This window comes from Streptomyces sp. NPDC004126 (assembly GCF_050275515.1).
GTDB lineage: Bacteria > Actinomycetota > Actinomycetes > Streptomycetales > Streptomycetaceae > Streptomyces.
This window is the reverse complement of sequence record NZ_JBNNPF010000046.1, coordinates 1-56,050: the sequence shown is the minus strand read 5'-3', so window position 1 is coordinate 56,050 and position 56,050 is coordinate 1. Positions and strand designations below refer to the sequence as shown.

52 protein-coding genes, 2 tRNA genes and 1 pseudogene (1 of these 55 cut by a window edge) are annotated in these 56,050 nt (G+C 73.8%); 42 read left to right on the top strand and 13 right to left on the bottom strand.

Features of this window, described 5'->3' with window-relative positions; all coding sequences use genetic code 11:
• Positions 1-364, top strand: the 3' portion of a protein-coding gene (locus tag ACQKM2_RS32000) for a gamma-glutamyl-gamma-aminobutyrate hydrolase family protein (RefSeq protein ID WP_427715955.1). Its footprint begins 350 nt before the window's first position; 364 of the gene's 714 nt are visible here — the last part of the coding sequence; the start codon falls outside the window, past its left edge; the stop codon is at positions 362-364.
• A gap of 73 nt (positions 365-437) precedes the next feature.
• Here the strand turns inward: ACQKM2_RS32000 and ACQKM2_RS31995 are convergent, their stop codons facing one another.
• Positions 438-938, bottom strand: a complete 501-nt coding sequence (locus tag ACQKM2_RS31995; protein WP_427715954.1) for a hypothetical protein — start codon at positions 936-938, stop codon at positions 438-440.
• 167 nt (positions 939-1,105) lie between these two features.
• Here ACQKM2_RS31995 and ACQKM2_RS31990 point away from each other — a divergent pair, with 167 nt between their 5' ends.
• The gene (locus ACQKM2_RS31990) at positions 1,106-1,885 is read left to right on the top strand and encodes a hypothetical protein (RefSeq protein WP_427715952.1); all 780 of its coding nucleotides are present in this window, start codon (positions 1,106-1,108) and stop codon (positions 1,883-1,885) included.
• A 59-nt stretch (positions 1,886-1,944) separates the two neighbouring features.
• Here the strand turns inward: ACQKM2_RS31990 and ACQKM2_RS31985 are convergent, their stop codons facing one another.
• Together ACQKM2_RS31985 and ACQKM2_RS31980 are read right to left on the bottom strand one after the other, a co-directional pair.
• Positions 1,945-2,295: a hypothetical protein gene (locus ACQKM2_RS31985; RefSeq protein WP_427715949.1), complete on the bottom strand. Its 351-nt coding sequence runs from the start codon at positions 2,293-2,295 to the stop codon at positions 1,945-1,947.
• Positions 2,296-2,408: 113 nt separating this feature from the next.
• On the bottom strand, positions 2,409-3,332 hold the full coding sequence (locus tag ACQKM2_RS31980) for a LysR family transcriptional regulator (RefSeq protein ID WP_427715947.1): 924 nt from the start codon (positions 3,330-3,332) through the stop codon (positions 2,409-2,411).
• Positions 3,333-3,402: 70 nt separating this feature from the next.
• On the opposite strand from ACQKM2_RS31980, the gene ACQKM2_RS31975 reads away from it, so the two are divergent.
• Positions 3,403-4,527 (top strand): TDT family transporter, encoded by a 1,125-nt coding sequence (locus ACQKM2_RS31975; RefSeq protein ID WP_427715945.1) that lies wholly within the window; start codon positions 3,403-3,405, stop codon positions 4,525-4,527.
• On the opposite strand, the gene ACQKM2_RS31970 is transcribed toward ACQKM2_RS31975, so the two are convergent.
• From ACQKM2_RS31970 to ACQKM2_RS31955, 4 genes are all read right to left on the bottom strand, one after another.
• A complete protein-coding gene (locus ACQKM2_RS31970; RefSeq protein ID WP_427715942.1) occupies positions 4,496-5,227 on the bottom strand; it encodes a helical backbone metal receptor in 732 nt (243 codons plus the stop codon). The two genes, ACQKM2_RS31975 and ACQKM2_RS31970, sit on opposite strands and share 32 nt — an antisense overlap.
• Positions 5,228-5,231: 4 nt before the next feature.
• Positions 5,232-5,900, bottom strand: a complete 669-nt coding sequence (locus ACQKM2_RS31965) for a helix-turn-helix domain-containing protein (RefSeq protein WP_427715939.1) — start codon at positions 5,898-5,900, stop codon at positions 5,232-5,234.
• A gap of 129 nt (positions 5,901-6,029) precedes the next feature.
• A complete protein-coding gene (locus ACQKM2_RS31960; protein ID WP_427715936.1) occupies positions 6,030-8,012 on the bottom strand; it encodes a Dyp-type peroxidase in 1,983 nt (660 codons plus the stop codon).
• A gap of 133 nt (positions 8,013-8,145) precedes the next feature.
• The gene (locus tag ACQKM2_RS31955; protein ID WP_427715935.1) at positions 8,146-9,561 is read right to left on the bottom strand and encodes a galactose oxidase-like domain-containing protein; all 1,416 of its coding nucleotides are present in this window, start codon (positions 9,559-9,561) and stop codon (positions 8,146-8,148) included.
• Positions 9,562-9,754: 193 nt separating this feature from the next.
• Between ACQKM2_RS31955 and ACQKM2_RS31950 the strand changes: the two genes are divergently transcribed.
• The 5 genes from ACQKM2_RS31950 (at position 9,755) to ACQKM2_RS31930 (ending at position 15,226) form a co-directional block, all read left to right on the top strand.
• Positions 9,755-10,660 carry a 5'-3' exonuclease gene (locus ACQKM2_RS31950; protein WP_427715969.1) on the top strand — a complete coding sequence of 302 codons (906 nt, stop codon included), beginning with the start codon at positions 9,755-9,757 and terminating at the stop codon, positions 10,658-10,660.
• A 67-nt stretch (positions 10,661-10,727) separates the two neighbouring features.
• Positions 10,728-11,573, top strand: a complete 846-nt coding sequence (locus ACQKM2_RS31945; RefSeq protein ID WP_427715934.1) for a siderophore-interacting protein — start codon at positions 10,728-10,730, stop codon at positions 11,571-11,573.
• A gap of 491 nt (positions 11,574-12,064) precedes the next feature.
• Positions 12,065-13,348, top strand: a complete 1,284-nt coding sequence (locus ACQKM2_RS31940; protein WP_427715932.1) for a glutamate-5-semialdehyde dehydrogenase — start codon at positions 12,065-12,067, stop codon at positions 13,346-13,348.
• Positions 13,349-13,425: 77 nt separating this feature from the next.
• A complete protein-coding gene (locus ACQKM2_RS31935; RefSeq protein WP_427715929.1) occupies positions 13,426-13,965 on the top strand; it encodes a hypothetical protein in 540 nt (179 codons plus the stop codon).
• Positions 13,966-14,032: 67 nt separating this feature from the next.
• Positions 14,033-15,226 (top strand): hypothetical protein, encoded by a 1,194-nt coding sequence (locus ACQKM2_RS31930; protein WP_427715927.1) that lies wholly within the window; start codon positions 14,033-14,035, stop codon positions 15,224-15,226.
• On the opposite strand, the gene ACQKM2_RS31925 is transcribed toward ACQKM2_RS31930, so the two are convergent.
• On the bottom strand, positions 15,195-16,322 hold the full coding sequence (locus ACQKM2_RS31925) for a M48 family metallopeptidase (protein WP_427715925.1): 1,128 nt from the start codon (positions 16,320-16,322) through the stop codon (positions 15,195-15,197). The genes ACQKM2_RS31930 and ACQKM2_RS31925 overlap by 32 nt on opposite strands.
• A gap of 140 nt (positions 16,323-16,462) precedes the next feature.
• Here ACQKM2_RS31925 and ACQKM2_RS31920 point away from each other — a divergent pair, with 140 nt between their 5' ends.
• The 14 genes and pseudogenes from ACQKM2_RS31920 (at position 16,463) to ACQKM2_RS31855 (ending at position 30,529) form a co-directional block, all read left to right on the top strand.
• Positions 16,463-16,630: a hypothetical protein gene (locus tag ACQKM2_RS31920; RefSeq protein WP_362474236.1), complete on the top strand. Its 168-nt coding sequence runs from the start codon at positions 16,463-16,465 to the stop codon at positions 16,628-16,630.
• A gap of 64 nt (positions 16,631-16,694) precedes the next feature.
• Positions 16,695-17,312 carry a nicotinate-nucleotide adenylyltransferase gene (gene nadD / locus ACQKM2_RS31915; protein WP_007264023.1) on the top strand — a complete coding sequence of 206 codons (618 nt, stop codon included), beginning with the start codon at positions 16,695-16,697 and terminating at the stop codon, positions 17,310-17,312.
• A gap of 24 nt (positions 17,313-17,336) precedes the next feature.
• Positions 17,337-18,968, top strand: a complete 1,632-nt coding sequence (locus tag ACQKM2_RS31910) for an LCP family protein (RefSeq protein WP_427715922.1) — start codon at positions 17,337-17,339, stop codon at positions 18,966-18,968.
• Between the two features lie 142 nt (positions 18,969-19,110).
• Positions 19,111-19,554, top strand: coding sequence for a ribosome silencing factor (gene rsfS, locus ACQKM2_RS31905; RefSeq protein WP_007264021.1), 444 nt, complete (start codon positions 19,111-19,113; stop codon positions 19,552-19,554).
• Positions 19,551-20,213 (top strand): histidine phosphatase family protein, encoded by a 663-nt coding sequence (locus tag ACQKM2_RS31900; protein WP_427715966.1) that lies wholly within the window; start codon positions 19,551-19,553, stop codon positions 20,211-20,213. Before rsfS ends, ACQKM2_RS31900 begins: the two co-directional genes overlap by 4 nt.
• Positions 20,214-20,347: 134 nt before the next feature.
• A tRNA-Ala gene (locus ACQKM2_RS31895) sits at positions 20,348-20,420 on the top strand.
• A 146-nt stretch (positions 20,421-20,566) separates the two neighbouring features.
• Positions 20,567-20,800: a hypothetical protein gene (locus tag ACQKM2_RS31890; RefSeq protein ID WP_008738908.1), complete on the top strand. Its 234-nt coding sequence runs from the start codon at positions 20,567-20,569 to the stop codon at positions 20,798-20,800.
• A gap of 153 nt (positions 20,801-20,953) precedes the next feature.
• Positions 20,954-21,026 (top strand) — tRNA-Ala (locus tag ACQKM2_RS31885).
• A gap of 257 nt (positions 21,027-21,283) precedes the next feature.
• Positions 21,284-24,148: a leucine--tRNA ligase gene (leuS, locus tag ACQKM2_RS31880; protein WP_427715915.1), complete on the top strand. Its 2,865-nt coding sequence runs from the start codon at positions 21,284-21,286 to the stop codon at positions 24,146-24,148.
• A 153-nt stretch (positions 24,149-24,301) separates the two neighbouring features.
• Positions 24,302-25,087: a hypothetical protein gene (locus tag ACQKM2_RS31875; protein ID WP_427715912.1), complete on the top strand. Its 786-nt coding sequence runs from the start codon at positions 24,302-24,304 to the stop codon at positions 25,085-25,087.
• Positions 25,088-25,180: 93 nt separating this feature from the next.
• The gene (locus tag ACQKM2_RS31870; RefSeq protein ID WP_427715910.1) at positions 25,181-26,026 is read left to right on the top strand and encodes a DegV family protein; all 846 of its coding nucleotides are present in this window, start codon (positions 25,181-25,183) and stop codon (positions 26,024-26,026) included.
• 150 nt (positions 26,027-26,176) lie between these two features.
• On the top strand, positions 26,177-27,121 hold the full coding sequence (locus tag ACQKM2_RS31865; RefSeq protein ID WP_427715908.1) for a helix-hairpin-helix domain-containing protein: 945 nt from the start codon (positions 26,177-26,179) through the stop codon (positions 27,119-27,121).
• A pseudogene (locus ACQKM2_RS31860) lies at positions 27,118-29,523 on the top strand (ComEC/Rec2 family competence protein); the annotation flags it as partial. The gene ACQKM2_RS31865 and the pseudogene ACQKM2_RS31860, both read left to right, overlap by 4 nt.
• A gap of 124 nt (positions 29,524-29,647) precedes the next feature.
• Positions 29,648-30,529, top strand: coding sequence for a YceI family protein (locus ACQKM2_RS31855; protein ID WP_427715906.1), 882 nt, complete (start codon positions 29,648-29,650; stop codon positions 30,527-30,529).
• Between the two features lie 14 nt (positions 30,530-30,543).
• On the opposite strand, the gene ACQKM2_RS31850 is transcribed toward ACQKM2_RS31855, so the two are convergent.
• The gene (locus ACQKM2_RS31850; protein ID WP_427715904.1) at positions 30,544-30,786 is read right to left on the bottom strand and encodes a hypothetical protein; all 243 of its coding nucleotides are present in this window, start codon (positions 30,784-30,786) and stop codon (positions 30,544-30,546) included.
• A gap of 61 nt (positions 30,787-30,847) precedes the next feature.
• Between ACQKM2_RS31850 and holA the strand changes: the two genes are divergently transcribed.
• Entirely contained in the window at positions 30,848-31,843 is a 996-nt protein-coding gene (gene holA / locus ACQKM2_RS31845) for a DNA polymerase III subunit delta (RefSeq protein ID WP_427715902.1), read from the top strand.
• Between the two features lie 261 nt (positions 31,844-32,104).
• Here the strand turns inward: holA and rpsT are convergent, their stop codons facing one another.
• Positions 32,105-32,365: a 30S ribosomal protein S20 gene (gene rpsT, locus ACQKM2_RS31840; RefSeq protein WP_007264006.1), complete on the bottom strand. Its 261-nt coding sequence runs from the start codon at positions 32,363-32,365 to the stop codon at positions 32,105-32,107.
• Between the two features lie 234 nt (positions 32,366-32,599).
• Between rpsT and lepA the strand changes: the two genes are divergently transcribed.
• The 4 genes from lepA to ACQKM2_RS31820 all read left to right on the top strand — a co-directional run bounded on the left by lepA (position 32,600) and on the right by ACQKM2_RS31820 (position 38,583).
• Entirely contained in the window at positions 32,600-34,465 is a 1,866-nt protein-coding gene (gene lepA, locus ACQKM2_RS31835) for a translation elongation factor 4 (protein WP_427715900.1), read from the top strand.
• Positions 34,466-34,654: 189 nt separating this feature from the next.
• Positions 34,655-36,547, top strand: a complete 1,893-nt coding sequence (locus tag ACQKM2_RS31830; protein WP_427715898.1) for an AMP-dependent synthetase/ligase — start codon at positions 34,655-34,657, stop codon at positions 36,545-36,547.
• A gap of 148 nt (positions 36,548-36,695) precedes the next feature.
• Positions 36,696-37,928, top strand: coding sequence for a radical SAM family heme chaperone HemW (hemW, locus tag ACQKM2_RS31825; RefSeq protein ID WP_427715896.1), 1,233 nt, complete (start codon positions 36,696-36,698; stop codon positions 37,926-37,928).
• A gap of 100 nt (positions 37,929-38,028) precedes the next feature.
• A complete protein-coding gene (locus tag ACQKM2_RS31820) occupies positions 38,029-38,583 on the top strand; it encodes a Uma2 family endonuclease (RefSeq protein ID WP_427715893.1) in 555 nt (184 codons plus the stop codon).
• A gap of 6 nt (positions 38,584-38,589) precedes the next feature.
• Here ACQKM2_RS31820 and ACQKM2_RS31815 read toward each other — a convergent pair whose 3' ends face one another.
• Both ACQKM2_RS31815 and ACQKM2_RS31810 read right to left on the bottom strand, forming a co-directional pair.
• Positions 38,590-39,390: a DUF3097 domain-containing protein gene (locus ACQKM2_RS31815; RefSeq protein ID WP_427715891.1), complete on the bottom strand. Its 801-nt coding sequence runs from the start codon at positions 39,388-39,390 to the stop codon at positions 38,590-38,592.
• 28 nt (positions 39,391-39,418) lie between these two features.
• Positions 39,419-40,150 (bottom strand): MBL fold metallo-hydrolase, encoded by a 732-nt coding sequence (locus ACQKM2_RS31810; RefSeq protein WP_427715889.1) that lies wholly within the window; start codon positions 40,148-40,150, stop codon positions 39,419-39,421.
• A gap of 158 nt (positions 40,151-40,308) precedes the next feature.
• On the opposite strand from ACQKM2_RS31810, the gene hrcA reads away from it, so the two are divergent.
• The 13 genes from hrcA (at position 40,309) to ACQKM2_RS31745 (ending at position 52,196) form a co-directional block, all read left to right on the top strand.
• Positions 40,309-41,325, top strand: a complete 1,017-nt coding sequence (gene hrcA, locus ACQKM2_RS31805) for a heat-inducible transcriptional repressor HrcA (protein WP_362474602.1) — start codon at positions 40,309-40,311, stop codon at positions 41,323-41,325.
• Positions 41,326-42,465, top strand: a complete 1,140-nt coding sequence (gene dnaJ, locus ACQKM2_RS31800) for a molecular chaperone DnaJ (RefSeq protein WP_401251769.1) — start codon at positions 41,326-41,328, stop codon at positions 42,463-42,465.
• A 168-nt stretch (positions 42,466-42,633) separates the two neighbouring features.
• Positions 42,634-43,725 carry a nitronate monooxygenase gene (locus ACQKM2_RS31795; RefSeq protein WP_427715885.1) on the top strand — a complete coding sequence of 364 codons (1,092 nt, stop codon included), beginning with the start codon at positions 42,634-42,636 and terminating at the stop codon, positions 43,723-43,725.
• A complete protein-coding gene (locus ACQKM2_RS31790; RefSeq protein WP_427715884.1) occupies positions 43,722-44,468 on the top strand; it encodes a 16S rRNA (uracil(1498)-N(3))-methyltransferase in 747 nt (248 codons plus the stop codon). Before ACQKM2_RS31795 ends, ACQKM2_RS31790 begins: the two co-directional genes overlap by 4 nt.
• A gap of 270 nt (positions 44,469-44,738) precedes the next feature.
• The gene (locus ACQKM2_RS31785; RefSeq protein WP_427715881.1) at positions 44,739-45,098 is read left to right on the top strand and encodes a histidine triad nucleotide-binding protein; all 360 of its coding nucleotides are present in this window, start codon (positions 44,739-44,741) and stop codon (positions 45,096-45,098) included.
• Positions 45,099-45,101: 3 nt separating this feature from the next.
• The gene (locus ACQKM2_RS31780) at positions 45,102-46,016 is read left to right on the top strand and encodes a ribonuclease Z (RefSeq protein ID WP_427715879.1); all 915 of its coding nucleotides are present in this window, start codon (positions 45,102-45,104) and stop codon (positions 46,014-46,016) included.
• 115 nt (positions 46,017-46,131) lie between these two features.
• A complete protein-coding gene (locus ACQKM2_RS31775; RefSeq protein WP_427715876.1) occupies positions 46,132-47,217 on the top strand; it encodes a carbohydrate kinase family protein in 1,086 nt (361 codons plus the stop codon).
• A gap of 128 nt (positions 47,218-47,345) precedes the next feature.
• Positions 47,346-48,383: a PhoH family protein gene (locus tag ACQKM2_RS31770; protein ID WP_427715873.1), complete on the top strand. Its 1,038-nt coding sequence runs from the start codon at positions 47,346-47,348 to the stop codon at positions 48,381-48,383.
• Between the two features lie 13 nt (positions 48,384-48,396).
• The gene (gene ybeY / locus ACQKM2_RS31765; RefSeq protein ID WP_007263991.1) at positions 48,397-48,894 is read left to right on the top strand and encodes an rRNA maturation RNase YbeY; all 498 of its coding nucleotides are present in this window, start codon (positions 48,397-48,399) and stop codon (positions 48,892-48,894) included.
• Positions 48,891-50,198, top strand: a complete 1,308-nt coding sequence (locus tag ACQKM2_RS31760) for a hemolysin family protein (protein ID WP_427715870.1) — start codon at positions 48,891-48,893, stop codon at positions 50,196-50,198. Before ybeY ends, ACQKM2_RS31760 begins: the two co-directional genes overlap by 4 nt.
• A complete protein-coding gene (locus tag ACQKM2_RS31755) occupies positions 50,195-50,548 on the top strand; it encodes an MmcQ/YjbR family DNA-binding protein (protein ID WP_427715868.1) in 354 nt (117 codons plus the stop codon). The genes ACQKM2_RS31760 and ACQKM2_RS31755 overlap by 4 nt, the downstream gene beginning before the upstream one ends.
• A 190-nt stretch (positions 50,549-50,738) precedes the next feature.
• Positions 50,739-51,116: a cytidine deaminase gene (locus ACQKM2_RS31750; RefSeq protein ID WP_427715865.1), complete on the top strand. Its 378-nt coding sequence runs from the start codon at positions 50,739-50,741 to the stop codon at positions 51,114-51,116.
• A gap of 51 nt (positions 51,117-51,167) precedes the next feature.
• On the top strand, positions 51,168-52,196 hold the full coding sequence (locus ACQKM2_RS31745) for an aminoglycoside phosphotransferase family protein (protein ID WP_427715863.1): 1,029 nt from the start codon (positions 51,168-51,170) through the stop codon (positions 52,194-52,196).
• Here ACQKM2_RS31745 and ACQKM2_RS31740 read toward each other — a convergent pair.
• Positions 52,177-53,493, bottom strand: a complete 1,317-nt coding sequence (locus ACQKM2_RS31740) for an MFS transporter (RefSeq protein ID WP_427715861.1) — start codon at positions 53,491-53,493, stop codon at positions 52,177-52,179. The genes ACQKM2_RS31745 and ACQKM2_RS31740 overlap by 20 nt on opposite strands.
• A 71-nt stretch (positions 53,494-53,564) precedes the next feature.
• On the opposite strand from ACQKM2_RS31740, the gene ACQKM2_RS31735 reads away from it, so the two are divergent.
• Together ACQKM2_RS31735 and ACQKM2_RS31730 are read left to right on the top strand one after the other, a co-directional pair.
• Positions 53,565-54,605, top strand: coding sequence for a GlxA family transcriptional regulator (locus ACQKM2_RS31735; protein WP_427715859.1), 1,041 nt, complete (start codon positions 53,565-53,567; stop codon positions 54,603-54,605).
• 53 nt (positions 54,606-54,658) lie between these two features.
• Positions 54,659-55,705 carry a beta-xylosidase gene (locus ACQKM2_RS31730; RefSeq protein ID WP_427715857.1) on the top strand — a complete coding sequence of 349 codons (1,047 nt, stop codon included), beginning with the start codon at positions 54,659-54,661 and terminating at the stop codon, positions 55,703-55,705.
• Positions 55,706-56,050: the final 345 nt, after the last annotated feature.

Below are 56,050 nucleotides of genomic sequence, written 5' to 3'. Positions count from 1 at the left end.
GCAGGCGCTGAACGTGGCGCTCGGCGGGACCCTCGTCCAGCACATCGACGGCCACGTCCACACCCCGGGCGTCACCTCCTGGCACCCCGTCAACCCCGTGGCGGGCACCCGCTACGCGGAGCTGGTCCCGGAGAAGGCGGAGGTCCCGACCTACCACCACCAGGCCGTGGACGTCGTCGGGCGCGGCCTGGTCGTCTCGGCGTACGCGGACGACGGCACGGTCGAGGCGATCGAGGACCCCGACCGCTCCCGCTACGTGCTGGGCGTCCAGTGGCACCCGGAACGGGACAAGGACACCCGGGTGATGACCTCCCTGATCGAGGCGGCCAACGACCGCCGCGCGGTCGCGGTGCCGGTGGGCTGAAGCCGCCCCCGCCCCACGACGGGCCCCGGCGCCTCTGCGCCGGGGCCCCCGTACGTCCTCCGCCCGGGGGCGGTCAGAGGCGGCTGGCGGTGAAGTTGAGCGTCTTCAGCACGCCCGGGGACTTCTCCACACCGGTGGTGGTCACTGTGCCGGTGATGGTGGTGACCCGGCTGGGGTTGAGCAGGCTGTTCGAGCAGGCCACGTCCGTGACCCTGCCGATCCCGCCCGTGTAGGTGGGGAAGTTGAGGGTGCCGTGGTTGAGCGGGTTGACCCGGAGCGTGAAGTTCCCGGTGACCGAGGTGGTCTCGCTGTCCGAGATCTTGATCTCCACCTTGAGCAGGCTGGAGTTCGGGCTGACCGGTGAGAGCGTGATCTCGCGGTCGTCGAAGCCGGCGTCGGGGATGACGATCTTCCCGACGAACGGGGTGTCCTTGACCGAGACGCCCGTGTAGTCGGAGACGCTGGTGCCGCAGGGGGCCGGGGCGGCCGCGTGGGCCGCGGGCGCGCTCAACAACCCGGCTCCCGCCGCCAGCAGGGCGAAGGCCGACGCGGCTCCGAGGGTACGACGGAACATGACACTCCGATCAGACCGAGGTCACCTCGTGTGACCGTTTGCCGATCAGACAATCACTTTCCGCGTTCGGCGGGTGCGGTTGCGACGTCGTGTCAGCGTCCCCCACACCATCGGCCCACCCGGTCGCCCGAATGGCCCGCCGCAGCGGCGGCGCGCACGCTGGGAGGATGCGGACCGAGGCGTACGGCACGGCCTCCGGCCCGGTGGCGGGGTTCCTGGAGAACCCGGTCGTCGGGATGGCGCCGTGGATCCTGTTCTCCCTGCTGGTCGGCCCGGGACGGTTCGAGATCGCGGTCGGGATCTCCCTGGCCTCGGCCCTCCTCCTGGTCCTCGTGGGCCGGCTCGTGCACCGGGGCAGCTCCTGGAAGCTGCTGGAAGTGGCCGACGTGGTGTTCTTCGCCGCGCTGGCCGTCATCGGGGCCCTGGCGAGCGACGGGACGCTGCGCTGGCTGGAGACGTACGCGGGCGAGGTCGCGAGCCTCACCCTGACGGCGATCGCCTTCGGCTCGATGGCGGTGGGGATGCCGTTCACGCTCCAGTACGCCCGCGAGCAGACCGACCCCTCGGTGTGGAACGCGCCCGCCTTCCTCCGCACCAACTACGCGATCACCGGGGTGTGGGGGCTGGCCTTCCTGGTCACGGCCCTGGCGGGCGGCTTCGGGGACCTGGTGCTGCGCGCCCCCGACAACATCTGGACGACCTGGATCGTCCCGATCCTGGCCCTGGTCGCCGCGCTGCGGTTCACCGCCTGGTACCCGGACGTGGTCCGCGCCCGCGCCGCCGGGACCCCCGGGCCCGGGCGTGCCTCGCTGCTGCTGCCGCTGGCGGGGCTGCTGGTGCCGATCGGCATCGCGGTGCTGGTCTTCGACGGCGGCGCGTGGTGGCTGGGCGTGGCCCTGATCGTGGCCGGCGGCCTGCTGACGAAGAGGCTCCAGGCGCGGGCCTGAGCCGGGGAGCCGGGGCACTCGGCTCCCCGGCTCCCCGGCTTCCCGGCTTCCCGGCGGGATCAGCTGTCGAAGTTGACCGACCGCATCTTCAGCCGCTCCGTGGCCTGGCCCGTGAGCGGCCTCAGCGCGAACCAGTCGCCCTGGCAGTCCGGTTCGGTGAACACCGTGGCCGTCGCGCTGGTGCGGTTGCGCGGCGAGTGGGCGGGCTCGGTGGCGTCGGGGTCGGCGGCCTCGGGGAAGTTCGCGCATTCGCCGCCCGCCGGGTCGTCCAGATGCGCCCAGTGCGTGGCGCCGTCCGTGCCGACGTACGCGTACTCGAAGACCCCCTGGGCGGCGGAGGCGGACGACGGGACGGTCACCAGGAGCGTGACGGCGCCGAGGACGGCGACGGCTGCTTGGCGAAGACGCATGGGGTGTGTTTCCCTTCACGACGGGCGACAGCGTGCAGGCGCCACCCTCCCGAAGGCCCGGCCCGGGTCACCGTCCGACCCGCGCCGAATCGGCCCGCCCTCACCCGGACGGCCTACGCCCTCCGCCGCGTCAGCGACAGCAGGTCCCGCGCCGGCCCCGCCGGACGGGCGCCCGTGGGCCAGACCGCGCGCAGGGCCCGGGACAGGGCCGCGTCCGGGACCGGGACCTCCACCAGGCGGCGGGCCGCCAGTTCCTCGCCCAGGGCCAGTTCCGACAGGACGCACGGCCCGGCGCCGCTCAGCGCGGCCGCCTTGACGGCGGTGGTCGAGGCCAGCTCCAGCAGCGGCAGGGCCAGCCCCCCGGACGGGGCCAGAGCGGCGTCGAGCACCTGCCGGGTCCCCGAGCCCCGCTCGCGCAGGATCAGCGGGGCCGAGGCCAGCTCCGCCGCTTCCACCCCCTTCGAGCGGCGCGCCCAGGGGTGGTGCGGGGCCACCGCCACCACCAGGCGGTCCTCGGCGATGACGGCGGAGTCCAGGCCGTCCGGGACGCTGAGCCCCTCCACGAAGCCGAGGTCCGCCTCGTGCGTGAGGACCCGCTGGGCCACGTCCGCCGAGTTCCCGGCGTGCAGCGAGACCGCCGTGTCGGGGCGTTCCCCGCGCAGGGCGATCAGCCAGCCCGGCAGCAGGTACTCGGCGATGGTCATGCTGGCGGCCACCCGCAGCCGCGAGTCCCGCCGCCCGCGCAGCGCCTGCGCGCCCGCGTCGAAGGCCTCGGCGGCCTCCACCACCCGCCGGGCCCAGTCCGTGACGAGTGCCCCCTCGGCCGTGAGGGTCGAGCCGCGCGGGGAGCGGTCCACCAGGGCGACGCCGAGCCGGGTCTCCATCGCCCGGATGCGGCTGCTCGCCGCCGGCTGCGTGATGCCCAGGTGCCGGGCGGCGCCGCTCAGGCTGCCGACCCGGGCGACCGTGAGCAGCAGCTCCAGCGCGCCCAGGTCCGGCACGCGGTGTGCGAGCGGAACCGTCTCCTCGTTAGCCATAACATCAGTTTATGGCCTTATAGACGTGCGGCCTCTGCCGTACGGCCCGGCCCGCCGGGACGCTGGACCCATGGCCACCACCATCGTGCGACCCCGCACCGTCACAGAACTCGCGCCCCGGACCCACAAGGCCCCCGCGCTGCGCCACCTCGGCCCCAACTGGTACGCCTCCGTCATGGGCACGGCCATCATCGCGAACGCGGGAGCCACCCTCCCCTACCAGCTCCCGGGCCAGCGCGTGGCCTGCCAGCTCGTCTGGGCGCTGTCCGCCGCGGCCCTCGCCGTGCTGCTGACCGCCCGCGCCGGGCACTGGCTGCACCACCGCGACCAGGCCCGCGCCCACCTCCTCGACCCGGCCGTGGCCCCCTTCTACGGCTGCCTGGCGATGGCCCTGCTGGCCGTCGGCGGCGGCACCCTGATCGTCGGCAAGGACCTGATCGGGACCGGCGCCGCCGTCGCCGTGGACACCGTGCTGTTCACCGCCGGGACGCTGATCGGGCTGGTCATGGCCGTCGTCGTGCCCTACCTGATGGTGGTGCGGCACAAGGTCGAGGCTTCCCAGGCCTCCCCCGTCTGGCTGCTGCCCGTGGTCTCCCCCATGGTCTCCGCCGCCGTCGGGCCCCTGCTCGTCCCCCACCTGCCCGCCGGGCAGCCCCGCGAGGCCCTGCTCCTCGCCTGCTACGCGATGTTCGGCGTGAGCCTGATGGCCACCCTGCTGCTGCTCCCCCTGGTCTTCGGCCGGCTGATCGTCAGCGGCCCCCTGCCCCTGGCGCTGACCCCCGCGCTGTTCCTGGTCCTCGGCCCCCTCGGCCAGTCCACCACCGCCGTGAACCAGCTCGCCGACGTGGCCCCCGGGGCCATCGACGCCTCCTACGCCCACGCCCTCGGCGCCTTCGCCGTGGTCTACGGGGTGCCCGTGATGGGCTTCGCCCTGCTGTGGCTGGCCCTGGCCGCCTCGATGCTGGTCCGGGCCGCCCGGAACGGCATGGGCTTCGCGATGACCTGGTGGGCGCTGACCTTCCCCGTCGGCACCTGCGTCACCGGCGCCGCCGGGCTGGCCCGCCACACCGGGCTGGACGCCTTCGCCTGGCTGGCCGCCGCCCTGTTCCTCGGCCTGGTCACCGCCTGGCTGCTGGCCGCCGCCCACACCCTGCGCGGGCTGTTCAGCGGCCGGCTGCTGCCGAAGACCGCCTGATCGCCGCCGCCAGCACCGCCGGGGCCTCGGCCAGCGAGGGCCCGTACCAGGTCAGGTGGCGTCCGCTGACGAGAGCGGCCCGGAGGCCGGGAAAGGCCTCCGGGCCGTCGTCGGCGGAGAAGGCGTACGGCTCGTCCGGGAGCACCACCAGATCGCAGCCGCTCGCCGCCAGTTCGGCGAGCGGCACCTTCGGGTACCGCTCCGGGTGCCCGGCGTGGACGTTGCGCACCCCGAGGCGGGCCAGCAGGTCGCCCGCGAAGGTGTCGCGGCCCAGCACCATCCAGGGCCGCCGCCAGATCGGCACGAAGGCGGCGAGGTCTCCGACGGGCTCCACCGCCGCCCAGGCCTCCTCGGCCCGGTCCAGCCACTCGGGCCGCTCCAGCCCCAGGGCCCCCACCAGCACCCGGTCCAGCTCGGCGAAGGCCCCCGGCAGGTCCCGGACCTCGGTGACCAGCACCTCCAGCCCGGCGGCGCGCAGCGCGTCCAGGTCCGGGGCCCGGTTCTCCTCCTCGTTGGCGATCACCAGGTCGGGGCGCAGCCCGACGACCGCCCGTACGTCGGGGTTCTTCGTCCCCCCGATCCGCAGCGCGCCGCCCAGGTCCGCCGGATGCGTGCACCAGTCGGTGACGCCGACGAGCCGTCCGGGCGCGGACACCGCCACCGCCTCGGTCAGGGACGGCACGAGCGAGACGACGCGCACCGGCTCAGTGCTCCGGCGAGGGCGGCTCGGAGGTGGCGTGGATGTGGTCGCCGACGGCCACGACGAGGAGCTTGGTGTCGTCGCTCGCGGCCCGCCACCGGTGGCGCACCCCGCCGGACAGGAACAGGGCGTCGCCGCACTCCAGCCGGTAGGCCCGGCCCTCCGCCTCCACCTGGCAGGCGCCCGAGACGACGTACATCAGCTCGTCGTTGCGGTGCTGGTACTCGCGGCCGGCGTCCTGGTCGCCGGTGAACTCCAGGGCGTGCAGCTGGTGGTGGCCGCGCACCAGGGGGCGCACGCCCATCACGGGGGTGAGCCCGGACTCGTCGCCGGCCCGTACGAGGTCGACCGTGCGCGCGGTGTCGGAGGCGGCCAGCAGGTCGACGGCCGTGGTCTCCAGCGCGTCCGCGACCCGCTCCAGCGAACGCATGCTGGGGCGGGCGCGCTCGTTCTCTATCTGGCTCAGGAAGGGGACGGACAGGCCGCTGCGCGCCGAGACGGCGGCGAGGGTCAGGTGCAGCGCGCGACGCCGTTTGCGCACGGCGACGCCGACCCGCAGCGGCTCCTTGGAGTCCTTCTCCTTGTCGCCGGCGTCGGTCGCGCCCGCCCGCGCGGGCGCGTACTCCCTGCCGTCCGTGACGTCCGCGATGTTTCCGTCTTCCTTGCCGTTCATGTCGGGGCTGCCCTCCCCTGTCCTCGTCGCACATCGGTGTGCTGTAAGCACCTTACGCAGCAACCGCCCCCGGATTCGCGCGCAAGGGCCCACCGGGCCCCGACCCGGTGGATTCCCGTGGCTCCTCCGTCACGCTGCGTGGCCACCGCCCTGCTGCCACAGCGCACGGTCACCGGCGAGGATCACCAGGTCACCCGTCGGGCGGACCAGCAGCCGGGCGCCGGGGTGGCCGCCGGTGCCGCTGCTCCACAGGTTCGCTCCGGCGGCGGTGCGCACGGTCAGCTCGCCGTCGGCGGAGAAGACGGCCTCGTTCCCGGTCCCCTCGGTGTCCGCGCTCCACAGCCGGTTCCCGGCGGAGTCGAGCAGGACGAGGTCCCCGTCCGCCTGGAGGACCAGGCGGACGCTGCCCGCGTCGAGGACGTCCCCGGCGCGCAGGACGGTGCCGCCGTGGACCTCGACGGAGCGGTCCAGCCTGCCCTTCGCCAGGGCGCGGAGGGTGGGCAGCGAGGGGGTGAAGGCGTAGAGGGCGCCCTCGGTGCGCACGAACCGGCCGAAGCGGAGGGTGGTGGCGCGGCTGCCGCCCACCGACTCGGTCTCGAAGGTGACCGGGGAGTCCGGTCCGATCGCCGGGTCCGCTCCGACGCGGGGGTTGCGGGCGGGCGGGAAGTCGGTGTCGTTGATCCACCGCTTGGTGATGAACTCGTACTGCTGCACGAGGTCCGCCTGGTAGCCGACGAAGACCAGGCCGCGCGGGGCCTCCTGCTCGCCGGCGGGCCGGTCGAAGTCGAAGGCCGGGCCGTACGGGATGCCGCGCCGGATGATCCGCCGTCCGTCGAGGGCGTCGGCGGCCAGCGGGGGCCGGCCCGGGACGGTGACGAGGCCGTCGCGCGGGTTGCCCTTGCGGATGTGCGCGAACAGCGGGGTGTGCCAGCCGTCGGGGTCGGCCGCGTACTTCAGGGCGGCGTCCGGGTCGGCGCCGAGGGGGGCGGGCTGTTCGGCGAGCGGGCAGCCCGCGATGGGGGTGCCGCCGGGCCAGCGGCCGACGAGGCGGGCCGCGACCCAGGTCGCGGTGGCCTCCGGCGGCGCGGCCCCGGCCTTCTTCAGATCGGCCAGCCGCTCGCGGGCCTGGGCCCACCAGCCGGGGACGTCCTGGGCGAGGCGGCGGACCACCTGGAAGGAGCCGCCCGTGGCCCAGGCGGGCAGTCCGGCGGGCCGCCTCCCGGCCTTCTCCTGTCCCACGAGGAACTCGCCGGGCGGTACCAGCCGGGTGCCGGGCTTGCCCTTCACGGTGGTCGCGTCGGCCGGGTCGGGGGCGTGGAATCCGCGTACGCCGGGCTGGCTGATGCCGTCGGAGAAGCCGAAGTGCTCGTGCCCCTTCAGCGCCCCGGGGAGCTTGCCGGCGTCCTGCCGGAAGACGATCCGGCCGCCGGCCGGGCCGAGGTCCTTCTCGTGGCGGGCGACCGCGGCGGTGAGCTTGGCGGGGTCGTCGGCGGAGAGGCTGAGCACGGCGTGCACGGCGCGCTCGGGCTCCTCGGCGCCGAACAGCCAGGAGCCGGGGGCGCTGTCGCCGGTGTCGCCGAGGTCCTCCGCGCGCTTGGCGGGGCCCTGCGCGAACGCCTCGGCGGTGCTGCCCGCGGGCAGGGCCGGGAAGGGCTCGCGCCCGGCGAGCAGGCTCAGTCCGGCGTGGGTCAGGGACAGCCCGGTCCACTGGGCGGAGAGTCCGGCCGGGTCGGCGCCGCCCGCCTTGAGCCGGGCCGCGCTGAAGGCGGCGTTGAAGCGGGCCATCTCCTCGGTGGTGGAGATCTCCGGGATCAGCCGGCCCAGCCAGGTCCGGGCCCGTGCGGCGTCGCGGAAGTGCAGGAGCAGCAGGCAGGCGTGGTCCTTGCGGGAGCCCGCGAGGATGTCGCCCTGGCTGGTGCGGTCGGAGCGCAGGGGCAGGGCGGCGGACTGGGCGGGGGCCGGGGCGGGCAGGTCCGCCGTCCCCGGGAGGGCCGCCGTCGCCGCCGCGGCCTGGCCGGCGGCGTACGGGCACGCGGCGAGCGCGGCGGCGGCCGCCGCCCCTGCCCGGATGACGGTCCTGCGGGCGGGGGTGAGGGGCTGCACGTCGTCCATCGGGTCTCCTGGGTGTGGGGCGGAGGAGGGCGGGAGGGCGGTGGTCGGATCGGTCCGTGGGCCGGGTCGGCGGTCGGCCCGGGTCAGGTCGGGTCAGGTCGGGTCGGGTCGGGTCAGGTCAGGTCAGGTCAGGTCAGGTCAGCCGGATCCAGCGCGCGACGCTGGGCACGCCCTTCGCGTCGAGGAGGAAGAGCATGTGGTGGCCGGGGGCCGCCGCCGCGGACGCCGGCGGGGCCTGGAGGGTGAGGAGCCCGCCCTCCCGCCGCTCGATGCGCAGCTCGGCCCGCCCGCGGACCCCGGCCCCGGCGGCCTGCGGGGCGCCGGCCGGGGCCAGCAGCACGGCCCGCCGTACCCGGTCCGGGGTGCCGGTGCGCACCAGGAAGCGGTCCCCGGGGGCGAGGGGCGCGGCCGGCACCTCGTCGAGCGCGGGCCGGGGGCCCTGGTACAGGTAGGCGGGCTCGTAGATCTCGATGGTGCCGTTCATGTCGTCGCGGAGGTCGGCGTCGTGGGCGGTCTGCTGGAGTTCGTCGCCGGTGACGACGACGCGGCCGTCGGGCAGGACCAGGGCGCCGGCGTGGTGGCCGCGCGGCAGCCGCTGCACCGGGCCGAGCCGCCAGCCGCCCCGGGTGTCGCGCAGCTCCAGCTGGCGGTACCTCAGGTCGGGGGCGGGGCTGAGCAGGCCGCCGGCGTAGTCGTGGATGTCGTAGGCGCCGCTCGCGGTGAGCAGGGTCCCGTCGGGCAGCAGGACGGTGTTGTCGCCGGGGCGGCCGGCGGCGGGCGCGTACGAGGGGCCGGCGGCCGCCACGGTGTGCCCGAGCACGGGGAAGCGTTCCACCGCCGGGGCCCTGGTCCCCCACAGCGGCCCCGGCCTGCCCGGGAAGGCGGCCCGGCGGGTGGTGGCCGTCTCCTGCTCGCGGGTCCAGGTCTCGGTCCAGGGGTCGAAGACCAGCGAGAGGCCGCTCCCGGCGGTGCCGCCGAAGACGCCGAGCCGGCCGCTGGGCAGGAGGGAGTGGCCGGTGCGGAAGAAGGGGGCGGTCGTCGGCGGGGTGACCTTGGTGAACGACCCGGCCCCGGTGCCCCTCGCGGGGTCCCACAGGAAGGCGCGGCCGGTGCCGGTGTGCTCGAAGGAGAACAGCAGCACCTTGCCGGTGGGCAGCAGGGCGGTGTGCGCGCCGAAGTCCGGGGAGTCGAAGTACTCCGTGAACGCCCCGTACACCGCCGGACGGAAGCCCGCGTTCGCCCGGGCTTGAGACTCCGTCAGGGCCTTCAGGCGGGCCGCCCGGGCGGCGTCGGGCAGGTCGGCCTCGTCGCGCATGGCGAGGCGGGTACGGGCCTGCGCCTCGGCGTGCTCGGGCCCCAGGCCGCGGGACTCCGCCGGCGAGACCTCCCGGCGGACCCGCTCGCGCAGCTCGCCGGGGCTCTGCCGGGCGGGCGCGGCGGGGCCGGGGGCCGGGTCCGGGGCCCCGTCGCGGGCCGCGGCGGAACCGGCGGGGAGCAGGGACAGCACGGTGCTCGCGACGAGGACGCGGGCGACTCCGCGACGGGGCATGCGGAACCCTCACAGGACGGGGAACGGGCACGGCCGGACGGGCGGAACGCCCTGCCGGTGATCCACACCTTCCGGGAGGGTCCGCGAACGCGCGCGCCGGGCGAACTGTTTGAGTGACGATCAGGTCACCCGGGGTGACGCGGGCGCGTGTCGGCGTTGCGGCATCATCGTCTCCGTGACGACACGACGCCTGATGCTCCTGGACACCGCCTCCCTCTACTACCGCGCCTACTTCGGCGTGCCGGACTCCGTGAAGGCCCCCGACGGCACGCCCGTCAACGCCGTGCGCGGGCTCCTCGACATGATCGGGCGGCTGGTGCAGGACCACCGCCCGGACGACCTGGTGGCCTGCATGGACGCCGACTGGCGGCCGCACTGGCGGGTGGAGCTCATCCCCTCCTACAAGGCGCACCGGGTCGCGGAGGAGACCGAGACCGGCCCGGACGTGGAGGAGACCCCGGACACCCTGCTCCCGCAGGTGCCGATCATCGAGGCGGCGCTGGACGCGTTCGGCATCGCCCGGGTGGGGGTCGCCGGGTACGAGGCGGACGACGTGATCGGCACCCTGACCGGCCGCGCCACCGGCCCGGTGGACATCGTCACCGGCGACCGGGACCTCTTCCAGCTGGTGGACGACGCCCGCGGGCGCCGCGTCCTGTACCCGATCAAGGGCGTCGGCACCCTCCAGATCACCGACGAGGCGTGGCTGCGCGAGAAGTACGGGGTGGACGGCCCCGGCTACGCGGACCTCGCGCTGCTGCGCGGCGACCCGAGCGACGGCCTGCCGGGCGTGCCGGGGATCGGGGAGAAGACGGCGGCGAAGCTGCTGGACGCGTACGGGGACCTGGCCGGGATCATCGCGGCGGCCGGCGACCCGAAGTCGAAGCTGACCCCCACCCAGCGCAAGCGCCTGGACGAGTCCCGCCCGTACCTCGCCGTCGCCCCGAAGGTCGTCCGGGTGGCCTCGGACGTCCCGCTGCCGGCCTTCGACCCGGCCCTTCCGGCGTCCCCCGCTCGACCCGAGATGGTGGAGGCGCTCGCCCATCGGTGGGGTCTGGGAGGAGCCATGTCACGTCTGCGCAGCGCGCTGCGCCCATGAGGTGCTAAGTTAGGTAATCCTAAGCTTCGTAAGGCGTAAGGCTTCGTAAGGCGTAAGGGGAGACACCGTGGCAGAAGGACGCGCCCGCACCGTCGGCACCGCAGTCGTGGTCAGCACCGAACGACTGACGCCGCACATGGTCCGCCTCGTGGTGGGCGGCGACGGGCTGGCAGGCTTCGGCGCGGGCGCCCACTCGGACCATTACGTGAAACTCCTCTTCGAACCCGAGGGCGTGCGGTACGCCGAGCCGTGGGACCTGGACGTCATCCGCGCGACGCACCGCCGCGAGGCCTGGCCCCGCCAGCGCGCGTACACCGTCCGGGCCTGGGACCCCGCCCGGCTGGAACTGACCCTCGACTTCGTGGTCCACGGCGACGAGGGCCTGGCCGGCCCCTGGGCGGCCCGGGTCCAGCCCGGCGAGCTCGTCCACTTCCTCGGCCCCGGCGGCGGCTACTGCCCGGACCCGCGGGCGGACTGGCACCTCCTCGTCGGCGACGAGAGCGCGCTGCCGGCGATCGCGGCGTCGATGGAGCGCATGCCGCCGGGTGCGCGGGTGCACGCCTTCATCGAGGTCGAGGGCCCGGCGGACGAGCAGGACATCCGCACCCCGGACGGCGTCACCCCGGTGTGGCTGCACCGCGGCGACCGCCCGGTGGGCGCGGCCCTGCTGGAGGCGGTCACCACCCTCCACTTCCCCTCCTCGGACGTCCACGCCTTCGTCCACGGCGAGGCGGGCTTCGTGAAGGAACTCCGCCGCCACCTGCGCCTGGAGCGCGGCGTGTCGCGCGAGCGGCTGTCGATCTCCGGGTACTGGCGGCTCGGCGAGACGGACGAGGGCTGGCGCGCGATGAAGCGCGACTGGAACGCCACGGTCGAAGCCGAACAGGACGTCCCGACCCCGGCCGCCGCGTAGCCGCTGCCGCGCCGGTCCTGCGGGGCTGGTCCCCTACCCGCCCTTCCACCGTTCCCCGGGCGCTGCCCGGACCCGCGCCTCAAACGCCGGCGGGGCTGAACAACCCCGGGGCTCCGCCCCGGACCCCGTTGCGCTCAAACGCCGCGCGGGCTGGAATTTCGCTGCGCGAAATCCAGCCCCGCCGGCGTTTGAGGCGCGGGGGTCTGGGGGCGGAGCCCCCAGAAAGGGGGTCCGGGCGGAGCCCGGGGAACGGGCGAAGGGCGGGTAGGGGACCAGCCCCGCGCAGCGGCCAGCCCACCCGCAGACGACCCACCGGCACCGGCCACGCGAACCGGCCCCGCCCCACGCACGACGGCCGGAGGCTGTCGCAGCGGCGCGAAGCCCGGGAGGCCCGCCAGGGCCGAGCGGTGCGAGCGGCGCGTCAGGAGGAGCCGTCTCGGGGGGTGGAAAGCCCGGCGGGGCAGGTGGCCGCGGGGATTACCCTGGGCGGCATGACCTCGCTCGACGGCGCCACCGCCCTCTCCCCCGTCACCGCCACCGCGCAAGCGGCCCGCACCGCCGCCGCCGCCATCGCGCCACTCCCGCGGTCCGCCAAGGACACGGCCCTGCTGGCCATCGCGGACGCGCTGGAGGCCCGTACGGCCGAGATCGTCGCCGCCAACGCCGTCGACACCGACAAGGCCCGCGCCGCCGGCACCAGCGAGACCGTCATCGACCGCCTCACCCTCACCCCGGAGCGCATCCGCGCCATCGCCTCCGACGTGCGCGACGTCGCCGCCCTGCCCGACCCCGTCGGCGAGGTCGTCCGCGGCTCCACCCTCCCCAACGGCATCGACCTCCGCCAGATCCGCGTCCCCCTCGGCGTCGTCGGCATCATCTACGAGGCCCGCCCCAACGTCACCGTCGACGCCGCCGCGCTCTGCCTGAAGTCCGGCAACGCCGTCCTGCTGCGCGGCAGCTCCTCCGCCTACGCCTCCAACACCGCCCTCGTCGCCATCCTGCGGGACGCCATCGAGGGCGCCGGCCTGCCCGCCGACGCGATCCAGCTCGTCCCCGGCGAGTCCCGCGACTCCGTCCGCGAGCTGATGCGCGCCCGCGGCCTCGTCGACGTGCTCATCCCGCGCGGCGGTGCCTCGCTCATCAAGACCGTCGTCGAGGAGTCCATCGTCCCGGTCATCGAGACCGGTACCGGCAACTGCCACGTGTACGTCGACGCCCAGGCCGACCTCGACATGGCCGTGGACATCCTCGTCAACTCCAAGGCCCAGCGGCCCTCCGTCTGCAACGCCGCCGAGACCCTCCTCGTGCACCGCGACATCGCCGCCGCCTTCCTGCCCCGCGCCCTGGACGCGCTCGCCGACGCCGGCGTCACCGTCCACGGCGACGACCGGGTGCTGGCCGCCGCCGAGGCGAGCAAGGTCACCGCCGTCCCCGCCACCGACGAGGACTGGGCCGCCGAGTACCTGTCGTACGACATCGCCGCCGCCGTCGTGGACTCCCTCGACGACGCCGTCGCCCACATCCGCCGCTGGACCTCCGGCCACACCGAGGCGATCGTCACCACCTCGCAGGCCGCCGCCCGCCGCTTCACCCAGCTGGTCGACTCCACCACGGTCGCCGTGAACGCCTCCACCCGCTTCACGGACGGTGGCCAGTTCGGCTTCGGCGCCGAGATCGGCATCTCCACCCAGAAGCTGCACGCCCGGGGCCCGATGGGCCTTCCCGAGCTCACCTCGACCAAGTACATCGTCACCGGCGACGGTCACGTTCGGTAACCGGCACTCGGACACGGTGTGGCCGGAATCAGGCTTACACCCTGCCCAAACCCGCCCCCCAGGTCTACGCTGGTCCCGTGCCGGACGACGTGGGGGGCAAGCCGTTCCCGGACGACGGGGAGCCCGACGACGACCGCGGAGGCGCGGATTTCGACTTCGCCTCCGTGGTGCTCGACGAGGACTTCGTCCGGAACGCCGAGATCCATGAACCGAGCGCGGCCGAGCGCCAGCGCGCCGCCGACCGGGCGCGCGCCGAAGCCGAGGCCGCCCGCGTCGCCGGAGGCTGGGCGGCCGACGACGACTACGGCCACCCCGACGGGTACGGCCTCGACGACCCCGGATGGGAGCACGGCCCGTACGGCCACGGCTACGCCGACGGCCCGTACGGGGCCTACGGCGGAGCCATGCGCCCCTACCGGGGCCGCGCCCCGTGGCTGCGCCCCGTCGCATGGGTGCTCGCCGTCGTGATGGGGCTCGGCATGGTCGCGCTCGCCTTCAGCGCCGTCTACCGCAGCGCCGCCGGCGAACAGGACCCCGCACCCGCCCCGGCCAGTACGCCGCTCAGGGAAGTCACGGGCGTCGGCGCGTTTACGTACCCCGTCGGCCGCCAACCCTGAAGGTACGACCCCACTCGTTCGCTCCGGAGCTGGGGGCTTCTCTGAAGCGGGGACAGCGGGAGAAGCGATGGCCGTACCAGGAGATCCGCCCAACGGCACCCCCGAAGGCATCGGCGGGGGTGACGACGAACTACGCCCGGACGAATACCGCTCGGTGGTGTTCGACGAGGACTTCGTCCGTGCTGCCCGGCTCCAGGAGTTCTCCGCCCAGGAACGCATGGGCGAGCACGCCCGGGCCGTCCGCAGCCGCTCCATCTGGTCCGGCGGCCCCGGCGGCCCCCGCACCGGCAGCCCGGGCCGCGGCGCCCGTCAGGGCATGCTGCTCGTGCTGCTCATCGCGTCGGCCTTCGCCGTCGCCGTCTACATGGGCATGCGCAACCCGTACGTCCCGCCGCCCGGCGGCAACGCCGAGCCGCTGAGCAGCACCGTCGTCCCCCTGGCGCCGGCCGTCCCGGTGCCCGGCGGCCGCCCGGCCGACCTCTACGCGGACAGCCCGGCCGCCGAGTACCGGATCGGGGCCGCCGGCATCACCCTCCCGGCCGTGCGGCGCACGCACCACTTCACCGAGAGCCAGGTCGTCGCCGCCCTGTCCATCGCCAAGGACTACCTGGTGCAGTCCTCGCTGGACCCGGACGTCCTCTCCGGCGTGGCCTCCCGGCCCGTACGGGTGCTCCTGGACCCCGGGCAGCTGGCCCAGTTCGACGAGAGCGTGGCCTCGCCCTCCGGCGACGGCCGGCACGCCGCCACCGGCTGGCTGGTCCGCTTCGACCCCGCCACCGCCGTCGTCGCCGACAGCCGCGTCCGGGTGAGCGGGATCCTCGCCTTCCAGGAGCTGAACCCCGAGGCGCTGGAGGTGAGCACCGACCACACTTTCGTGTACGCCGTCCGGCCGGCGGCCGGACCTCCCACCGCCGCCGACGGGGCCTCGCTGTTCACCGTCCGCCGCGAGCTGCGCCTGCGCTTCGACCGGGAGGACCTCACGGCCCGCCGGGCGGAGATCTCCTCGGCCTACGTGATGGCCGGGCCGCAGGACTGCGCCACCGAGCCCGCCGAGGGCTTCCGGCCCCTCCTGGCCGGAGCCGGGCCCACCACCGTGGGACCGCCCGCGAGCGACCCGTACGCCACCGGCCACCCCCGGCGCACGGCCGGGCTGTGCGGCGTACTGGCACCGGCCGGGGCGCCCACCGGCCCGCCGGCCCCGTCCCAGCCGCAGCCCCCGCCGGCCTCCGTCAGCCCCGCCCGCCCGAGCCCGAGTCCGTAGGGCCCTCAGACCCGGCCGAGCCGGGGGTGCCGGGGGAGTCCTTGGGTCCGCCGGACTCCCGCGCGGCGCCGCCGCCCGATCCGGTGAACCTGTCGCGCAGCTTCCCGCCCAGGTCGCCCGCCCCGCCGGCTATGTCGCCGACCAGCTTCATCAGCGGATCCTTGCTGGTGCGCACGGACTCCGCGTAGTGCGAGGCGGACTGGCGGAAGGAGTCGGTCACCGAGGCGTCCTTGTCGTCCTCCCGGCGCGGGTAGTGCCCGTCCATGATCCGCTGGTGGTCCCGGCTCTCGGACCACTTCTTCAGCTCGGCCGCCCGCACCGTGGTGAAGGGGTGGGTGCGCGGCAGCATGTTGAGGATCTTCAGGACGGAGTCGCGCAGGTCGCCGCTCGCCTCGTACTCCTCGGCCTGCGCGAGGAACGCGTCGACGTTCATCTCGTGGAGGTGGTTGCCGCCCGCCATCTTCATCAGGCCGCGCATCGAGGCGTTCACGTCCTGCCCGACCAGCAGCCCCGCCCGGTCCGCCGACAGCTCCGACTTGCGGAACCACTCGCGCAGGGCCGTGACGATCGCCGTGATCGCCACATTGCCCAGCGGGATCCACGCCACCTTCAGCGCCAGGTTCGTCAGGAACAGCAGCACCGTGCGGTACACGGCGTGCCCGGACAGCGCGTGGCCCACCTCGTGGCCCACGACCGCCCGCATCTCCTCCTCGTCGAGCAGCTCGACCAGCGCCGTGGTCACCACGATGATCGGCTCGTCCAGCCCGATGCACATGGCGTTGGGCTTCGGGTCCTGCTGCACGTACATCTGGGGGACCTTCTCCAGGTCCAGGACGTAGCAGGCGTCGCGCAGCATCTCGTGCAGGTGCGGGAACTGGGTCTCGCCCACCCGCACCGAGTCCGACAGGAACAGCAGCCGCAGGCTGCGCTCGGGGAGGAGGCCGCTGAGGGCCTTGAACACCGTGTCGAAACCGGCGAGTTTGCGCAGCGCGACGAGCGCCGAGCGGTCCGCCGGGTGCTCGTAGGCCCGCGAGGAAATCCCCGCGAACCTCCTGCGACTGCGTGCCGGTGACGTCTCGGAACCGGTGTCCGTCATGGCGCCCTCCCCCTCGATCGGCTGTGGTGACGTGTCTCCATCCTCCCCAACGCCTGAGTCGGCGTGAGCGTGCCCAGGGCCCCCGCATACGATGTGAGGGAAGTCTCCGCTCGCTCCCCGACTCGATAGGTACCTGCCTGATGAGCCTCTCCACCACCGCCCACAACCTGGTCCTCCTCGCTGCGGAGGAAGGCGGGCAGCACGGCGGCAACCACGACAGCCTGAACCCGTACCTGACCGGCGGCGGTGCGCTCGTGATCCTGCTGCTCATGCTCTGGGTGACCACCCGCCTGAACCGCGACCGCTGAGCCGGGCTCCTCGTACGCACCGGGCCGCCGCACGCGTGTCACCGGGCCAGTAGGCTCTGCGCTCATGGGAGAGCAGGAAATGCCTACGGGCCCGGTCAAGCGCCGGCTCGGAGTGATGGGCGGGACGTTCGACCCGATCCACCACGGACACCTGGTGGCCGCCAGTGAGGTGGCCGCCCTTTTCCACCTCGACGAGGTGGTCTTCGTACCCACGGGCGAGCCGTGGCAGAAGTCGCAGCGGGCCGTGTCCCCCGCGGAGGACCGCTATCTGATGACGGTCATCGCGACCGCCTCGAACCCGCAGTTCTCCGTCAGCCGCATCGACATCGACCGCGGCGGACCGACGTACACCATCGACACCCTGCGGGACCTGAGCGCGCTCAACGCCGACGCCGACCTGTTCTTCATCACCGGTGCCGACGCCCTCGCCCAGATCCTGACCTGGCGCAACGCGGACGAGCTGTTCTCCCTCGCCCACTTCATCGGAGTGACCCGGCCCGGCCACGTCCTCACCGACGACGGACTGCCCGAGGGCGGTGTCTCGCTGGTCGAGGTCCCCGCGCTCGCGATCTCCTCCACGGACTGCCGCACGAGGGTCGCCCAGGGCGACCCGGTCTGGTATCTGGTTCCGGACGGTGTGGTGCGCTACATCGACAAGCGCGAGCTGTACCGGGGAGCCTGAGCTTCCGGAGAGAGGGGCCCCGCGGTGAACGACCCACAGGATCCGTACGACCCGTACGCCGCCCAGCAGCAGCTCATCGGCTACGACGCGTACGGCAGACCCGTGTACGGCCAGGTGACCGCGCAGCCCGTACAGCCCGTCCCGCCCCCGTACGAGCAGCAGTACGCGCCGTACCCGCAGTACCCCCAGTACCCCCAGTACGAGCAGCCGTACCCCGAGCCGCAGCCCCCCGACCCGTACCCGGGCCCGCCGGACCACCCGCAGTGGATCCCGCACCAGGCCGCCCCCCGGCAGCAGCCGCCGGCCCAGGCACCCGTGCCCGCCCCGGTGCCCGAGCCGCGCCGGGAGGCGCCCGCCGAGTCCGCCGCCGGGGCCACGGACGCCCCCGGCGGCCGCGACTACCGCACGGAGCAGTTCGCGTTCATCGACCAGCCCGACGAGGACTCCCAGGACGTCATCGACTGGCTCGCCTTCACCGAGAGCCGGACCGAACGCCGCGAGGAGGCCCGCCGCCGCGGCCGCAACCGGGTCGTCGCGCTGGTCGTCGTCCTCGCCCTCTCCGCCGTCGGCGGGCTGGGCTACCTCTGGTACACGGGCGGGCTGCCGTTCCTCGACGGCCCCGGACAGAAGAAGGGCGCCGCGGCCGCCGCCGGCGCGCAGAAGCGCGACATGATCGTCGTCCACCTGCGCAACACCAAGCACGGCGGCAGCTCCACGGCCCTCCTCGTGGACAACGTCACCACCGGGCAGGGCGCCACCGTCCTGATCCCCAACACCCTGGGCGTCCCCAAGCAGGACGGCACCGCGACCTCCCTCGGCAAGGCCGTCGAGGAGGGCGGCCTCGGCACCCGCGAGTCCCTCGACACCGTCCTCGGCACCCGCATCGGCGGCACCTGGCGCCTGGACACCCCCTTCCTGGAACGCCTCGTCGAGCTGGTCGGGGGCATCGAGGTCGACACCGACGCCGCCGTCCCGGCCGACGAGCAGGCCAAGACCCCGGCCGTGGCACAGGGGTCCGGGCAGAGCCTGACCGGCGCGATGGCCGTCGCGTACGCCACCTACCGGGGCCGCGGCGAACCGGAGGCGAAGCAGCTGGAGCGCACCGGCCGGGTGCTCTACGCCGTCCTCCGCAAGATCCCGGGCGACCCCGGGGCGGCGGCCACGACCGTCGAGAGCATGGGCCAGATCCTCGACCCGGGGCTCGACGCGAAGAACCTCGGCGGGCTGCTGTCGCGGATCGGCGAGCACGCCAAGGTGGCGGCGTACCGCACCGAGGTGCTCACCGTGAAGCCGGACGGCGGCCTGACCGACGAGGCCGGCCGGAAGGTCGTCAAGGAGGTCCTCGGCGGCTCCTTCACCGCGGCCCAGCCAGGCGCCGCCCCGCGGGTCGGCCTCAAGGACGCCACCGGGGACGAGAAGGCGCAGGTCGCGGCGAAGGCGGCGCTGCTCAACGGGGGCTACGGCTTCGTGGACGGCGGCAGGGCCGACCGGACGGCCGCCGCCACCCGGATCACGTACCAGGACCAGGCCCAGCGGGACCGGGCGGTCGACGTCGCCAAGACGCTGGGGCTGCCGGAGACGGCCGTGCAGAAGGCCGAGAGCCCGGTGAACGCGGACGTCGTGGTGGTGCTCGGCAAGGACTACAAGCCGTCCTGACGGGCCTGGCCGGACCGGGCGGCTACCGTCCCGGCCCGGCTCCCACCTGCGCCCGGGCCCGCGCCGGACGTTCCGCGCGGGCGGCGTCGGCGGTACGTGAGACCCTTGTGGGTATCTGTCCGCCAACCCGAAAGCATGGCCAGTGACCGCCACGGACCGCTCCATCGAGCTCATCACCACCGCCGCCCAGGCGGCGGCCGACCGGCTCGCGCACGACATCATCGCGTACGACGTCAGCGACGTGCTGTCGATCACCGACGCCTTCCTGCTCGCCTCGGCGCCCAACGACCGCCAGGTCAAGTCGATCGTCGACGAGATCGAGGAGCGCCTCCTCAAGGAGCTCGGCGCCAAGCCGGTGCGCCGCGAGGGCGACCGCGACGCCCGCTGGATCCTGCTCGACTACGTCGACATCGTCGTCCACGTCCAGCACAGCGAGGAGCGCGTCTTCTACGCGCTGGAGCGCCTGTGGAAGGACTGCCCCGAGATCGAGCTCCCCGAGGACGCCAAGCTCACCATCGGCAAGGCCGAGGAGCACGCCAAGCTGCGCGAGGCGCAGGGCGACGAAGAGGACGGTGACCTGTTCTGAGCGCGACCGCGACGACTGCCGGCAAGCCCGGCAGGAAGATCGTCCTCTGGCGGCACGGCCAGACCTCGTGGAACCTGGAGCGCCGCTTCCAGGGCTCGACGGACATCGAGCTGACCGAGACGGGTGTGGCGCAGGCGCGCCGCGCCGCCCGCCTGCTCGCCTCGCTGAAGCCGGACGCCATCGTGGCCTCCGACCTGCGGCGGGCCGCGGACACGGCCGCCGAGCTGGCCGACGTCACGGGGCTGTCCGTGGCGCACGACGAGGCGCTGCGCGAGACGTACGCGGGCGAGTGGCAGGGCCTCACCCACGAGGAGATCCTCGCGAAGCACGGCGAGCAGTACGCGGCGTGGAAGCGCGGCGAGCCCGTGCGCCGCGGTGGCGGCGAGCTGGAGACCGAGGTCGCCGACCGCGCCGCTCCGGTGGTGCTGGAGCACGCGGACCGGCTGCCCGAGGGCGGCACGCTCGTCGTCGTCAGCCACGGCGGCACCATCCGTACGACCATCGGGCGGCTGCTGGGTCTGGAGCCGTACCACTGGGAGGGCCTGGGCGGGCTCTCCAACTGCTGCTGGTCCGTCCTCGGCGAGGGCGCGCGCGGCTGGCGTCTGCTGGAGCACAACGCCGGCACGCTGCCGGAGCCGGTGCTCGGCGACGACGACTGAGGCTTCCGCCGGGACCCTCCGTGTGGCCCGCAGGGCCGCCGGGGCCCGGATTTCGCTTTCCGGCTGGTCACAGGCTAGAGTTCTTCTTGTTCGCAGCGAAGAACACCGGAAACGGGGGGAACGCGGCGGAGAGCGGGGCTATAGCTCAGTTGGTAGAGCGCCTGCATGGCATGCAGGAGGTCAGGAGTTCAATTCTCCTTAGCTCCACAATCAGGATCCCGTCCCCAACAGGGGGCGGGATCCTTGCGTTTGTTCCGCTTTGTGTGCTTGCTGACCCGTCCGCTGTCGACGTGGCAGAATCGGACGGCCGGAGGGGGACACGACGGCCCGACGCGGGAGGGAGTCGCTGACGGATGGGTGCACACCGGCGGCGGTGCGACTGGTGCAACAACGGCACGCCGATCGTGCGGGACATGGACCCGGTCAATCCCGACTACCAGTACTGGTGCGAGGAATGCGCGCGGGCGCTGATCATAAAAGGCGACCCGATCGAGACGTATCGGGAGCTGGAGGGCGAGCCGATCTACGGCCGCCTGCTCGACGAACACTGCACGCTGAAGCGCTTCTACCAGTTCGCCCGGGCGTGACCGGGCGACCGGCGGGACGGCAGCAGAATCGGGCATAACGGGCCACCGGAAACCGATTTTTGGTCTGGGGCCATGACCGTGTAATGTTCTCGATGTCGCCAGGGGGAACCGGCAAGGGAAACCGAGAAGGGGCCCGGCGGCAGAGAGAAGCAAGGGGCTATAGCTCAGTTGGTAGAGCGCCTGCATGGCATGCAGGAGGTCAGGAGTTCAATTCTCCTTAGCTCCACAGTGAAGAAGCGGGCCACCCGGATCGGGTGGCCCGCTTCTCGTCGTGCCCGACCGGTGGAACGTCCGAGCGCCCGCCGGGGCCGCTGCGGTACCCTGACGCCATGCGTGCCGTGCGCCTTCTGCTTACCGAGCCGCGCTGATCAGTACCGACCCTTCGAGAAGGTCGGCATCGGCGCGGCGTCCCCTCCTGTGCGAGGGGCTTTTTCGTTTGGGCGGGCAGAGACGGCAGAGACGATCGATGGAGCTTCAGGAATCATGAGCGAGACGAACACCCCGGCCCCCGAGGCGGCCGAGGGGCACCGTTACACGGCTGCCATGGCCGCCGACATCGAGGCACGCTGGCAGGACGTATGGGACGCGGAGGGCACCTACGAGGCGCCGAACCCGACCGGTGACCTGGCCGGCGACCCGGCCGTCGTCGCCCGGCCCAAGAAGTTCATCATGGACATGTTCCCGTACCCCTCCGGTGCGGGCCTGCACGTCGGCCACCCGCTGGGCTACATCGCCACCGACGTCTTCGCGCGCCACCAGCGGATGTCCGGCCACAACGTCCTGCACACCCTGGGCTTCGACGCCTTCGGCCTGCCGGCCGAGCAGTACGCCGTGCAGACCGGAACGCACCCGCGCGTGTCGACCGAGGCGAACATCGAGAACATGAAGGTCCAGCTGCGCCGCCTGGGCCTGGGCCACGACAAGCGCCGGTCCTTCGCGACGATCGACCCCGAGTACTACAAGTGGACCCAGTGGATCTTCCTGCAGATCTACAACTCCTGGTACGACGCCGACGCGAAGAAGGCCCGCCCGGTCTCCGAGCTGGTCGCCGACTTCGAGGCCGGCACCCGTGACGTCCCCGGAGGCCGCGCCTGGGCCGGCCTGACCGCCGCCGAGCGCGCCGACGTGCTGAACGGCTTCCGCCTGGCCTACGCCTCCGACGCGCCCGTGAACTGGTGCCCCGGGCTGGGCACCGTACTGGCCAACGAGGAGGTCACCGCCGACGGCCGGTCCGAGCGCGGCAACTTCCCCGTCTTCAAGTCCCGCCTGAGCCAGTGGAACATGCGGATCACCGCCTACGCGGACCGCCTGCTGGACGACCTGGACGCACTGGACTGGCCCGAGGCCATCAAGCTGCAGCAGCGCAACTGGATCGGCCGCAGCGAGGGCGCCCGCGTCGACTTCGCGCTGGGCGACGAGGCCATCACCGTCTTCACCACCCGCCCGGACACCCTGTTCGGCGCCACCTACATGGTCCTGGCGCCCGAGCACCCGCTGGTCGAGAAGTTCATCCCGGCCGCCTGGCCCGAGGGCACCCACGACGTGTGGACCGGCGGCTACGCCACCCCCGCCGAGGCCGTGGCCGCGTACCGCAAGCAGGCCGCCTCCAAGTCGGACGTCGAGCGGCAGGCCGAGGCCAAGGACAAGACCGGTGTCTTCACCGGCGAGTACGCGGTCAACCCGGTCAGCGGCGACAAGGTCCCCGTCTTCATCGCCGACTACGTCCTGATGGGCTACGGCACCGGCGCGATCATGGCCGTCCCGGCGCACGACGCCCGCGACTTCGAGTTCGCCCGCGCCTTCGAGCTGCCGATCCGCTGCGTCGTCGAGCCGACGGACGGCCGCGGCACCGACACCGCCGAGTGGGAGGACGCGTTCGTCTCCCACGACGCGAAGCTGGTCAACTCCGCCGGCGAGGGCATCTCCCTGGACGGCCTGGACGTCGTCCGGGCCAAGGCCGCCATCACCGACTGGCTGACCGGGCGCGGCATCGGCGAGGGCACCGTCAACTTCCGCCTGCGCGACTGGCTGTTCAGCCGCCAGCGGTACTGGGGCGAGCCCTTCCCGATCGTCTACGACGAGGCCGGCGTCGCCCACTCGCTGCCCGAGTCGATGCTGCCGCTGGAGCTGCCGGAGGTCGAGGACTACTCGCCGCGCACCTTCGAGCCCGACGACGCCACCTCCAAGCCGGAGACCCCGCTGTCGCGCAACGAGGCGTGGGTCAACGTGGAGCTGGACCTGGGCGACGGCGTGAAGTCCTACCGCCGCGAGACCAACACCATGCCCAACTGGGCCGGTTCCTGCTGGTACGAGCTGCGCTACCTGGACCCGCACAACGACTCCGCCCTGGTGGACCCGGAGATCGAGCAGTACTGGATGGGCCCGCGCGAGGGCGCGCCGCACGGCGGCGTCGACCTGTACGTGGGCGGCGCCGAGCACGCGGTGCTGCACCTGCTGTACGCCCGGTTCTGGTCCAAGGTGCTGTTCGACCTGGGCCACGTCTCGTCGGCCGAGCCGTTCCACAAGCTGTTCAACCAGGGCATGATCCAGGCGTACGCCTACACCGACGCGCGCGGCGTGTACGTCCCCGCGGCCGAGGTCGAGGATCGCGACGGCGGGTACTTCTACCAGGGCGAGCCCGTCAAGCGCGAGCACGGCAAGATGGGCAAGTCCCTGAAGAACGCCGTCACGCCCGACGAGATCTGCGAGGAGTACGGCGCGGACACCCTGCGCCTGTACGAGATGGCGATGGGCCCGCTGGACGTCTCGCGCCCGTGGGACACCCGCGCCGTCGTCGGCCAGTACCGCCTGCTGCAGCGCCTGTGGCGCAACATCGTGGACGAGGAGACCGGCGAGGTCACCGTCGTCGACGGCGAGCCCGACGAGGCCACCCTGCGCGCCCTGCACAAGGCCGTCGACGGGGCCGGCTCCGACATGGCGGGCCTGCGCTTCAACACGGCGATCGCGAAGATCACCGAGCTGAACAACACCCTGACCAAGGCGGGCCGCCCGCTGGAGCGGTCCGTGGCCGAGCGCCTGGTGCTGCTGGTCGCCCCGCTGGCGCCGCACATCGCGGAGGAGCTGTGGCACCGCCTGGGCCACACCGACTCGGTCGTCCACCAGGACTTCCCGGTCGCGGACCCGGCGTACGTCGTGGACGAGACGGTCACCTGCGTGGTCCAGGTCAAGGGCAAGGTCAAGGCGCGCCTGGAGGTGCCGCCGAGCATCTCGGAGGCCGACCTGGAGCAGCTGGCCGTCACCGACGCGGGCGTCGTCGCGGCCCTGGGCGGCGCGGAGATCCGCAAGGTGATCGTGCGCGCGCCGAAGCTGGTGAACATCGTCATCTGAGGCGGCCCAAGGCCCGTGCGTCCCGTCAGGGCCGCCCGGGCCGGCGCCTCGGGGTGATCCCGTACGGGCAGGTTGGGGGTTCGAATGGAACCCCCGGCCTGCCCGCGGCGTTTACGGTGGGAGGGACGGGAACAAGCCGGGGAAGGGAACCTCATGGAGGTAGGCGCGTTGATCATCATCTTTGCCCTGGTGGTGCTGTTCGCCTTCCTGGGGCTGGGCGCCTGGGCGACGGTCAAGGCGGTCGGCGCGGCCAAGCGAGGCGTGGACCGGACGATCACGCAGGCCCGCCGCACGGTGGAGGACACCACCCTGAAGGCCCGGAGCATCGGCCAGGGAGGAGTCGCCGGCGCGCTGGCGCAGCTGCGGCTCGACCTGCGGAACTCCATGCGCGCCACGCAGGCCGCCCTCTACCAGGGGGTGCAGTCCGACAGCTCGCTCAAGGAGTCCATCGCCCTCTTCGAGCGGCTGAGCCGGCACGGGCACGAGCTGGACGACGAGCTGAAGCGGCTGGAGCAGGAGCCCGACCGCCAGCGGATCGCGGAGTCCCTGCCGGAGCTGCGGGAGCGCACCCTCAAGATCACGAAGTCGGCCGATTCCCTGCGGTGGGCGGCGCGCGACCGCGCCCGGCGGTTCGCGGACGACGAGCTGGCGCTGCTCTCGGAGCAGATCGAGGTCGAGTCGGGCGCGCTGCGCGACTGGTCCCGGGAGTCGGTCGACGACCTGGCGGCCGCGGCGGCGGCCTGGGACGCGGGCCAGGAGCCCGCGGGCGGCCCCGGCGCGGCTCCAGGAGCCGCGCCCGGCGCGCGGCCCGCCGGGAGGGCGCAGCGGGCCGGGGAAGCGGCGCGGCCGGCGGAGCCCGCCCGGCCGGAGCTGGACCCCTCCGCTCCGGCGGCCGCGTACCCCTGGCAGAAGGCCCCCAGGCCGGAGGCCACCACCTGACGCGGGCGCGTCCGGGGGCGGCGCGGAGGCGGTTCCGGGTGAGGGGGAGGGCCGGGCTGCCGGAAGGCCTCCGCTGCCGGTAACCTCCGGCTCATGTCCCGCCATGTCGCGATCGTCACCGATTCCACGGCCTACCTGCCCCCGCAGGCGATGGCGCGGCACGGGATCACATCCGTCCCCCTGACCGTGGTCCTGGGCGACGAGGCCCTGGAGGAAGGGACCGAGATCTCGGCCCGCAGCCTCGCGGCGGCCCTGCAGAAGCGCCGCCCCGTCACCACCTCCCGCCCCGGCCCGGAGCAGTTCGTACGGGCCTACCAGGACGCCGCGGAGGCCGGCGCCACCGGCATCGTGAGCCTGCACCTGTCCGCCGAGTTCTCCGGCACCTACGACGCCGCCGTGGTCGCCGCCCGGACCGCCCCCGTGCCGGTCCGCGTCGTCGACACCGGCATGGTCGCCATGGCCCTCGGCTTCTGCGCCCTCGCCGCCGCCGAGACCGCCGAGGCCGGCGGATCCGCCGACGAGGCCGTGGCCGCCGCCGAGAAGCGGGCCGCGGAGATGTCGGCCTACTTCTACGTGGACACCCTCGACTACCTGCGGCGCGGCGGCCGGATCGGCGCCGCGCAGGCCCTCCTCGGCTCCGCGCTGGCGGTCAAGCCGCTGCTGACCCTGGACGGCGGGCGGATCGAGATGCTGGAGAAGGTGCGCACGGCCTCCAAGGCCATCGCCCGGCTGGAGGAGCTGGCCGTCGAACGGGCCGGGGCGCGGGACGTCGACGTCGCCGTGCACCACCTGGCGGCCCCGGAGCGGGCCGAGAAGCTCGCCGAGCGGCTGCGCGAGCGGATCCCCGGCCTGGTCGAGCTGCACGTCAGCGAGGTCGGCGCGGTGATCGGCGCACACACCGGGCCGGGGCTGCTGGCGGCGGTCGTCTCGCCCCGCTGATCACCCGGGTCCGCTGATCACCCGGGTCCGCTGATCACCGGGGTCCGCCGATCACCCGGAAGGGTGGGCGGGTTGTCCACAACGGGACGGTCATCCACAGGAATCCAAGGCTCCGAGCGGTGGTCCGGGGGTCGGTCCTAGCTTCGGGGCATGACTCTTCGAACGCGTACTCCAGGTATCTCCACGGCTTCCCCCGCCGACGGCCCCGGCGGGAGCGGGCCCGGGCGGGCGCGCCGGTCCGACGGCAGGCTCCGGGACCGGCGCCGGGGCAGGGACCGGCCCCGCCCCGACCCCGCCGTGCTGCGGCGCAGGGCCGAGGCCCTGCTGGGCGGCCCGGCCGGGGCGCGGGAGACGGCCCCGCGGGTCGCCGACCCGCCGGGCGGTACGGCGGATCCCGCTGCCGGTGCCGGGCGGGAGCCCGGGGAGGCGCCGCGGGCTCGGGAGGCGCGGGGGCTCGCGCTGCGGGAGCGGCTGCCGGTGTGGGTGCAGGTGCGGTGCGGGGTGGAGCCGCGTGCGGTGGCCGCCGTGGCGGCGGTGCTGGTGGTGGCCGTCGGCTTCGCCGCCCAGCAGTACTGGTCGGGCCGGCCGCAGCCGGTGACGGCCCCGGCCGTGCTCGGGCCGGGCTCCGCTCCTGCCGCCGCGGTGGCGTCGGCGGCCCCGGCCGGTGCGGGTGCCCGCATCGTGGTGGACGTCGGCGGCAGGGTCCGCGACCCGGGGGTGCGGAGGCTGCCCGGCGGCTCGCGGGTGGAGGACGCGCTCGCCGCCGCCGGGGGAGTGCGGCCGGGCACCGACACCACCGGGCTCAACCGGGCCCGGGTGCTGGTGGACGGCGAACAGGTGCTGGTCGGCGTCACCGCGCAGCCGGCCGCGGGCGGGCCGGCTCCCGCCGCGGGTGGCGGGGGCGGCCCCCTGAGCCTCGCCGGCGCGACGGTCGAGCAGCTGGACGGGCTGCCCGGGGTGGGGCCCGTCCTCGCCAGGAAGATCGTCGATTTCCGGACGGCCCGGGGCGGGTTCCGGGCCGTGGAGGAGCTCCGGCAGGTCGACGGGATCGGCGAGCGGAGGTTCGCCGAGCTGCGAAGGCTGGTGCGGCCGTGAGCGCCGCCGGGGAGGGGCGCGCCGAGGAGGAGCGGGCCGGGCCGGTGGACCTGCGGCTGGCGGTGCCGGCCGTGGCGGCCTGGGGTGCGGCCGCGTCGGCGCTCGGGGTGCCCGGCGGGTGGAGCGCCGCCGGGGCGGGGCTCGCGGCGGCCGCGGCGGGGGTGCTGCTGCTCGCCGGCCGCCGAGGGTCGCAGCCGCTGTGGGGGGTCGGACCGGCCGTCGCCGCCGCGCTGCTCTGCGCCGCCGCCGGGGCGGGGGTGGCCGGGCTGGAGCGGGCCGAGGCGCGGGCGGGGCCCGTGGCCCGGCTGGCCGGCGAACACGCCCGGGTGCGCGCGGAGCTCACGGTCGGCTCGGACCCCCGGACGGCCCGCGGCGGGGCCGGGCCGCCGGTGGTGGTGCTGGACGCGGTGCTGACCGGGGTGAGCGGGCCCGACGGGACGCGGACCCGGGTGGAGACCCCCGTACGGGTGCTGGCCGGGCATCCGGGGTGGGCCCGGCTGGAGCCCTCGACCCGGGTCTCGGTGGTGGCCCGGCTGGCGCCGGCCGGGGCCGGGGAGCGGGCCGTGGCCCTGCTCCGCCCGGCCGCGGACACCCCGCCCGGGGTGACGGGCGGCCCCGACCGGGTGCAGCGGCTCGCGGGGGCGCTGCGGGCCGGGCTGCGGGACGCCACCGAGGGGCTCCCGGGGGACGCCAGGGCGCTGCTGCCGGGGCTGGTGGTCGGGGACACCTCCCGGGTCCCGCCCGAGCTGCACGAGGCGTTCAGGGCCACCGACCTGCTGCACCTGCTGGCCGTCTCGGGGTCCAACCTGACCGTGGTGCTGTACCTGCTGATCGGGCCCCCGGCCCGCGCGCAGCGCGCCGAGCGGAGCGGCCTCGCGCCCCGGCTCGGGCTCTCGCTGCGGGCCACCGCGCTGGGCGGGGCCGCGCTGACGCTGGCCTTCGTGGTGGTGTGCCGGCCCGACCCGAGCGTGCTGCGGGCCGCCGCCTGCGGGGCGGTCACCCTGCTGGCCCTCGCCACCGGGCGGCGCAGGTCCCTCGTCCCCGCGCTGGCCGGGGCCGTGCTGCTGCTGGTGCTGTACGACCCGTGGCTGGCCCGCAGCGCGGGGTTCCTCCTCTCGGTGCTGGCCACCGGGGCGCTGCTCATCCTCGGGCCGCGCTGGAGCGGGGCCCTGCGGCGGCGCGGGACGCCGCCGCGCCTCGCCGACGCCCTGGGGGCGGCTCTCGCGGCCCAGGCGGTGTGCGCTCCGGTGGTGGCGGTGCTCTCCGCCCGGGTGAGCCTGGTCGCCGTGCCGTGCAACCTGCTGGCGGAGCTGGCGGCCGGTCCCGCCACCGTGCTCGGCTTCGCGGTCCTCGCCGCGGCCCCGCTGTCCATGCCCGTGGCGGAGCTGCTTGCCCGGTGCGCGGGGGTGCCGGCCGGGTGGATCGCCGCCGTGGCACGGGGCGGGGCCCGGCTGCCGGGGGCGGAGCTGTCCTGGCCCGGCGGGCTCGCGGGCGGGCTGCTGCTGGCCGCGGCGACGGCGGCCGCGGTGGGGCTCGGGGTCCGGTTCGGGCGGCGGCGCGGGGTCTGTGCCGCAGTGGCCGTGGTGCTGCTGATCGCGGTGCTGCGGCCGCCGCAGCTGATCCGCACCGTCACCGGCTGGCCGCCGCCGGACTGGAGCTACGTCCAGTGCGCCGTGGGCCAGGGCGACGCCGCCGTGCTGGCCGCCGGCCCCGGTACGGCCGTCGTGGTCGACGCCGGGCCCGAGCCGGGGCCGGTGGACGACTGCCTGCGCGCCCTCGGCGTGAGCCGGATCCCGCTGCTCCTGCTGACGCACTTTCACGCCGACCACGTGGGAGGGGTTCCGGGGGTGCTGCGGGGCCGGTCCGTGGGTGTGATCGAGACCACCGTGCTGGAGGAGCCGCCCGCGCAGGCGGCCGCGGTCCGCCGGGCTGCGGCGCGGGCCGGGGTGCCCGTCGTGCCCGCGGTGCCGGGGGAGCGGAGGCGGACCGGCCCGCTGGAGTGGCAGGTGCTGTGGCCCTCGGCGACGGCCCCGCCGCCGGACGGGCCCAACGACGCCAGCGTCGCCCTGCTGGTGCGCACCGCCGGCCTCGTGCTCCTGCTGCTCGGTGACCTCGAACCGCCCTCCCAGGAAGCACTTCTGAGGGAGCATCCGGAACTCGGGCCGGTGGACGTGCTCAAGGTCGCGCACCACGGATCGGCGCACCAGGACCCGGGCCTGCAGGACCGGATCCGGCCACGCCTGGCGATCGTCCCCGTCGGCGCCGGCAACCGCTACGGGCATCCCGCTCCGGGCACGATCGCGCAGCTCAGGGCCCATGGAGCGGCCGTGTTGCGCACCGACGAGGACGGTTCCGTGGCGGTCTCCGGAAGCGGTGCGCGGATGCGTGCGTTTCCGGCCGGACGGCGTCCGAAAGCGCGTGGTCATACCGGGCGCGACCATTCTGTTTGCCCACAACCCGACAGCATGATCGAATGCGTCTTCGCCAGAACGGTCCAAGTCCACACAGCACGGGGGTGCACTAGCCATGTTCGGTCGCCGACGGGGGATGGAGACGACCAGCGGTGCCGCTTCGACCACATCCGCGACTCTCACACTGCCGCACACGGCGCGGCTGTTGAGTTGTCGGGTGCTCGACACGGTCCACCAGCCCATCAGGCAGGCCAAGTTCGAGGTCACCGACCCGATCGGCCGACGGGTCGTCAGCGGGGAGACGGATCCGTACGGGGGGTTCACCGCGGCCGTGCCGGAGGGCGAGTACCGGCTCTCCGTCACCGCCGAGGGCTACGCGCCCTTCCACGGGGCGACGCTGGTGGGGGACCCGGCGCAGCCCGGCACGGCGGAGATCATCCTGGACTCGGTGGAGCCGCCGCTGCTGCCGCAGCCCGGGCACTGGGAGATCGACCCGACGCACTCGTCGATCGCCTTCACCGCCCGGCACATGGGCTTCGCCCGGATCCAGGGCCGGTTCGCGACCTTCGCCGGCGCGGTGCGGATAGCCGAGCGCATGGAGGACTCCTCCATGCACGTGATCATCGACACGGCGAGCATCGACACCGGGATGCGCCGGCGGGACGACCACCTGCGGTCCGCCGACTTCCTGGACGCCGCCCGGCACCCGCGGGTGGAGTTCTACAGCGAGCGGTTCATCCACCGCAGCGGCAGCCGCTGGGCCGTGGCGGGCGCCCTCACCCTGCACGGGGTCAGCCGCTCGGTCACCCTCGACACCCAGTACCTGGGCCACGGCACGGGTCTGGAGGGCGAGCCGCGTGCCGCCTGCCGGGCCACGGCCGAGCTGAACCGCGGGGACTTCGCGCTGAACTGGCAGTCGGTGCTGGCGCAGGGGATCGCGGCGATCGGGCCGAGCGTGGAAGTGGCGCTGGACGTGCAGATCGTGCACAAGGCGTAGGCGCGGGCGCCGTCCTACGGGGCTTCCAGCCAGCCCTCGTACTCGGCGGCGAGCTCGTCCAGCGAGGTGGCGTCGAGCCGTCCGGCGGGGTCCTCGACGACCACCAGCCACTGGGCGTCCTCGGCGTCGTCCTCGCCGGCGAGGGCGTCGCGGACCAGTTGGGGCTCCTCCGGGAGGCCGAAGCGGTCCACGACTTCCTGGGCCACCTCCTCGGCGGCGTCGCGGTCGGGCAGGACCAGTACATGTCGCACGTTCACGCGACCATTCTCGGGCACCGGGCGAGGGGTGCTGTCAGTGCGGCGTGGGATGCTGGGGGCGATGGCCACCAGGAAGAACCCCACCGACGACCTGCTCGCCCCGATCACCCTCGCGGTGGGGCAGGAGGACCTGCTGCTCGATCGTGCCGTACGGGACGTGGTGGCGGCCGCCCGCGCGGCCGACGCCGACACCGACGTGCGGGACCTCACCTCCGACCAGCTCCAGCCCGGCACGCTGGCGGAGCTGACCAGCCCCTCGCTGTTCTCCGAGCGCAAGGTCCTGATCGTGCGGAACGCGCAGGACCTGGGCGCGGACACGGTGAAGGAGCTCAAGGCCTACATCGCCGATCCGTACGAGGAGATCGCCCTCGTCCTGCTGCACGCGGGCGGGGTCAAGGGCAAGGGCGTGCTGGACGCGGCGCGCAAGGCGGGTGCCCGCGAGGTCGCCTGCCCGAAGATGACGAAGGCGGCGGACCGGCTGTCGTTCGTCCGCGGGGAGTTCCGGACCCTGGGGCGGTCGGCGACCCCCGAGGCGTGCCAGACGCTGGTGGACGCGATCGGCAGCGACCTGCGCGAGCTGGCGAGCGCGGCGGCGCAGCTGTGCGCGGACGTCGAGGGCACCATCGACGAGGCCGTGGTCGGCCGCTACTACACGGGCCGGGCCGAGGCGTCCAGCTTCACGGTCGCCGACCGGGCGGTCGAAGGCCGGGCCGCGGAGGCCCTCGAAGCCCTCCGCTGGTCCCTCGCGACCGGTGTGGCACCGGTGCTGATCACCAGCGCGCTGGCGCAGGCCGTCCGGGCCATCGGCAAGCTCGCCTCCGCCCCGCGCGGGGCCCGTCCGGGCGACCTCGCCCGGGACCTCGGAATGCCGCCGTGGAAGATCGACCGGGTCCGGCAGCAGATGCGGGGCTGGTCGGCGGACGGGGTCGCGGACGCGCTCCGTGCGGTGGCGCTGGCCGACGCGGGGGTCAAGGGCGGCGGGGACGACCCGGAGTACGCCCTGGAGAAGGCCGTGGTGGCCGTTGCCCGCGCCGCGAGGGCCCCGCGGGGGCGTTAGCCGTCGCCCTGTCGCCCTGTCGCCCTGTCGCCCTGTCGCCCTGTCGCCCTGTCGCCCTGTCGCTGCGCGGGGCCGGCGGGGCTGGATGTGCGAAGGCCCCGGTCTCTGCCCTGGGGAAGGGGAGAGGCCGGGGCCTTCGGTCACTGCTGTGTGCGCCGCACCCGCGTGGCGAACGCAGGCCGCGTGCGGCGCGGGGTGCCGGTCAGGAGCGGGAGAGAGGGCCCGCTGGGTCCGTCCCGGCGTTCACATCGAGTGCGGAACTCAGATGGCGGCAACCTTGGTGGCCAGCGCCGACTTCTTGTTGGCGGCGGCGTTCTTGTGGATGACACCCTTCGAGACGGCCTTGTCCAGCTTCTTGGAAGCCAGGCGGGCCGCAGCGGTGGCCTTCTCCGCGTCGCCGGCGAGGATGGCCTCGTTGGCCTTGCGGATGAAGGTGCGCAGCTCGGACTTGACCGACTTGTTGCGAAGGCGAGCCTTCTCGTTGGTCTTGTTCCGCTTGATCTGGGACTTGATGTTCGCCACGAAAGAGCCTTTTCAGGTTCAGAGTTTTTTCGGAATGTGCCTCTCCCCCAGCTACCGCTGGGGGTACCCCCAACTGAGAGGGCATGCGAGACACAGCCACCCAGGCTACCAGGCGCGGTTCGACCGGCCCAAACCGAGCGCATCCCCGCGTCCATGGGACCATGGGAGTCTGCGTACAAGTCTGCCTACCGATCCGACAGCAGATCCGACAGCGACCGAGAATCAGGACACTGCGTGCCCGCCATCCCCAGCCACGTGCCCGAGCCGAGCCGTACCGACCCGGCGCTGATCCGTAATTTCTGCATCATCGCGCACATCGACCACGGCAAGTCGACCCTCGCCGACCGGATGCTCCAGCTCACCGGTGTCGTCGACTCGCGGCAGATGCGCGCCCAGTACCTCGACCGCATGGACATCGAGCGTGAGCGCGGCATCACGATCAAGTCGCAGGCGGTCCGTCTGCCCTGGAGCCCCACCGAGGGCGCGGGCACGGGCACCACGCACATCCTGAACATGATCGACACCCCCGGCCACGTCGACTTCACCTACGAGGTCTCGCGCTCCCTCGCCGCGTGCGAGGGCACGATCCTGCTGGTGGACGCCGCCCAGGGCATCGAGGCCCAGACCCTCGCCAACCTGTACCTGGCGATGGAGAACGACCTCGCGATCGTCCCGGTCCTGAACAAGATCGACCTGCCGGCCGCCCAGCCGGAGAAGTTCGCCGAGGAGCTGGCGAACCTGGTCGGCTGCGACCCCGACGACGTCCTGCGCGTCTCGGCGAAGACCGGCCTCGGCGTCGACGCCCTGCTCAACCGCGTCGTCGAGACCGTCCCGGCCCCGGTCGGCGTCAAGGACGCCCCCGCCCGCGCGATGATCTTCGACTCGGTCTACGACTCCTACCGGGGCGTCGTCACGTACGTCCGCGTGGTCGACGGCACGCTCAACAAGCGCGAGCGCATCCGGATGATGTCCACGAACGCCACGCACGAGCTGCTGGAGATCGGCACCAACTCGCCCGAGATGCTCCCGGCCGACGGCCTGTCCGTCGGTGAGGTGGGCTACCTGATCACCGGTGTGAAGGACGTCCGCCAGTCCAAGGTCGGCGACACCATCACCCAGATGACGGGCGGCGCCACCGAGTCCCTCGGCGGCTACAAGGACCCGAAGCCGATGGTCTTCTCGGGCCTGTACCCGCTCGACGGCTCGGACTACCCGGAGCTGCGCGAGGCCCTGGACAAGCTCCAGCTCAACGACGCCGCGCTGGTCTACGAGCCCGAGACCTCGGCGGCGCTCGGCTTCGGCTTCCGCGTCGGCTTCCTCGGCCTGCTGCACCTGGACGTGGTCCGCGAGCGCCTGGAGCGCGAGTTCGGCCTCGACCTGATCGCCACCGCGCCCAACGTGGTCTACCGGGTCGTGATGGAGGACCGCACGGAGGTCACCGTCACCAACCCGAGCGAGTTCCCCGAAGGCAAGATCAAGGACGTCTTCGAGCCGGTCGTCCGGGCCACCGTCCTCGCGCCCACCGAGTTCATCGGCGCGATCATGGAGCTCTGCCAGACCCGCCGCGGCACCCTGCTCGGCATGGACTACCTCTCCGAGGACCGGGTCGAGATCCGCTACACGCTCCCCCTCGCGGAGATCGTGTTCGACTTCTTCGACCAGCTGAAGTCCAAGACGCGCGGTTACGCCTCCCTCGACTACGAGCCCACCGGCGAACAGGCCTCCAGCCTGGTCAAGGTCGACATCCTGCTGCACGGCGACAAGGTCGACGCCTTCTCCGCCGTCTGCCACAAGGACGCCGCCTACGCCTACGGCGTGCGCCTGGTCGCCAAGCTGCGCGAGCTCATCCCGCGGCAGGCCTTCGAGGTGCCGATCCAGGCGGCCGTGGGCTCCCGCGTCATCGCCCGCGAGACCATTCGCGCCATCCGCAAGGACGTCCTCGCCAAGTGCTACGGCGGCGACATCTCCCGTAAGCGGAAGCTGCTGGAGAAGCAGAAGGAAGGCAAGAAGCGGATGAAGATGGTCGGCTCGGTGGAGGTCCCGCAGGAGGCCTTCATCGCGGTCCTGTCCAGCGACGAGTCCGGCGGCAAGAAGAAGTAGCGCCGTATGCGAAAGAGGCCCCCGAGCGTAGGCTCGGGGGCCTCTTTCGTTATGAATCGGCCGCCGGTTGGCTCTTACGCGCCAGCCGGAGTCCCCCTACTCTGAGCATTGGTTACTCGCCAGTTACAAACCCGTAGTCATGCCCTAGCCAGCCCGAGCAGGCCCTGCCGCGTGGTCCGGAGGACGTCCGTGAGCGACACACAGACCTTGATCGAGAACCGTCCGCCCACCGTGGCGGCCCTCTTCCTTGACCGCGTCGCCGCCACACCGAACGCGGAGGCCTACCGCTTCCCCGTGGCCGCGGCCGGCCGTGAGGGTGGTCCCGACGACTGGAAGTCGCTCAGCTGGGGGCAGGCCGCCGACCGGGTCTTCGCCATCGCCGCCGGACTCGTCTCCCTCGGGCTGCACTCCGAGCAGCGCGTCGCGCTCGCCTCCAACACCCGCGTCGAGTGGATCCTCTGCGACCTCGGCGTCATGTGCGCGGGCGGGGCGGTGACCACGATCTACCCCAGCACCAACGCCGAGGAGTCCTCCTTCATCCTCTCGGACTCCGAGAGCCGGGTGCTGATCGCCGAGGACGCCAAGCAGCTGGCGAAGGCCCGCGAGCGCCGCGCCGACCTCCCCGACCTCGCCCACGTCGTCGTCCTGGAAGCCGCCGACGCCGTCCCCGCCGAGGGCGACCCGGAGGGCTGGGTGCTCTCCCTCGCCGAGCTGGAGGAGCGCGGCAACGAGTACCTCGCCAAGCACCCCGCGGCGGTCAAGGACCGGATCGCGGCCATCACCCCCGACCAGCTCGCCACCCTCATCTACACCTCCGGCACCACCGGCCGCCCCAAGGGCGTGCGCCTGCCGCACGACAACTGGTCGTACATGGCCAAGGCCACCGTGGCCACCGGCATGATCAACTCGGACGACGTCCAGTACCTGTGGCTGCCGCTCGCCCACGTCTTCGGCAAGGTGCTCACCTCCGGCCAGATCGAGGTCGGCCACGTCACCGCCGTCGACGGCCGCATCGACAAGATCATCGAGAACCTGCCGGTCGTCCAGCCCACCTACATGGCGGCCGTCCCGCGCATCTTCGAGAAGGTCTACAACGGCGTCGCCGCCAAGGCCCGGGCCGGCGGCGGGGCCAAGTACAAGATCTTCCAGTGGTCGGTGGGCGTCGCCCGCGAGTACGCCAAGGTCACCCAGGACAACTACCGCCGCACCGGCCGGGCCACCGCCCCCTTCGCGCTCACCGCCAAGCACAAGGTCGCCGACACGCTCGTCTACTCCAAGCTCCGCGACGCCTTCGGCGGCCGCCTGCGCGCCGCCGTCTCCGGCGCCTCCGCCCTGGCCCCCGAGATCGGCTACTTCTTCTCCGGCGCCGGCATCCACATCCTGGAGGGATACGGCCTCACCGAGTCCAGCGCGGCCTCCTTCGTCAACCCCGGCGAGGCCTACCGCACCGGCACCGTCGGCAAGCCGCTCCCCGGCACCGAGGTCCGCATCGCCGACGACGGCGAGGTCATGCTGCGCGGCCCCGGCATCATGCAGGGCTACCACGGCCAGCCCGAGAAGACCGCCGAGGTCCTCGAAAGCGACGGCTGGCTGCACACCGGCGACATCGGCGAGCTCTCCCCGGACGGCTACCTGCGCATCACCGACCGCAAGAAGGACCTGATCAAGACCTCCGGCGGCAAGTACGTCGCCCCGGCGGAGGTCGAGGGCCAGTTCAAGGCGATCTGCCCCTACGTGTCGACCATCGTCGTCCACGGCGCCGACCGGAACTTCTGCTCCGCCCTGATCGCCCTCGACGAGCCCGCCATCCTCGGCTGGGCCGCCGAGAACGGCCTGGAGGGCAAGACGTACGGCCAGGTCCTCGCCGCGGCCGAGACCAACCGGCTGGTCGAGACCTACGTCCAGACCCTCAACGAGGGCCTCCAGCGCTGGCAGACGATCAAGAAGTTCCGGATCCTGCCGCGCGACCTCGACGTCGAGCACGGCGACCTCACCCCCAGCCTCAAGCTGAAGCGGCCGGTCGTCGAGCGTGAGTTCAAGCACCTCATCGAGGAGATGTACGAGGGCTCCCGCGAGGCCTGACGCCTCGCGGCGAGCCGGACGGGGCGGGGCGGCGCGGGCCGGCCCCGCACACCCCGCGCGAGCCGTGTGCGGCGCCGCGGCCGGCGTCCGTCCGCGCGTCCCGGGCGCGGGCGTAAACGACCATGGGGCGGTGCGGGACAATGGGCCCATGCCTTCCGCACTGCCCGATGGTGACCCCATGCCCGAAGACGGCTCGCTGCCGTCGCACGCCCTGGAGGGCGCCGGGGAGCGGCCGCTCGGGTTCTACCTGCACGTCCCGTACTGCGCCACCCGCTGCGGGTACTGCGACTTCAACACCTACACCGCCACCGAGCTGCGCGGCACCGGCGGCGTGCTCGCCTCCCGGGAGAACTACGCCGACACCCTGATCGACGAGGTCCGCCTCGCCCGCAAGGTGCTCGGCGACGACCCGCGCGCCGTGCGGACCGTCTTCGTCGGCGGCGGCACGCCCACGCTGCTGCCCGCCGGGGACCTCGTACGCATGCTCGCGGCGATCCGCGACGAGTTCGGCCTCGCCGAGGACGCCGAGGTCACCACCGAGGCCAACCCGGAGTCCGTGAACCCCGAGTACCTGGCCGAGCTGCGGGCCGGCGGCTTCAACCGGATCTCCTTCGGCATGCAGAGCGCCAAGCAGCACGTCCTGAAGGTCCTCGACCGCACCCACACCCCCGGCCGCCCCGAGGCCTGCGTCGCCGAGGCCCGTGCGGCCGGCTTCGAGCACGTCAACCTCGACCTGATCTACGGCACGCCGGGGGAGTCCGACGACGACTGGCGGGCCTCCCTGGAGGCCGCGCTCGGCGCCGGGCCCGACCACGTCAGCGCGTACGCCCTGATCGTCGAGGAGGGCACCCAGCTGGCCCGCCGGATCCGCCGCGGCGAGGTCCCGATGACCGACGACGACGTGCACGCCGACCGGTACCTGATCGCCGACGAGGTCATGGCCGGGGCCGGCTACTCCTGGTACGAGGTGTCGAACTGGGCCACCACCGAGGCCGGCCGCTGCCTGCACAACGAGCTGTACTGGCGCGGCGCCGACTGGTGGGGCGCCGGCCCCGGGGCCCACTCGCACGTCGGCGGGGTGCGCTGGTGGAACGTGAAGCACCCCGGCGCCTACGCGGCCGCCCTCGCGGAGGGCCGCTCCCCGGGCGCGGGCCGCGAGCTCCTCTCGGCGGAGGACCGCCGCGTGGAGCGGATCCTGCTGGAGCTCCGCCTGGTCGACGGCGTCCCGCTGTCCCTGCTGGCCCCCGCGGGCCTGGCGGCCTCCCGCAGGGCCCTGGCCGACGGCCTCCTGGAGCCGGCCCCGTACGAGGCCGGCCGGGCGGTCCTGACCCTGCGCGGGCGGCTGCTGGCGGACGCGGTGGTGCGGGACCTGGTGGACTGATCACTCCCCCGAGTGATTCGCTGCGGATACGGGCAGGTGCGGCCTAGCCTGTTCGTAGCCTTCTGCCGTAACCCCGGCGGCAGAAGTGGAGGGCACGGAGATGACCGCTGTGGACGATCGCCGGATGACCGAGTACTTCGAGAGCTTCGAGGCTCCCGAAGGGTTCAAGGTCGAGCTCCTCAGGGGGGAAATCGTGATGATGGCCGGGCCGGACGTGGTCCACAACCTGATCGTCCTGTTCGTGCAGCGACAGATCCCCGTGAATCGCTGGTACCCGCTCCAGACACAGGACGTGGACATTCCGGCGGAGTCGTCCGAGCCGCAGCCGGATCTCGTGGTCCTCCCGGTCGAGGCGGCGCCGGAGTCGGGCCGCCTGCTGCCCGCCGGGGCCCTGGCGATGGTGGTCGAGGTCGTCTCCAAGACCAGCAAGTTGCGCGACTACGTGACCAAGCGCTCCATCTACGCGGGCGGGAGGATCCCGGCCTATTTGATCATCGACCCCTTCCAGGCCCAGTGCGTGGTCCTGACCGAGCCCTTCGGTACTGGCGAGGAGGCTGACTACCGAGGCGTGCGGACCAGCAAGTTCGGCGAGCCGGTCCCGCTCGACGTCCTCGGCGTCACGCTCGACACCACCGAGTTCGGCACCCTCTCGTAGCCCCGGTCAGGGAGCCGTGACGAAGTCGATCAGCTCCTCCACCCGCCCCAGCAGCGTCGGCTCCAGGTCGCGGTAGGACGTCACGCGGGACAGGATGTGCTGCCAGGCGGCACCCGTGTTCTCCGGCCAGCCCAGGGCCCGGCAGACGCCCGTCTTCCAGTCCTGGCCGCGCGGCACCTCCGGCCAGGCGCGGATCCCCAGTGCCGACGGCTTCACCGCCTGCCAGACGTCCACGTACGGGTGGCCCACCACCAGCACGTCCGGGCCGGTCACCGAGGCCGCGATGCGGGACTCCTTCGAGCCCGGGACGAGATGGTCCACCAGGACCCCGAGACGGGCGTCGGGCCCCGGCGCGAACTCCGCGACCACCGCCGCCAGGTCGTCCACGCCCTCCAGGTACTCCACCACCACGCCCTCGATGCGCAGGTCGTCGCCCCAGACCCGCTCGACCAGCTCGGCGTCGTGCCGCCCCTCCACGTAGATCCGCCCCGCCCGCGCCACCCGCGCCCGCGCCCCCGGGACGGCGATCGAGCCGGAGGCCGTACGGGCCGGCGCGGCGGGCCCCCGCGCGGGGCGGGTCAGGGTCACCACCGCGCCGTCCAGCAGGAAGCCGCGCGGCTCCAGCGGGAACACCCGGCGCTTGCCGAAGCGGTCCTCCAGGGTCACCGTGCCCGCCTCGCACGCCACCACCGCGCCGCAGAAGTCCGTACCCGCCACCTCGACCACCAGGTCCGGGTCCGCCGGCACCTCCGGCGCGGGCTTGGGGCGCTTCCACTGCGGGGTCAGATCGGGGGAGTACTCACGCATCCGGCCGACACTAGGAGAGCCGGCGCGCTCACGCCCCCGACACGCCGAACCTGGCCGCCAGTGTGTCGCGTTGCGCACGCACGAAGTCCGCGTCCACCAGCGCTCCGTGACCCGGCACGTACACCGCGTCGTCGCCGCCCAGCGACAGCAGCCGGTCCAGGGCGGCCGGCCACTGGCCCGGCACCGCGTCCGAGCCGGCCTGGGGCTCGCCCGACTCCTCCACCAGGTCCCCGCAGAACACCGCCTCCCGCTCGCCCGGCACGAACACGGCCAGGTCGTGCTCGGAGTGCGCGGGCCCCACGTTCGCCAGCAGCACCTGCACCCCGCCCAGCTCCAGCGTCCACTCGCCCGACACCAGGTGCCGGGGCGCCTGGAGCAGGTCCGCCGCCTCGGTGGCCTCCTCCTCCGCCAGACCCTGCCGGAAGGCGCTCACCCGCACCTCCTCGCGGCCCGTGGGGGTCGACAGCAGCCGGTCCAGGCCGACCGCCCCGAAGAACTCGGCGCCCGCGAAGGCCCCGCCGCCCAACACGTGGTCGAAATGTCCGTGGGTGAATGCGATATGGGTCACGCGCCGGCCCGTCAGCCGCTCCGCCTCGGCCCGCACCCGCGCGCCCTCGCGCACGGACGATCCCGGGTCGATCAGCAGCACCGACTCGTCCCCCACCACCAGTCCCACCGTGCAGTCCCACACCGGCAGCCGCCGCCGGCCGGCCCGTCCGGTGACCCTTTCCCAACCCGCCTCTTCCCAACGTACGTCCATGCGGTGACGCTACCCTGGCGGGCCGCCCTTGCCTGCGGCGTACTACCCGGCCGTACACTGACCGGGGGATCTCTGGCACTCGCACGCGCAGAGTGCCAACAAGCCAGGACCGGCCCGCCGGCCAGACCGACGACCGACCGCATCCGGAGGTGTGCGCGATGCTCAGCGAACGCAGACTCGAGGTACTGCGCGCCATCGTCCAGGACTACGTCGGGACGGAGGAGCCCGTCGGCTCCAAGGCCCTCACCGAGCGGCACAAGCTGGGCGTCTCGCCCGCCACCGTGCGCAACGACATGGCCGTGCTGGAGGAGGAGGGCTACATCGCGCAGCCCCACACCAGCGCCGGCCGGATCCCCACGGACAAGGGCTACCGCCTCTTCGTCGACAAGCTGGCCGGAGTCAAGCCGCTGTCGACGCCCGAGCGCCGGGCCATCCAGAACTTCCTCGACGGCGCCGTCGACCTCGACGACGTGGTCGGCCGCACGGTACGGCTGCTCGCGCAGCTCACCCGGCAGGTCGCCGTCGTCCAGTACCCGTCGCTGACCCGCTCCACCGTGCGGCACGTCGAGCTGCTGTCGCTGGCCCCGGCCCGGCTGATGCTCGTACTGATCACGGACACGGGCCGCGTCGAGCAGCGCCTCGTCGACACCCAGACCCCCTTCGGCGAGAACTCCCTCGCCGACCTGCGGGCGCGTCTGAACAGCAGGGTCGTCGGCCGCCGCTTCACGGACGTGCCGCAGCTGGTGCAGGACCTTCCGGAGTCGTTCGAGATCGACGACCGGGCGACCGTCAAGGCCGTCCTCGCGACCCTTCTCGAAACGCTGGCAGAGGAAGCGGAGGAGCGGCTGATGATCGGCGGCACCGCCAACCTCACCCGCTTCGGACATGACTTTCCCTTGACCATCAGGCCCGTGCTCGAAGCGCTGGAGGAGCACGTCGTGCTCCTGAAGCTGCTGGGCGAGGCCGGTGAGTCGGGAATGGCCGTACGGATCGGTCACGAGAACGCCTACGAGGGGCTCAACTCCACGTCGGTCGTGTCCGTCGGCTACGGTTCGGGCGGCGAAGCAGTCGCCAAACTCGGCGTGGTCGGCCCGACCCGCATGGACTACCCCGGAACGATGGGAGCGGTACGCGCAGTGGCACGTTACGTCGGACAGATCCTGGCGGAGTCGTAAGTGGCCACGGACTACTACGCCGTACTCGGCGTGCGCCGCGACGCATCGCAGGACGAGATCAAGAAGGCCTTCCGCCGCCTCGCCCGTGAACTCCACCCGGACGTCAACCCGGACCCGAAGACGCAGGAGCGCTTCAAGGAGATCAACGCGGCCTACGAGGTCCTCTCGGACCCGCAGAAGAAGCAGGTCTACGACCTCGGCGGCGACCCGCTGTCCTCCTCGGGCGGCGGTGGCGGCGCGGGCGGCTTCGGAGCGGGCGGCTTCGGCAACTTCTCCGACATCATGGACGCCTTCTTCGGCCAGTCCCAGCAGCGCGGACCGCGCTCGCGGACCCGCCGCGGCCAGGACGCCATGATCCGCCTGGACCTGGAACTGGACGAGGCCGCCTTCGGCACGACCAAGGACATCCAGGTCGACACCGCCGTCGTCTGCGGCACCTGCTCCGGCGAAGGGGCCGCCCCCGGCACCTCGGCGCAGACCTGTGACATGTGCCGCGGCCGCGGCGAGGTCTCCCAGGTCACCCGGTCCTTCCTGGGCCAGGTCATGACCTCGCGCCCCTGCCCGCAGTGCCAGGGCTTCGGCACCGTGGTCCCCACCCCGTGCCCCGAGTGCGCGGGCGACGGCCGGGTCCGCTCCCGCCGCAGCCTGACGGTCAAGATCCCCGCCGGTGTCGAGAACGGCACCCGGATCCAGCTCGCGGGCGAGGGCGAGGTCGGCCCCGGCGGCGGCCCCGCCGGCGATCTGTACGTGGAGATCCACGAGCTGCCGCACCCGACCTTCCAGCGGCGCGGGGACGACCTGCACTGCACGGTCACCATCCCCATGACGGCCGCGGCCCTGGGCACCAAGTGCCCGCTGGAGACGCTGGACGGCATGGAGGAGATCGACATCCGCCCCGGCACCCAGTCCGGGCAGGCCATCCCGCTGCACGGGCGGGGCGTCACCCACCTGCGCGGCGGCGGCCGCGGCGACCTGATCGTCCACGTCGAGGTCACCACCCCCGGCAAGCTGGACGCCCAGCAGGAGGAGCTGCTGCGCCAGCTCGCGAAGCTGCGCGGCGAGGAGCGGCCGATGGGCCAGTTCGCCCCCGGCCAGCAGGGCCTGTTCAGCCGTCTGAAGGACGCGTTCAACGGCCGCTGAGGCCGGTCCGCGGTACGTCGTACGAGCCCGGTCCGGGGAATCCCGGACCGGGCTCCGTGCTTTCCGGGACACCGCCCGGGGCGATTCCCGGACATGCCGGGGAAGCGGACTATGCCAGGCGAATGCGACGGTTCGGCCCGGTGGCCGGGACGTGGCACGATGCAGTCCATGTCCTCCGCACCGAACGGTCTCCCCCAGTACCCGATCGTGCAGGCTCCCATGGCGGGCGGCGCCTCGTGCCCGCCGCTCGTCGCAGCCGTGTGCGAGGCCGGCGGCCTCGGCTACCTGGCCGGCGGCTACAAGACCGCCGACGGCATGTACCAGGAGATCAAGCAGACGCGCGGCCTCACCCGGCGGCCCTTCGGCGTGAACCTCTTCATACCGCAGACCGGCTACGTCGACCCGGCCGCCGTGGAGACCTACCGCGGGCAGCTGGCCGGCGAGGGCGGCTGGTACGAGGTCTCGCTCGCCCCCGAGGACACCATCGGCAACTCCGACGACGGCTACGAGGCGAAGCTGGCCATCCTGCTGGAGGACCCCGTCCCGGAGGTCTCCTTCACCTACGGCACGCCCGCGCCCGACGTGCTCGCCCGCCTGCGCGCGGTGGGCACCCGTACCGTCGTCACCGTCACCTCGGTCGAGGAGGCCCGCTCCGCGCAGGCGGCGGGCGCCGACGCCGTCTGCGTACAGGGCGTCGAGGCCGGCGGCCACCAGGGCACCCACCGCGACGACCCGGAGACCGACGGCACGGCCGGCGTCGGCCTGCTCGCGCTGGTCGCGCAGGTGCGGGAGGCCGTGGCCCTGCCCATCACCGCGGCGGGCGGCCTGATGCGCGGCGCGCAGATCGCGGCGGTGCTGGCGGCGGGAGCGGACGCGGCACAGCTCGGCACGGCCTTCCTGGCCTGCCCGGAGTCGGGCGCGCACCCGCTGCACAAGAAGGCCCTGACGGACCCGATGTTCCCGCACACGGAACTGACCCGGGCCTTCACGGGCCGGCCCGCGCGGGGCCTGGTCAACCGCTTCGTGCGGGAGCACGGGCCGTACGCGCCGGCCGCCTACCCCCAGGTCCACCACATGACCGCGGGGCTGCGGAAGGCGGCCGCGGCGGCCGGGGACCCGCAGGGCATGTCCCTGTGGGCGGGCCAGGGGCACCGGCTGGCGCGGGCGCTGCCGGCCGGGGAGCTGGTGGAGGTGCTGGCGGCCGAACTGGCCGGGGCGCAGAACGCGTTGAACGCATTGCAGATGAGGAGAACGTCATGACGGCCCCCGTGTTCGTGGTCGAAGAGGTTCCGGCGGGGCCGGAGTTCGTGCTGGACGGCCCCGAGGGGCGGCACGCGGTGTCCGTGAAGCGGCTGGGCCCGGGCGAGGACGTGGTCCTCACGGACGGGCGCGGCCGGTGGGCCGAGGGCGTGGTCAAGGCGGCCGAGGGCAAGGACCGCCTGGTGGTCACGGACCTGGAGAGCGTGCTGGAGGAGCCGGAGCCCGACGTCCGGATCACGGTGGTGCAGGCGCTGCCGAAGGGAGACCGGGGCGAGGTGGCGGTCGAGACGATGACGGAGACCGGCGTCGACGCCATCGTGCCGTGGCAGGCCGCGCGGTGCATCACGCAGTGGCGCGGCGACCGGGGGGCGAAGTCCCTCGCCAAGTGGCGTTCCACGGCGCGGGAGTCGGGCAAGCAGTCGCGCCGGGTCCGGTTCCCGGAGGTGGCCGAGGCGATGTCCACGAAGCAGGTGGCCGCGCTGCTGGCGCGGGCCGACCTGGCGGTGGTGCTGCACGAGGACCGCGACACCCCGTCGGAGGCGCTGGCGACGGCTCCGCTGCCGGAGAAGGGGTCGGTGGTGCTGGTGGTCGGCCCCGAGGGCGGGGTCTCGCCGGAGGAGCTGGCCGTCTTCGCCGAAGCCGGGGCGCGGCCGTACCGGCTGGGGCGGTCGGTGCTGCGCACGTCGACCGCGGGTACGGCTGCGGCGGCCGTCCTGCTGGCCCGCACGGGGCGCTGGTCGTAGCCCCTGCCCTGGCCGGGCGGTTCCCGGTCCGGGGCGGTGCCCCGCCGGGCGGCCCCCGGGGGCTCCGCCCCCGGACCCCCGCGCCTCAAACGCCGGCGAGGCTATATGTAGCCCGTCCGCCCCTGGGAACGGGCGAAGTGGGGGTCCCCCCGGACGGAGTCTGGGGGAGGGTAGGGGACCGCCCCGCGCAGCGGGATATCCGGCCACCGCCCGGCCAGGGCACCGGTAGCATGCGCAGCGACCGATCAACGTCACGGGAGGCGGCAGCGAATGGCCGGGGAACCGCAGGCGGACTGCCTGTTCTGCAAGATCGTCGCGGGCAAGGTCCCGGCGACCGTGGTCCGGGAGACCGAGACCACCCTCGCCTTCCGGGACATCAACCCGCAGGCGCCGACCCACGTGCTCGTCATCCCCAAGGTGCACCACCCCGACGCCGCCTCCCTCGCCGCCGCCGAGCCGGCCGTGATCGCCGACATACTGCGTGAGGCCGGGGAGATCGCCGCGGAGGAGAAGATCGCCGACCACGGCTACCGGGTCGTGTTCAACACCGGGGCCGGCGCGGGCCAGACCGTCTTCCACGCCCACCTGCACGTCCTGGGCGGCCGCGGCCTCCAGTGGCCGCCCGGATAAGTCGTGTCCGTACGCGAGTTCGTCGTCCTCGGCACCGCCAGCCAGGTCCCCACCCGGCACCGCAACCACAACGGCTACCTGCTGCGCTGGGACGGCGAGGGCATCCTCTTCGACCCGGGCGAGGGCACGCAGCGGCAGATGCTGCGGGCCGGGGTCGCCGCGCACGACATCAACCGGATCTGCGTCACGCACTTCCACGGCGACCACAGCCTCGGCCTGGCCGGCGTGATCCAGCGGATCAACCTCGACCAGGTCCCGCACCCCGTGACGGCGCACTACCCGGCCTCTGGGCAGAAGTTCTTCGACCGGCTGAGGTACGCCACCGCCTACCGGGAGACCGTGCCGCTGCGGGAGGAGCCGGTCGCCGCGGACGGGGTGCTCGCGAGCGGGCCCTCGTACGTCCTGGAGGCGCGGCGGCTCTCGCACCCGGTGGAGTCCTTCGGCTACCGGGTGACCGAGCCGGACGGGCGCCGGATGGTCCCCGCGCTGCTCGCGCGGTACGGGATCAAGGGGCCGGACGTGGGCCGGCTCCAGCGCGAGGGGCGGCTTGAGGGGCCCGACGGCGAGGTCACGCTGGAGGCCGTCAGCGAGCACCGGCCGGGACAGCGGTTCGCCTTCGTCATGGACACGCGGCTCTGCGAGGGCGTGGACGCGCTGGCGGACGGCTGCGACATGCTGGTCATCGAGTCGACCTTCCTCGACGAGGACGTCCGGCTGGCCGAGGACCACGGCCACCTCACCGCCGGGCAGGCGGCCCGGGTGGCGCGGGACGCCGGGGTGCGGCACCTGGTGCTGACGCACTTCTCGCAGCGGTACGCGGATCCGTCGGAGTTCGAACGCCAGGCCCGTGCGGCGGGGTTCGAGGGCGAGCTGACGGTCGCGGCGGACCTGGGGCGGGTGGCGCTGCCGAAGCGCTAGTCCGCCCGGCGTTTGGTGACGTGCGTCACACTGGGGTTTGGTCCGGCCGGTCCCGGGCAGGGCTGGCAGTTTTCCGGCCCGTACGCAGAAACGACACACCAACGGGGAGTACGCCGTGACCAGTCGGGACAGCCGCATCACCCTCGACCCGCTCCGCCCGGTGCGCGACCCCCACGAGCCCGGCTGTGACGTCTTCCTGACCGGCACCGTCTTCCTCGACATCATCTTCACCGGCCTCGACTCCGCCCCCGTGCGCGGTACGGAGTCCTGGGCGCGCGGCATGGGCTCCAGCCCCGGCGGCGTCGCCAACATGGCCACCGCCCTCGCCCGCCTGGGCCTGCGCACCTCGCTGGCCGCCGCCTTCGGCGACGACCACTACGGCGAGTACTGCTGGGACGCCCTGGAGCAGGGCGAGGGCATCGACCTGTCCATGTCGCACACCATCCCCGGCTGGCACAGCCCCGTCACCGTCTCCATGGCGTACGAGGGCGAGCGCACGATGGTCTCCCACGGCCACGAGGCACCGCCCCCGGCGGGCCCCGGCCCCTTCCCGTGGTGCCCTCCGAAGGCCCGGGCGGCGGTGGCCTCGCTCGGTGCCGGACAGGGCGAGGACTGGATCTCCGAGGCGGCCCGCCGGGGCTCGCGGATCTTCGCGGACGTCGGCTGGGACGAGACGGGGCGGTGGGACCTGGGCGCCCTGGCCGACCTCCAGCACTGCGAGGCGTTCCTGCCCAACGCGGGAGAGGCGATGCGCTACACGCGGACCGAGTGTCCGCGCGCCGCGGCCCGGGCCCTCGCGGAGAAGGTCCCGGTCGCGGTGGTGACCATGGGTTCGGAGGGTGCGTACGCGGTCGACGGCCGCACCGGTGAGACCGCGGAGGTCCCCGCGATCGCGGTGGACGCCCTGGACCCGACCGGCGCCGGGGACGTGTTCGTCGCCGGGTTCGTCACCGGCAGCCTCGCGGGCTGGCCGCTCGCCGACCGGCTGGCCTTCGCCGGGCTGACCGCCGCCCTGTCGGTGCAGGAGTTCGGCGGCTCCCTCTCCGCCCCGGGCTGGCCCGAGGTGGCCCACTGGTGGCGCACGGCCCCCGACGCCCTGCGGGACCGCTACGCCTTCCTGGACGCCCTCGTCCCGCCGGGCGCCGCCCCCTCCCCGCGCCGCCGCGCGGTCCCCACCATCGGCTTCCGGCACCCCGTCTAGACCGCCTTCCGGGCCGCCCGGAAAACCCCTCGGGCGCGCCCCGGGGTGGACGTACCCTTGGTACTCCGGAGGCCGGCGATCGGATCGGCCCCTCAGTGGGAGGTATGCGCAGGCCACAGTGCCGGCCCATGACTCAGACACCGACAGCCCACACCCCGGCGCCGGGCCAGGCGCGAGCCCACTTCACGGTCCCGGCGACCCACCCGATGGTGACCGTGCTCGGCTCGGGCGACGCCCTGCTGCGCGTGATCGAAAAGGCTTTCCCGAAGGCCGACATCCATGTTCGGGGCAATCAGGTCAGCGCGATCGGAGCGGCGGCGGAAGTCGCCCTGATCCAGCGCCTGTTCGACGAGATGATGCTGGTGCTCCGCACCGGGCAGCCGATGACGGAGGACGCAGTGGAACGCTCGATCGCCATGCTCAAGGCGAACGGGAACGGTGGTGGCGACACGGAGACCCCGGCCGAGGTGCTCACCCAGAACATCCTCTCCAGCCGCGGCCGCACCATCCGCCCCAAGACCCTCAACCAGAAGCGGTACGTCGACGCGATCGACAAGAACACGATCGTCTTCGGCATCGGCCCCGCCGGTACCGGCAAGACCTACCTCGCCATGGCGAAGGCGGTCCAGGCGCTGCAGTCCAAGCAGGTCAGCCGGATCATCCTGACCCGCCCCGCCGTCGAGGCGGGCGAGCGGCTCGGCTTCCTGCCGGGCACGCTCTTCGACAAGATCGACCCCTACCTGCGGCCGCTCTACGACGCCCTGCACGACATGCTCGACCCCGACTCGATCCCGCGCCTGATGGCGGCGGGCACGATCGAGGTGGCGCCGCTGGCGTACATGCGCGGCCGGACGCTCAACGACGCCTTCGTCGTCCTGGACGAGGCGCAGAACACCACCGTCGAGCAGATGAAGATGTTCCTGACGAGGCTCGGCTTCGACTCGAAGATCGTCATCACCGGTGACATCACCCAGGTCGACCTCCCGGGCGGGGCCAAGAGCGGTCTGCGCCAGGTCCAGGAGATCCTCGACGGGGTGCCGGACATCCACTTCTCGCGGCTCACGTCCGAGGATGTCGTCCGGCACAAGCTGGTCGGCCGTATCGTCGACGCGTACGCCAAGTACGACGATGCCCACCCGGCCCCGAACGGCCACCAGCGGAAGTAGAACCCAGCGCACCATGTCGATCGACGTCAACAACGAGTCCGGAACCGAGGTCGACGAGCAGGCGATCCTCGACATCGCCCGCTACGCGCTCACCCGGATGAGGATCCACCCGCTGTCCGAGCTCTCCGTCATCGTCATCGACGAGGACGCCATGGAGCAGCTCCACATCCAGTGGATGGACCTCCCCGGACCGACCGACGTCATGTCCTTCCCGATGGACGAGCTCCGTCCGCCGGCGAAGGACGACGAGGAGCCCCCGCAGGGGCTCCTCGGCGACATCGTGCTCTGCCCCGAGGTGGCCAAGAAGCAGGGCGACGAGGCGCCGACGCGGCACTCCATGGACGAGGAGCTCCAGCTCCTGACCGTCCACGGGGTGCTGCACCTGCTCGGCTACGACCACGAGGAGCCGGACGAGAAGGCCGAGATGTTCGGCCTCCAGGCGGCCATCGTCGACGGCTGGCGCGCCGAGCGCGGCATCACGGGTCCCTCCCCGGCCCCGACCGTCTCGTGACCGGCGCCGCCCAGCTGATCACCGGGGCGGTCCTGCTGACCGTGGTGGCCTGGTTCGCGGCGTGCGCCGAGTCCGGGATCGCCCGCGTCTCCAGTTTCCGTGCCGAGCAGGCCGTACGGGAGGGCCGGCGCGGCAGCGCGAAGCTCGCCCAGGTCGCCGCCGACCCCACCCGCTACGTCAACGTGGCCCTGCTGGTGCGCGTGACCTGCGAAATGGCGGCGGGCGTGCTCGTCACGTACGTGTGCCTCGACGCGTTCGGCGAGAACTGGACGGCGCTGCTCGTCGCGATCGGCGTGATGGTGCTGGTGTCCTTCGTGGCGGTGGGCGTGTCCCCCCGCACGATCGGCCGCCAGCACCCGCTGAACACCGCGACGGCGTCCGCGTACGTCCTCGTACCGCTGGCGCGGGTGATGGGCCCCATCCCGCAGCTGCTGATCCTCATCGGCAACGCGCTCACCCCCGGGAAGGGCTTCCGCAAGGGGCCCTTCGCCTCCGAGGCCGAACTCCGCGCGATGGTGGACCTCGCGGAGAAGGAATCGCTGATCGAGGACGACGAGCGCCGCATGGTGCACCAGGTCTTCGAGCTGGGGGACACCCTCGTGCGCGAGGTGATGGTGCCGCGCACCGACCTGGTCTGCATCGAGCGGTACAAGACGATCCGGCAGGCGACGACGCTCGCGCTGCGGTCCGGCTTCTCGCGGATCCCGGTCACCGGGGAGAACGAGGACGACATCGTCGGGATGGTCTACCTGAAGGACCTCGTCCGCCGCACCCACATCAACCGGGAGGCGGAGTCCGACCTGGTCTCGACGGTGATGCGGCCGGCGGTCTTCGTGCCCGACACCAAGAACGCCGGGGACCTGCTGCGCGAGATGCAGTCGGTGCGCAACCACGTGGCCGTCGTCATCGACGAGTACGGGGGCACGGCCGGCATCGTCACCATCGAGGACATCCTGGAGGAGATCGTCGGCGAGATCACCGACGAGTACGACCGGGAGATCCCGCCGGTGGAGGAGCTGGGTGAGGACCGCTACCGGGTCACGGCGCGGCTCGACATCACCGACCTCGGCGAGCTGTTCGGGGTGGAGGCCTTCGACGACGAGGACGTGGAGACGGTCGGCGGGCTGCTGGCCAAGGCGCTGGGCCGGGTCCCGATCGCGGGCGCCTCGGCGGTGGTGGAGCTGCCGGACGGGCGTCCGCTGCGGCTGACGGCCGAGTCCCCGGCGGGCCGCCGGAACAAGATCGTGACGGTGCTGGTGGAGCCGGTCGCCGCCGCGGCGGCCGAAGGGGAGGACGGGGAATGACCCCCGCGGAGCTGCGCGCGTTCTGCCTGGGCTTCAACGAGGCGGTGGAGGAGTTCCCCTTCACCCCCGAGACCTCGGTGTTCAAGGTGCTGGGCAAGGTGTTCGCCCTGGCCGCGCTGGACGCCGAGCCGCTGAAGGTGAACCTCAAGTGCGAGCCGGAGGCGGCCGTGCGGCTGCGCGCCGAGCACGAGGCGGTCGTGCCGGGCTGGCACATGAACAAGCGGCACTGGAACACCGTGACGGTGGGCGGGCTTCCGGACGCGCTGGTGCGGGAGCTGGTGGAGGACTCGTACGACCTGGTCGTGGCGGGGCTGCCGCGGGCGGAGCGGCTGAAGCTCGACCGGCCCTGACGGCGAGTGCGGTGCGGGTGGTCCCGCACGGATGAGGGTCGAAGGTCATGCGGGGACGGGACCTTTGGATCCCAGGAGTCCCTTACCTTTCGCTTAGGTTTGTCCTGCTCCACGGGGGACCGGCGGGGGGCGGGGAGCGCAAGAGAGTGCCCCGGCGGGGTCGTTGCACGGCCGCGCCGGGGCGCTCCCTATGCTTTCGCCTATGAGCGAGAGCACCGTGGGCAACGGGATCGACCCCGAGGACAGCAAGATCATCACGCTGGCGCGCAGCGCGCGGGCCCGCAACGGAGTCCCGGAAGGCGCGGCCGTACGGGACGAGACCGGCCGGACGTACGTCGCCGGCACCGTGGAGCTCGACTCCCTCAAGCTGAGCGCCCTCCAGACGGCCGTCGCCATGGCCGTCGCCAGCGGCGCGAACTCCCTGGAGGCCGCCGCGGTCGTCAGCGCGGCCGACGCCCCCGCCGACGCCGACCGCGCGGCCGTCCGCGACCTGGGCGGCCCCGACACCCCGGTCCTCCTCGCCGCCCCCGACGGCACCCTGAAGTCCACCACCCTCGCCGGGGCCTGACACGTCCCGATCCGCTGGCGCAGCGGGCCCTCCGGGTGGTGCGATGACCCGATGCAGCCCGACGCGCGCGAGACCGTGGACCGCGGGGACTTCCCCGAGGCCGTGACCCCCTGGGACCGGCCCGACTGGCGGGCGGAGGCGCTCGACTGGGCCCGCGCCGCCCTGGCCGCGCACGGGCCGGGCGAGAACGGCCCCCGGGAGGTCCGGCTGCGGCCGTGGTCGGTGCTGGTGCGGTTCTCCGCCGGCGACGGCGGCCCCGTCTGGTTCAAGGCCAACCCGCCCGCCAGCGCCTTCGAGGCCGGACTGACCCGGGCCCTGGCCGACTGGGCCCCCGGCAGCGTGCTGCGGCCCCTGGCCGTAGACGCCGCCCGGGGCTGGGTCCTGCTGCCGGACGGCGGCCCCCTCTTCCGGCAGGCCCTGGACGAGGACCCCGGCGGCGGCCCGCGCGCCTGGGAAGCGGTGCTCGGCCGGTACGCCGAACTCCAGCGCTCCCTCCTCCCGCGCACCCCCGAGATCGAGGCGCTCGGCGTCCCCGGCGCCCGTACCGCCGCACTGCCCGGGATCCTCGACCGGATGGTCGAGGAGAACACCGCCCTGGACGACGCCGACCGCCGGGCCCTGCACGCGCTGCGGCCCCGGTTCGCCGAATGGTGCGCGGAACTCGCGGGGGCCGGCATCGGCGACACCCTCGACCACTCCGACCTGCACGAGGCGCAGCTCTTCGCCCCGGAGCCCGGCCGGTACACCTTCTTCGACTGGGGCGACGCCTCCGTCACCCACCCCTTCTGCAGCCTGCTGGTCCCGGGCCGGGCCGCCGTCCGGCGGTACGGGCCCGAGGTGCTGCCCCGGCTGCGTGACGCCTACCTGGAGCCGTGGACCGGCGCCGGGCGCACCCCCGGGGAGCTGCGCCGCGCGGCCCGGCTGGCCTGGCGGCTCGCCGCGATCGGCCGGGTCTCCGCCTGGGGCCGCTTCTTCCCCGCCGCCCCCCGCGACGCGGACGGCGGCGCCGCCGCCGGGGAGACCGGCGACGCCGACCGCGCCCGCTGGCTGCGCGAACTGCTCACGCGGCCGCCGCTGTAGCCGGCTCCGGCACCCGGCGGCGGATGACCATCGCCATCAGCGCCGCCACCGCGCACAGGCCGCCCGCCGCGTACCAGACCAGGTCGTACGAGCCCAGGGCGTCGCGGGCGACCCCGCCGAGGAAGGCCACCAGGGCCGCGCCCACCTGGTGCGAGGCCAGGACCCAGCCGAAGACGACCGCGCTGTCCTGCCCGTAGTGCTCGCGGCACAGGGCGATGGTCGGCGGGACGGTGGCGACCCAGTCCAGCCCGTAGAAGACGATGAAGAACAGCATCGGCGGGTGCACGCTCGGCGCCAGCAGCATCGGCAGGAACATCAGCGACACCCCGCGCAGGGCGTAGTACACGGCCAGCAGCCGGCGCGCCTCGAAGCGGTCGGTGAACCAGCCGGAGGCGATGGTGCCGAGCACGTCGAACACGCCGATCACCGCGAGCAGTCCGGCGGCGGCCGTCACCGGCATGCCGTGGTCGTGCGCCGCCGGGGTGAAGTGGGTGCGCACCAGCCCGTTGGTCGAGGCGCCGCAGATCGCGAAGGTGCCCGCCAGCAGCCAGAACGGGCCGGTGCGGGCCGCCCGGAAGAGCACGGCCACGGCCCGGCGGGCCGCTCCCGGCACGGGCGCGGGCTTGGGCTCGTACGTCCCTCCGTACGGGGCGAGGCCCACGTCGGCCGGGTGGTCGCGCAGCAGCAGCCAGACGAAGGGGACGACGGCCAGGGCCGCCAGCGCCACCGTGACCGAGGCCGGGCGCCAGCCGTGGTTCTCCACCAGCCAGGACAGCAGCGGCAGGAAGATCAGCTGGCCGGAGGCGCCGGCCGCGGTCAGGATGCCGGTGACCAGGCCGCGCCGGGCGGTGAACCAGCGGTTGGTCACCGTCGCCGCGAAGGCCAGTGCCATCGACCCGCTGCCGAGGCCCACGAGCACGCCCCAGAACAGCACCAGCTGCCAGGCGGCCGTCATCCACACCGTGGCCAGCGAGCCGCCCGCGATCACGGTCAGGGCCACGGCGACGACCTTGCGGATGCCGAAGCGGTCCATCAGCGCGGCGGCGAAGGGTGCGGTGAGCCCGTAGAGCGCCAGGTTGACGGAGACCGCGAAGCCGATCGTGCCGCGCGACCAGTCGAACTCCGCGTGCAGCGGCTCGATGAGCAGTCCGGGGAGGGAGGCGAAGGCGGCCGCGCCGATGATCGTCACGAAGGCCACGGCGGCGGCGAACCAGGCCCGGTGGACGCGGCCGGGCTCGCGCGGGGCGGGGGCGCCGGTGGTGGGGGAGGCGGGGGAGGCGGGGGCTGTCTGGGTCACGCCGACAGCTTCCGGCCCGCGGGGCACCGCACGACAGTGGCCTGACTGTCATGCTTCGATACGATCGGGCCATGGCCACCGTCACCGTCACCGTCGAGAAGCCGCACCGCGTCGTCGTCCTCGCCCTCGCCGGGCTGCTGCCCTTCGAGCTCGGCATCCCGCACCGGATCTTCGGCCGGGCCAAGGACCCCGCGGACCGGCACCTGTACGAGATCCTCACCTGCGGGCTCGCCCCGGGCCCGGTCCCCACCGACGCCGACTTCACGGTGTACGTCGAGCACGGCCCCGAGCTGCTCGCGACGGCCGACACCATCGTGGTCCCCGCCTCGCACGAGCTGGGCCCGGTGCACTCCGAGGGCCGGCTGACCGACGGGCTGGCGGCGGCCCTCGCCCACGTCCGGCCCGGCACCCGGATGGTGTCCATCTGCACGGGCGGCTACGTCCTGGCCGCCGCCGGGTACCTGGACGGCCGCCGGGCCACCACCCACTGGGCCTACGCCGAGCACTTCCAGCGCATGTTCCCGGCCGTGCGGGTCGACGCCGACGTGCTCTACACCGACGACGGGGACGTGCTGACCTCCGCCGGGGTCGCCGCCGGCATCGACCTGTGCCTGCACATCGTGCGCCGCGACCACGGCGCGGCCGTCGCCAACGACACCGCCCGCAGGACCGTCGTGCCGCCCCACCGCGAGGGCGGGCAGGCCCAGTTCGTCCAGCGGCCCGTGCCCGGCCCGCAGCACGCCAGCACCACGGCCGCGCGGGCCTGGGTGCTGGACCGGCTGCACGAGCCCCTGCTGCTGAGCGACCTCGCCCGGCAGGAGTCCATGTCGGTACGGACCTTCACGCGCCGGTTCCGCGAGGAGTGCGGGGTGAGCCCGGGGGAGTGGATCACCGGGCAGCGGGTGGAGCGGGCCCGGCAGCTGCTGGAGCGGACCGAGCTGCCGGTCGAGACGGTGGCCCGGCAGGCGGGCTTCGGGACTGCGCAGTCGCTGCGCAAGCACGTGCAGGCGGCACTGGGGGTCAGCCCGACGGCCTACCGGCGCACCTTCCGGGCGACGGAGACCGCGCCATCTTCTGATGGGCCATCAGTCGGTGCGGGGTCCGTGCATTGACTTCTCCCGCCGCCCGCTCGTGAATGGCCCCCTGTCGGGGAGGGGGCGGGCAGGTGCGGACACGCGCGCGCAGCAGGAGATGGTCGGCGGCCGTCGGCACGGCGGTGCTCGCGGCGGCCGCGCTGGGCACACCGGCGGCGGCCGAGGAGGAGGCCCGGCCGGGGCGCTGCCCGTCCGCCTCCGCGGGGCCGAGGGCCGGTGGCGGCGACCCGGGCGCGGTGCCGCCGCCTGCGCCGGGCCGGGTCGCGGCGCCCGGTAGGACCTCGCCGGCACCGGAGGCCGGGGGGTCCGGCCCCGGCGTGGAGCCGAGGGCCGTCGACCCGGCCACCGTGACGCCCCCCGCGCCGGCCACCGTGACGCCTCCCGCGCCGGAGGCCGGGGACGGGGCGTGTGCGCCCCCCGTCGTCCCGCCGCCGCTCATGAACCTGCGCCGCGTCACCCTCGGCGCGGCCGGCGGCAAGCCCGGCGACCGGGTCCGCGTCACCGGAGTCGGCTTCACCCCCGGCGCGGCCGTGACCGTGGAGGGCCGCGCGGCCGCCACCCCGACGGCCGACCGGGCACGGGCCACCGCGGACGCGCGCGGGGCGATGGAGCTGGAGCTGCCCGTCGCGGACCGGGCCACGACGGGAGTGCTGGCGTACGAGGGCCCGGCCTGGTCGCCGCCACGGGGCTCGGCCCCGGCGCCGTACGCGGTCTCCGCCCCCGATCCGGGGACGCTGACGCTGACCCAGGAGGGGGCGGCGGTGACCCTGGGGGCGGTCGCGTACGGGGGCGGCGGTGCGGCCCCCGGGCGGATCGGCACGGTCACCGTCAAGGACACCCGGATCGGCGGCGGACGGTGGAAGCTGACGGCGACGCTCACCGGCTTCACGGGCCGGGACGCGGCCGGCGCCGCCGGCGCCGTGCCGTCGTGGACCCCGTCCTGCCGGGGCGGCTGCACCGCGGGTCCTGCGGGGGCGGCGGGTCCGGAGGGGGCCGTCCTGGCCACGGGCGGGGGCGGGACCGCCACCGTCGACGCCGCGCTCACCCTCACGCTCCCCGCGTACACCCCGCCGGGCGCCTACCGGGCGGTCCTCACCCTGACGCTGGTTCCTCTTTGACGCGCCGCTCGCGCGGCTCGGCCCCAGGGGGCCTCACCGGCTTCGCGCCGCTGCGCCGGCCTCCGGCCGTCGGGTGTGGGGCGGGGCCGGTTCGGGTGGCCGGGGCCGGGGGCCGGTGGGCGTGTGCGGGTGGGTTGGCCGCTGCGCGGGGCGAGGTCCCCTACCCGCCCTTCCACCGTTCCCAGGGGCGGTGCCCCTGACCCCGTTGCGCTCAAACTCCCCCAGCTACCGCTGGGAGGTGTCCCCAGCGCGGGCTGGATGTGCGCAGCACATCTCAGCCCCGCCGGCGTTTGAGGCGCGGGGGTCTGGGGGCGGAGCCCCCAGGGAACGGTGGAAGGGGGGGTA

Coding starts and splice junctions, on each gene's coding strand:
- ACQKM2_RS31980 (WP_427715947.1), bottom strand. CDS start 3,332: ATGGCTAACGAGGAGACGGTTCCGCTCGCACACCGCGTGCCGGACCTG.
- ACQKM2_RS31985 (WP_427715949.1), bottom strand. CDS start 2,295: ATGCGTCTTCGCCAAGCAGCCGTCGCCGTCCTCGGCGCCGTCACGCTC.
- ACQKM2_RS31855 (WP_427715906.1), top strand. CDS start 29,648: ATGTTCGGTCGCCGACGGGGGATGGAGACGACCAGCGGTGCCGCTTCG.
- ACQKM2_RS31785 (WP_427715881.1), top strand. CDS start 44,739: ATGGCCGGGGAACCGCAGGCGGACTGCCTGTTCTGCAAGATCGTCGCG.
- ACQKM2_RS31815 (WP_427715891.1), bottom strand. CDS start 39,390: ATGCGTGAGTACTCCCCCGATCTGACCCCGCAGTGGAAGCGCCCCAAG.
- holA (WP_427715902.1), top strand. CDS start 30,848: ATGGCCACCAGGAAGAACCCCACCGACGACCTGCTCGCCCCGATCACC.
- ACQKM2_RS31790 (WP_427715884.1), top strand. CDS start 43,722: ATGACGGCCCCCGTGTTCGTGGTCGAAGAGGTTCCGGCGGGGCCGGAG.
- ACQKM2_RS31870 (WP_427715910.1), top strand. CDS start 25,181: ATGTCCCGCCATGTCGCGATCGTCACCGATTCCACGGCCTACCTGCCC.
- ACQKM2_RS31930 (WP_427715927.1), top strand. CDS start 14,033: ATGGCCGTACCAGGAGATCCGCCCAACGGCACCCCCGAAGGCATCGGC.
- leuS (WP_427715915.1), top strand. CDS start 21,284: ATGAGCGAGACGAACACCCCGGCCCCCGAGGCGGCCGAGGGGCACCGT.
- ACQKM2_RS31955 (WP_427715935.1), bottom strand. CDS start 9,561: ATGCCCCGTCGCGGAGTCGCCCGCGTCCTCGTCGCGAGCACCGTGCTG.
- ACQKM2_RS31925 (WP_427715925.1), bottom strand. CDS start 16,322: ATGACGGACACCGGTTCCGAGACGTCACCGGCACGCAGTCGCAGGAGG.
- ACQKM2_RS31865 (WP_427715908.1), top strand. CDS start 26,177: ATGACTCTTCGAACGCGTACTCCAGGTATCTCCACGGCTTCCCCCGCC.
- ACQKM2_RS31890 (WP_008738908.1), top strand. CDS start 20,567: ATGGGTGCACACCGGCGGCGGTGCGACTGGTGCAACAACGGCACGCCG.
- ACQKM2_RS31990 (WP_427715952.1), top strand. CDS start 1,106: ATGCGGACCGAGGCGTACGGCACGGCCTCCGGCCCGGTGGCGGGGTTC.
- ACQKM2_RS31810 (WP_427715889.1), bottom strand. CDS start 40,150: ATGGACGTACGTTGGGAAGAGGCGGGTTGGGAAAGGGTCACCGGACGG.
- ACQKM2_RS31940 (WP_427715932.1), top strand. CDS start 12,065: ATGACCTCGCTCGACGGCGCCACCGCCCTCTCCCCCGTCACCGCCACC.
- ACQKM2_RS31770 (WP_427715873.1), top strand. CDS start 47,346: ATGACTCAGACACCGACAGCCCACACCCCGGCGCCGGGCCAGGCGCGA.
- ACQKM2_RS31755 (WP_427715868.1), top strand. CDS start 50,195: ATGACCCCCGCGGAGCTGCGCGCGTTCTGCCTGGGCTTCAACGAGGCG.
- hrcA (WP_362474602.1), top strand. CDS start 40,309: ATGCTCAGCGAACGCAGACTCGAGGTACTGCGCGCCATCGTCCAGGAC.
- ACQKM2_RS31950 (WP_427715969.1), top strand. CDS start 9,755: ATGCTCCTGGACACCGCCTCCCTCTACTACCGCGCCTACTTCGGCGTG.
- ACQKM2_RS31960 (WP_427715936.1), bottom strand. CDS start 8,012: ATGGACGACGTGCAGCCCCTCACCCCCGCCCGCAGGACCGTCATCCGG.
- ACQKM2_RS31920 (WP_362474236.1), top strand. CDS start 16,463: ATGAGCCTCTCCACCACCGCCCACAACCTGGTCCTCCTCGCTGCGGAG.
- ACQKM2_RS31745 (WP_427715863.1), top strand. CDS start 51,168: ATGCAGCCCGACGCGCGCGAGACCGTGGACCGCGGGGACTTCCCCGAG.
- ACQKM2_RS31975 (WP_427715945.1), top strand. CDS start 3,403: ATGGCCACCACCATCGTGCGACCCCGCACCGTCACAGAACTCGCGCCC.
- nadD (WP_007264023.1), top strand. CDS start 16,695: ATGGGAGAGCAGGAAATGCCTACGGGCCCGGTCAAGCGCCGGCTCGGA.
- ACQKM2_RS31965 (WP_427715939.1), bottom strand. CDS start 5,900: ATGAACGGCAAGGAAGACGGAAACATCGCGGACGTCACGGACGGCAGG.
- ybeY (WP_007263991.1), top strand. CDS start 48,397: ATGTCGATCGACGTCAACAACGAGTCCGGAACCGAGGTCGACGAGCAG.
- ACQKM2_RS31795 (WP_427715885.1), top strand. CDS start 42,634: ATGTCCTCCGCACCGAACGGTCTCCCCCAGTACCCGATCGTGCAGGCT.
- ACQKM2_RS31875 (WP_427715912.1), top strand. CDS start 24,302: ATGGAGGTAGGCGCGTTGATCATCATCTTTGCCCTGGTGGTGCTGTTC.
- ACQKM2_RS31995 (WP_427715954.1), bottom strand. CDS start 938: ATGTTCCGTCGTACCCTCGGAGCCGCGTCGGCCTTCGCCCTGCTGGCG.
- ACQKM2_RS31750 (WP_427715865.1), top strand. CDS start 50,739: ATGCTTTCGCCTATGAGCGAGAGCACCGTGGGCAACGGGATCGACCCC.
- hemW (WP_427715896.1), top strand. CDS start 36,696: ATGCCTTCCGCACTGCCCGATGGTGACCCCATGCCCGAAGACGGCTCG.
- ACQKM2_RS31735 (WP_427715859.1), top strand. CDS start 53,565: ATGGCCACCGTCACCGTCACCGTCGAGAAGCCGCACCGCGTCGTCGTC.
- ACQKM2_RS31820 (WP_427715893.1), top strand. CDS start 38,029: ATGACCGCTGTGGACGATCGCCGGATGACCGAGTACTTCGAGAGCTTC.